Raw genomic sequence first — 56,205 nt, 5'->3', positions numbered from 1 at the left:
TCTGGACGCGCAATGCGGCATCCAGATTTGAAAGCGGTTCGTCGAACAGGAAGGCGGCGGGCGCGCGCACGATGGCGCGGCCGATGGCAACGCGCTGGCGCTGGCCGCCCGACAGATCCTTGGGCTTGCGGTCGAGTAGCGGCTCGAGGCGCAGGATGGCGGCGGTGTCGTCCACCGCAGCCTTGATGTCGGCCTTGGACGCGCCGGCGACCGACAGCGGAAACGCCATGTTCTCGCGCACCGTCAGGTGCGGATAGAGGGCATAGGACTGGAACACCATGGAAAGGCCGCGCTCGGGCGCCGACAGCGCCGTCACATCCTTGCCGTCAATCAGGATCTTGCCTGCGGTGGTCTCTTCCAGTCCCGCAATCAGGCGCAGCATGGTGGACTTGCCGCAGCCGGACGGGCCGACGAACACCACAAACTCCTTGTCCTCGATGGCAAGGTCGACGCCCTTGATGACCTCGACGGCGCCGAAGGATTTGCGGATGTCCTGAAGATCAATGCGTGCCATCGCCGGCCCCTTTTGCAAAATCGAGCCAGGCGGCGGCCGTCCACGTGAAACTGCCGCCACCCAGCGGGGCCCCGTCGAGGGGGCTGTAATATTCGTAAAAACCGCCATTCTTGACGAGCGCCGCGCTGTCTGCGCGCACCCGCTCGGCACGGGCCGCGTCGCCCCGCTCGGCAAGGCCCATCGCGATCAGCCAGTTGACCACCAGCCACACCGGGCCGCGCCAGTAGCGTTTCTCGTCAAAGTCGGGCGCTGCCGGGTCCCAGCTGGGGCACATGTAGCGGCACGCCTCAGCCATCCGGTCGAAGTGGGCGTTGAGGGCGGCGGCGCGCTCCGGCGGCAGGCCGCCTGCGAGAAAGCCGAGGAACGAAGCGGCGGAGACCGCCGTGCCGCGCTTGCCGGTGCGCACGTCGCGCGTGGTGTAGGCGGCGACCTCGTCGCTCCACAGCCGGTCCATGCCGGCACGCAGCGCTTGCGCGCGTTCATTCGCTTTCGCCGCGAGGTCCAGCCTGCCGGCGGCTTCGGCCAGGGTGGCGAGCGCGGTTTCGGCGCGGGCGAGGATTGCGGTCATGCCGGGGTCGGCGACGAAGAAAGGCGATTTCTCCGGCATCGCCGCCTGGTTCCAGGCGACCGAGCGGCCGAACTCCACCAGCGCGATGTAGCGCTCATACTGCTCTTTTGTGGGGCGCATTGCGGCGTCGACATGGCCGAGGTCGCGGCGCTGGAAGGGGGCGACGTTGCTGGCGTCCACGGCCTCCAACGGGCCATCCCAGTCCGGCAGGTTGTCGCGGCCGGACTCCCACGGGTGGATGACGGCGATGGCGCCGGTGTCAGGATCGCGCCTTGCGATCTGGAACCAGCGGTGCCAGCGGTCGATGGCCTCCACCAGCCCCGCAAGATCGGCCCCGCCGAGTGCGCCGCGCGCCAGAAGCCGCTCCGCCGCAATGGCGAGCACGGGGGGCTGGGTGATGCCCGAGGTCGGCACCGCGTGCCCGCTGCCCCACACGTCGGGGCCCGGAAAATAGCCGTCGTCGTTGCTGTGGAAGATGATGTGCGGGATCATCCCGTCGGTCCACTGGGCGGCGGCCAGCGTCTTGAGTTCGCGCACGGCGCGGGCCGGATCGAGGTGGGCATAGCCGAGCGATGCAAACGCCGAATCCCAGTTCCACTGGAACGGGTAGAGCCCCTTGGTGGGGACGGAGAAGGTGCCGCGGTCGTTCTCGCGCAGGATGGCGATGGCTTCGTCGTCGCGGCTCATCCCTTCACGCCGCCGGCAGTGAGGCCCTTTACCATGAAGCGTTCGGCAAGGAGGAAGAGGAACAGGATCGGGATCGTCGTCACCACGGCACCAGCCATCAGATATTGCCGCGGCACCTCGCTGGAATTCAGCGAGACCACCGCGCGGGAAAGCGTGAAGATCTTGGGATCGTCGAGGAACATGAACGCGAACAGGAACTCGTTCCACGCGATCATGAAAACGTAGAGGCCGACCGAGGCGAGCGCCGGGAGCGACAGCGGCAGCGTGATCTTGCGGATGACGCCGACGCGCGACAGCCCGTCCATCAGCCCTGCCTCCTCAAGCTCCGCCGGCACGCCGCGGAAATAGCCGGAGAGCATGTAGATCGCCACCGGCAGCGTGGTGGCGGGATAGACGATGAGGAGGCCGACCACCGTGTTGCGCAAGCCCAGCTGCGAGAACACCGCGTAGAGCGGGATGACGAGGACGATGGCCGGGACGAGGTAGATGAGGAGGATCGAGCGCGACAGCGCCTGCCGGCCGGGGAAGTTGAGCCGCGCCACCGCATAGGCGCCCGGCACCGCGAAGGCGAGGCAGATCACCACCGTCAGCGTGGAGACCACGAACGAGATCAGCATGTAGCGGCCAAAGTCGTAGGTGGTGAAGAGCTGGATGTAGCTGTCGAACAGGCTGTCGAAGCCTTGGCTGAAGTCGATCGACAGGTCGAGCGGGTTGGCGATCAGGCTCTGCTGCGTCTTGAAGCTCGTCATCACCAGCACGTAGAACGGCAGGATCACGATTACCGCAAAGAACAGGTGGCCGAAAATGCCGAGGCTTGACGCCAGCGCATGCTCGGTCGCCCGCCGCGTCTGCCTTGCCAGCGTGACGGTGCGCAGGTTGGCCGAAAGGATGTTGACGAGCGCCACGGCTGTCAGCAGCAGACCGGCCATCTGCCAGAGTGATGCGTGGTCGAGCGGCTGGCCATAGGGCGCGCCGAATGCCGCCGCCACAATGAGCGCGGCCACCAGAGCCATGACAATCGCGCGGAAGCCGAATGTGCGCTCCTCCAGCGGGCGCCAGGCCAGCGCCAGGCCCGCAACGAGGCCCGCAACGGCAGCACCGCCCAGTTGCGGCGTCATTGCCGTGCCGGTGATGAGGGTGAGCGTGACACCGCCAAGGAGATGCAGCGTGGCGCCCCACAGGAGGCCGAGAACACCGGCGGTGAGCCAGCCCGGAAAGCGGGGTGCTTCCATCCGGGCACGGGCAGCCTGTGCGGGGGTCATAGCCCCTCCCCTTTCGGCAGCGCGCGGAAATAGAGCAGCGCGAAGATGAGAAGCATCACGAAGATCACCACCGCAACGGCAGCGCCCGCGCCGAGGTTGCCAATGGCAAATCCCTGATAATAAACGTCAACCGTCAGGGTGCGGGTGCCGGCGGCGCCGCCCGTGAGCAGGAAGATGTCGTCGAACTTGTTGAACGTCCAGATGAAGCGCAACAGGAACAGGACCGCCAGAATGCCGACGATCTGTGGCATCGAGAGGCGGAAGAATTTCTGGAACGGGGTTGCGCCGTCCATGTCGGCCGCTTCGTACATGTCGGTCGGGATCGATTGCATCCGCGCCAGGATGAACAGGAACGACAGCGGAAAATAGCGCCATGCCTCGAAGGCGATCACCATGGCGAGCGCCAGCGGGAAGCCGAATTCGAGGCCGAAGATGGAGACCGGCACCATCCGCGCGCCGAAGAAGTTGACCGGCTCGCCCGCCACGCCCATCGCCTGGATCATCGCGTTGATCGTGCCGGAAAATGGGTCGAACAGCACAAGCCACGTGAACGCCATGGCAATGACCGGCGCAACGTAGGGAAAGAGGTAGAGCCCGCGCAGGATCGACCGGCCCCGAAAGTCGCGGTTGAGGAGCTGGGCTGCGATGACGCCCAGCACAATGGCGCCCAGCGTGCCGAACAGCGTGTAGAAAATCGTCACCCACAGCACCTGCATGAACTCCTCGCCATCGAACACGGCACGGTAGTTTTCGAGCGAGAATGCAAGGTTGGTGAGGACGTTGGGCGCGCGCACGGTGGTCAGCGCATCGCTGTCCCGCGGATTGATGGGATTGGCGAGGTACGCCTCGGCGGCACGCACGCGGATTTCGAGTTCGCCGCGGGCGCCGGGATCGAACGCGCCCAGCGCGCAGGAAAGCGAGCCCCCTTCGAGGGTGCATCGGCTGTCGAGGTCGATGGGCTCGAGGCCCTCGGGCAACGTGTCGGTGAGGGTGGTGTCCGACAGGGCGGCATCGCGCGACGAATTGCGCAGCCGGTACTGGATGGTGGCCTCGTCGCCCGCGGCTTCGAGGTCGCCGCGCAGGCGCTCGTTGGCAAGCAGTGCCGGCGGGCGGAGGTCCGCAATGCCGACGGGCTTGAAGCTGATCCATATATTGGCCGCCAGCGGCAAAAGCACGATGGCCATGACGATGGCCACCGTGGGCAGGATCATGGTGTAGGCGAGCCGCGACTCGCGCCGGGCGATGGGCCCGACACCCTTGTCGACGAGTGGTCCTGCGCTTTTGCTCATGGGCAAGATCCGGCCGCCGGTATGCCCGGCAACCGGCCCCTTTCGTCAGATCTTGGAGAGGGTGTCGTTCATGGCGTCGACGGTGGCTGCTGCGTCACGTTCGCCGTCCAGATACTGGCGCACCAGACGATTGATCTCCTGGCTGTTGATGATCTTGGACGCCAGCGCCAGCTGCCCCTCGTTGACGCCCCAGCGGGATGCCGTGTCGAGACCCGACACAATCTCCTTGACGGTTTCCGCATCATAAAGCTCGGTCAGCGGTGCCTTGCGGTCGACGCCGACGGGAAGCTTCTCCCACGCGGCCACGAACTTTTCGGGGTCGTCCTCGGTGCCGCGGCGGACCGGGAACTTGCCTTCCGGCGCGATGGAGAGCAGCGACTCGTAGCCCTCGTCCATGGAATAAAGGACGAATTCCATCGCAACGTCGGTGTTGGCGTCTGCCGTCACGCCGAGATAGCGGATGTCGCCCCACGCCGCGCCGTCCGGGTTGGACGGGCCGGAGAAGTTGGTGACAATGCCGGTCTTGTCGGCCAGCTCGCGGCTTGCCGGGTCATCGTTGATGGTGACGGGGGCGGCATCGCGCAGGCCGGCCAGCTCGTCGAGGATGAAGGGCGACCAGATGATCATCGCCGCCTTGCCCGCAAAATAGAGTTCGCGCGACTGCTGCCAGTAAAGGTCGCCGGGGGGCGATGCGTCGGCGAGCGCCTTGTAGAATTCCAGCACCTCGGTGGTGGCGGCCGCATCCAGCGGCGCGAAGCCGTTCTCGTCCACCACCGACACGCCGTTGGCCAGGAAGACGTGCTCCAGCACCTGGCTCATGAAGTTCTCGTCCACCTTGGTGGCGGCGACGAAACCGTACATTTCCGGCGGGTTGTGCAGCGCCTCGATGGCGGCTTCCACGTTGGCGTAGGTGTCAGGCGCGGCAAGGCCCGCTTCCTCGAAGAGATCCTTGCGATAGACGATCATCTGCGTCCAGCCGTCCACCGGAACGGCGGCGGTGAGGCCGTCGAAGTCGGCCATGGCGAGGGCGGCGGGGGCGAAGGTATCGCGGCCCAGCGCGTCGACGATCTCGTCGTTGGTTTCCGCGTCGAGGATGCCGTCCTCGGCCCACGGGAGCACGTATTGCAGGGTGTGATAGATCACGTCCGGCAGGTCGCCAGCGGCGTAGGCGGCGGTGGCGCGGGTGCCAAGATCACTCTCGGTCACCGGAATCACCTCGACGGTGTGGCCGGTCTCTTCCTTGAAGGCGGCGGCCGTCTCTTCCTGCTTGGCGAGGCGCTCGGGCTGCTCCTCGGTGGTCCAGAAGCGGATGGTGTCGGCATTGGCAGCCATTGTTCCGGCTGAAAGGGCCAGCGCCGCAATCAGCGCGGTGGACGCGGTGCCGCACAGGCGGCGCGCAAGACGAGTGGTCATTTCCGGTTCTCCTTCTGACGCGAAGGAGAACCGTCTGAAGCCTCGATCATGAGGCTTCACCAGCATCCCCTGCGCGTTTCCCAATCGAGCGCTGACGCGCCCTGTTTTATGATGCCGCGTGCAAAACTGCGGCCATTGGTCCCGATGGTTGGTCAATTCGCCTGATGTGTCAACGCGTGGTTGCGGGCGCCGGCGATGCCCCCACCAGGGTGGACAGATGCGTTTCGACATTGCGCGGCGCAGGCTCCGGCATGGTCTGCTGCACAACCTCGCCCCAGCCCTCTTCGGCCAGGATCTTGCCGTCGCGCATCACCGGCTTGCCGCGCACGATGGTGGCGACCGGCCAGGCGGTCACTTCCATCCCCTCGTAGGGCGAGACCTTGCCCTTGGACGACAGGCGCGCGGCGGACAGGGTTTCGCGGCGGTCCATATCCACCAGCGTGATGTCGGCATCGGCGCCCGGCTGGAGCACGCCCTTGGTGCCGTAGAGGCCGAACGCGCGGGCCGGGTTGGCCGAAGAGATCTGCACGTAGCGCGTCAGCGGCATCAACCCCTCGTTGACGAGGGTGAGGAGGATCGGCAGCTGGCTTTCAAGGCCCGGAAAGCCGCAGGCAATGTCCCAGATCCGGTTGCCGATCTTCTCCTCGGGCAGGTGGGGGGCATGGTCGGTGGAGATCATGTCGATCGACCCGTCCGCCAGCGCTTTGCGCAAGGGGCCGTTCTGCCACTTCTGGCGGATCGGCGGGTTCATCCGCAGCACTTCACCGCCCGGCCTGTCCATGTCTTCGACGCCGAGCGTGAGGTACTGCGGCAGGGTTTCGACGGTGACGTCGACGCCGCGCTCCTTGAAGAACTTGAGGTAGGGCAGGCTCATCGCCGAGGATTCGTGGACGATGTGGATGCGCGCGCCGGTGGCCTCGGCAAAGATGCACGAGCGCGCCATGGCCTCGACCGCCACAACGTCGTGGCGGGCCATCAGGTGGTCGATGGGATTGTTGCGGCCGGCGGCCTGGAGGCGATCCTCGCGCCAGAACAGGATCGGCGAGTTTTCCGCATGGATCGAGATGCGCTTGCCAAGGCCCGCGATGATCTCGAAGGCTTCCAGCACCGCCCCGTCCGATGGGCACGGCAGGTTGCCCGTGGTGTTGCCGAGGAACAGCTTGAACCCGATCACGCCGGCGTCGGCCATCGGCTTGAGGTCGGCAAGGTTGTCTTCCGACAGGACGCCGTAGAGGCCGAAGTCCACAATGGCCTTAGACTCGGCAACGGCCTTCTTGGCCAGATAGCGCTCGGCGGTGGAGACCGGCGGGGCCGTGTTGGGCATCTCGAACACGGTCGTCACGCCGCCCATGGCAGCGGCCCGTGTGCCGGTCGCCCAGTCTTCCTTGTGGTCCATGCCGGGTTCGCGGAAATGGACGTGCACGTCGATCACGCCGGGAAGGACAGTGAGGCCGCTGGCGTCGATCTCCTCGGTGGCGGGGGGCATGTCCCCATCCGCGCCGACCGCCACAATCTTTCCGCCGCGCACGGCGATGGACGCGGGGAAGACCGATGTCTCCGTCGCAACCATGCCGTTCCTGATGACAAGGTCCGCCGTCTCACCCATCACGCTCTCCTTCGCCAGTCTGGATCCTCAAAGGTCGATGCATGGCCCGGCCACGAAAACAAGGCACAACGTGCTCGCGGTTGCCGGAAAATTCGCGTTTGTCACAACTGCCGACCTTCCGTTGCGGCGCGCCCGTCCGGAATTTTATCGCAAGAGAACGCGCGGGCGTGGCGCGGGGTGCGCGGAAACGTCTTGGCGTCTGGTCCCTTGCTTGCATAAAACTTTGCGAAACAAACTTCAGAAGGATGCCTTCATGTCCCTTAGCCGCCTTTCACGGCTTGCCCTTGGCTGCGCTGCGCTCGCGCTCACCCCGGTGGCCGCCCACGCCCAGGAGAAGACCGACGTCAAGTTCGTGCTCGACTGGGCCTGGCAGGCCATGCACGGCCCGTTCCTGATTGCCCTCGACAAAGGCTACTACGCCGACGAAGGCCTCGACGTGACCATCGACCGTGGCTTCGGTTCCGGCGACACCATCTCGAAAGTGGCGTCCGGCGCTTACGACATCGGCTTTGCCGAAGGCACCGGCCTTCTCAAGTTCAACAGCGAAAACCCGGACGATTCCGTCGTCACAGTGATGGTGATCAACGACCAGTCGCCCACCGGCGTCATCTCGCTGAAGGACAACGGCGTCTCCGGCCCTGCGGATCTGCCGGGCAAGAAGATCTCGGCCACGCAGAACGCCGCCACGGTGCTGGCATGGCCCGTCTTCGCCGGCCTCAACGACCTCGATCCTGAATCGATCGAGTACGTCTTCGTCGAGCCCAACCTGCGCGATGCCATGGTGATCCAGGGCCGTGCGGACGCCACGTTCGGGTTCACCACCACAACCGTGCTCAACATGGTCCAGGCCGGGATCGACCGGGACGACGTGACCTACTTCACCCTCGCCCAGTACGGCCTTCAGCCCTACTCCTCGGGTCTTCTGGTGAAAAAGTCGTTCGCCGAAGAGAACCCCGACGTGGTGAAGGGCTTCGTCGCCGCCACCGTGAAGGGCCTGCAGGAAATGCTGGAAGACCCCGCCGAGGGCCTGGCGCTCCTGAAAGAGCGCGAGCCGCTGGTGGACATCGACCTTGAAGGCGACCGCTGGGAGCTTGCCAAGGAACTCTCGATCCTGACGCCGAACGTCGCCGAGCGCGGCATTTCCAACGTCGACCAGGACCGGTTCGAGACGTCGGCCGGCCAGATTGCCAAGGCGTTCGGCATGGAAATCGAACCTGCCATGGCCGACTATTATGACGGCTCGTTCCTGCCGCCGCTGGAAGACCGCCAGATCTCCGACGCCGTGAAAGCGACGATGAAATAAGGCGGAGACCCCCGCAGAAAAAGAAAGCCGCCGGCAGTGATGCCGGCGGCTTTTTTGTTGGCGGCCCGGGGTGGTTTGGCTCAGCCGCCGCCTGCATCGAACCGCAGCGCCTGGCCGCGGGTGGCCCAGCCCGTCACCCGCGCCTCGAAAGCGGCGAATGCGGCATAGATGGCAACGCCCATGGCCGCCACAACCACAAGCCCGGCGAACACCAGCGGCACGTCGAACCGGGAGGAGGCGTTGAGCATCAGGTAGCCGATGCCGGAATTGGACGCGATGGTTTCGGAAATCACCGAGCCCACCAGTGCCAGCGTGATGGCGATCTTCAGCGATGCGAAGAAATAGGGCATCGAACGCGGCAGGCCGACCTTGAAGAACATGTCCCGCCTCGACGCGCCGAGAGAGCGCAGAACGTCCTCAAGCTCCGGCTCCACCGTTGCAAGGCCGGCTGCCACGTTCACCACAATTGGGAAGAAGGACAGCATGAACGCGGTGATGACGGCCGGCACGGTGCCGATGCCGAACCAGATGACCAGCACCGGCACGATCGCCACCTTGGGCACCGAGTTGAAGCCGATGAGGATCGGATAAAGCGCCTTGTACAAAAGGCGCGAGTAGCCGACGGCAACGCCGAGAACCAGCCCGCCGACCACCGCCAGCGCAAAGCCGAGGACCGTTGTGTAAAGGGTCTGCAAGGCATGGGTGAAGATCACCGCGTGCCATTCCCACAGGCTGGCCGCAATGTCGGTCGGCGCCGGCAGGATGAACTTCTTGATGTCGAAGATGAGGCACGAGGCCTCCCAGACGATGAGCGTTCCGATGCCGATGATCCACGGCGCGGCAACATCGCCAAGGCGCCAGGCCTTGCGGTTGAGCTTGGTCTCTTCGGTGGCGATGGTCTCCACGGCCTCGCTCATACCTGGCGCTCGCGGCTGATGTGGTCCCTCAGGTCGTGCACGATGTCGACGAACTCCGGCTTGAACGTGTCTTCCAGGGTGCGCGGGAACGCCAGCGGCACCTTCTGCTTGGCGACCACGCGGCCCGGCCGCGCACTCATGATGTGGATGGTGTCGGCAAGGTAGACCGCTTCGCGCAGGTCATGGGTCACCAGGATCACCGTGAAGCGCCGCTCCATCCAGAGCTTCTGCAGGACGGCCCAGAGCTCTTCGCGGGTAAAGGCGTCCAGCGCGCCGAACGGCTCGTCCAGCATCAGAAGCTCGGGCTCGTGGATCAGCGCCCGGCAGAGCGAGGCACGCTGCTGCATTCCGCCCGACAGCTCCCACGGCGAGCGGGCGCCGAAACCGCCAAGGCCAACCGCCTCCAGCAGCCCTTCGGCGCGGGCCACGTATTCGTCCTTGTTGGCGCGCAGGCGCTTGCGGTGCGGCTGCACCACCTCCAGCGGCAGCATGACGTTCTGGAGCGTCGTGCGCCAGGGCAGCATGGTGGGGTTCTGGAACGCCATGCCGGCGATGCTGACCGGCCCCGTCACTTCCGCGCCATCCACGGTCACGCTGCCGCGCGTGGGGCGGATGAGGCCGGTGGTCAGCTTCATGAGGGAGGACTTGCCGCAGCCGGACGGGCCGACCACGGCCGCAAATCCGCCTTTCTCGACGTCGATGGAGGCGGCCGACAATGCCTTGATGTCGGAGTCGCCCTGTCCGTAAACGAGGTCCACATCGTCAATGCGGACAAATGGCTGTGCCGACGCGGTGTCTGCCGCGCCGCCGGCATCCTGAAGGGCCATGGAAACTCCTGTGATTGCCTCACCGGCAAGCAAATTTCACGCCAGCTTTTACATAACGCGAACGGGATGCGGCACCAAAAACCGCTATGTGAGCTGCGCGATCCGGCAGGGGCCGCAGTCTGCCGAAACGATCCGCTTTGCCATGGCCGAAAGACCGGGACGGAAAGCCTCCACCCGCGCAACGGCGTCCCGGTTGTCACGCGCCAGCCGGGCCGCCACCTCGTGCGCTTCGCCAAGGGTATCGGCGGCGTCGAACTGCGTCGGCTTTCCGTTTTCGAGAACCTGCACACCGTTCACGTAGACATCGCGCACACTGGCACCGGTCTCGTTGAACAGGAGCTGCGTGGGCAGATCGCCGCGGGGGCTGAGCGCCACGGTGCGCCCGTCCAGCACCGCAAAATCGGCCAGCATACCGGCCTCCAGCGTGCCCGCCTCGCCCTTGCGGCCGAGGGTCGCCGCACCGTTGACGGTGGCCATGCGCAGCGCGGTGCCGGCACGCAGCCACTTGTCCGGATCTGCCTCCACCACCCGCGGCAGCAGCGCGGCAAGGCGCGTCTTCTCGAACATGGACATGTGCCCGACATTGACGCCGTCGGACCCGAACGCGACGTTCACGCCCCGATCCACCAGACGCAGGAGCGGCTGGATGCCGGACCCCAGAAGGAGGTTGCTGGCCGGATTGTGAACCGCGTTGACGCCCGCCTCCGCCGCCGCCTCGAGGTCCGCATCGGTGAACCAGACGAAGTGCGCGAACGAGGATTTCGGCCCCGCCAGCCCCTTGTCGGCCAGAAAGCGGACAAAGCCGCGACTGTCGCGCCCGTCAGCCATTGCCCACTGCGTCTTGGCTTCGAGGAGGTGCGTGTGGTTGCCGATGTCATGGTCGGCGCAGAACCGGCCGCCTCTGTCCAGCAGGGCATCGGTGCAGCGTTGCGGGCTGTCCACCCCCAGCATGACCGAGACCAGCGGATGGCCCTTCCAGCGGTCAAGCCCGGCCTCCATCATCTCGAAGAAGGGGTCCGGGTCGGCCTTCGTGCCCGGAATTGAGGCGGCCAGCTCGGCCGGCATGTCTTCGGCAGTGAGCGGGAGCGTCTCGCGCAGCGGAACGTCGGAGAACATCGGCGCAACGGCGGCGCGCACCCCGGCATCGGCGTAGGCCTGGCACACCGCATCCAGCGCGTCGGCGGTGTGGCGCGGGCGGTGGGAGAAATGGTCGAGGCAGGCTGTGGTGCCGGTGAGCATCATCTCCAGCGCACTGATCTTGGCGGAGAGGTAGACGGCGCGCTCGTCCCGCGCACCGGCGCCCAGAATGGCGTTGACCATGAACAGATCGAGCGGCATGGCGTCGACGCTGCCTTTCAGCAACGCGGCATAGGAGTGGGTGTGGCAGTTGGCAAAGCCCGGCATGATGACGTGATCGCGCACGTCGATCCGCTCGACCGCGACCCCCTCCGGCGCCGCAAAGCTGCCCGGAGCGCCTGCGTGAACGATGCGGGTGCCGTCCACCCACAGCTCCCCGCCGTCGATGACGCTTCCGGCGGCGTCGAGAGTGACAAGGGTTGCCCCGGTGAACACCTTGAGGCTGGCCATCGCGCGGTTCTCCAAACATATGTACAAACGCCGTTACAAACGTCGTTGCCGTTTCGCGCAAGTGTGCGATACGCTAAAGTCTCACAAATGAGTACCCGCGCACGACGCGTGGCAAAACAAAGGCTCAGCACCGACAGAGTGCGATCAGCGAGCCATATCTGGGAGGAAGTTTCTATGCGCGCACTGCCGCTTGTTGCAGCTCTTGCGTTGTCGACCGCGTTGTCGTCGGCCCCCGCCTTCGCCGGACCGGACGTTGTGGAAGGCCCCGGCTACATGCCCGAGTGCTTCGCCCCGTGGTCGGCCGACACCAAGTATTTCAAATGGGACGCCAAGGAAGCGCCTTACCGCGTTGCCGTCGTCAACGGGTTCGTCGGCAACATCTGGCGCATTCAGATGATCAAGACGGCAAAGGCATTCGCCGAGCAGGAAGAGATCGCCCCGCTCATTGACGAACTCAAGGTCATCTCCACCGGCACGGATGCCGCTGCACAGCTGGGCGCCATCGAAGACTTCATCAACCAGGGCTACGACGCGATCATCACCATCGCCGTCTCTCCCACCGGGTTCGACCGGGTGGTCCGCATGGCCGACCGGTCCGACGTTGTGCTGGTGCCGTTCGACAACATCCTCGACACCGACAAGGTGATGATGGTCAACGAAGACCAGGCCGGCATCGGCAAGCTCGCCGCCGACTGGCTGATCGAAAAGGTCGGCACCTCCGGCAAGATCCTCGAAGTGCGCGGCCTGCCCGGCAACTCGGTCGACCGTGACCGGCACGAAGCCTTCCAGGAAGCCATGAAGGCCGCCGGTGATTACGAAATCATCGAAGTGGTCGGAAACTGGGCACCGGGCGACAGCCAGAAGGTGACGGCAGACGCCATCGCCGTTCATGGCCAGTTCGACGGCGTGTTCTCCCAGGGCGGCACCAACGGCACCGTGCAGGCGATGATCGACGCGGGCCATCCGTTCGTGCCGATGGCGGGCGAAGCCGAAAACGGCTTCCGCAAGCAGATCGCCGAGCACCGCGACAACGGGCTCGAGGCTCTGTCCTACGGCCAGTCCCCCGGTCTTGTCGCCATCGCCATGAAGGCGGCGCTGGAAGCCCTCCAGGGCAACGCGCTGCCGCAGCTGATCTCCGTGCCAATCCCGCGGGTCACCTTCGATGAGGTCGAGGACGGCGTGAACTTCTGGGCCGACCTGCCGGACGACTTCTTCACGCCGAACGAGTTCCCGCCGTGCAACGTGACCATCACGGCACGCGAAATCATGGCCGAGTCCGAAGAAAACTCGCAGTAAGAGCCGACCTGGCGGGGCCGCGCGCCCCGCCACCCACTTTCCTTCTCCCAAGGCCGGGCAGCCCCCGGCCAGCTCGTCAAGGCGTTCGTTCATGCCCGAGGGTGCGACGGCGGCAAATGCCGCCTATCTGGAAATGCGCGGCATCTCCAAGAATTATGGCGGCGTGCAGGCGCTGAGCGATGTGGACTTTTCCGCAAAGCGCGGCTCGATCCATGCCGTGCTCGGCGAAAACGGCGCCGGCAAGTCGACGCTGATCAAGATCGTCTCCGGTGTCGTTGCCCCTACCACGGGCACCATGGCGCTGGACGGCAAGCCGGTCGAATTCAAGACGCCGCTGGAAGCCAACGCCTCGGGCGTGGTCTGCATCTTCCAGGAACTGTCGCTGATGCCGGACCTTTCGGTGGCCGACAACATCTCCATCACCGACCCGCCCCGCACTAAGCTCGGCCTGATCGACGGGCGCGCCCAGTTCCGCCGCGCCGAGGCGCTGCTTGCCCGTGTCGGCTGCGAGGACATCGACCCGCGCGAGCGGGTGAAGAACCTGCCTTTGTCGCGCCGCCAGATGGTGGAGATCGCCAAGGCGCTCGGCCGCAATCCGCAGCTCCTCATTCTGGATGAGGCGACCTCCGCCCTCACCGGCAGCGACGTCGAGAAGGTCTACGGCATCCTTCACGCCCTGCGCGATGAAGGCCTCAGCCTCCTCTACATCTCCCACCGGATGCACGAGATCGAGGAGCTGGCCGACACCTGCTCGGTCTTCCGCAACGGCCAGCACATCGAGACGTTCGCCTCGGGCGCCCACAGCCACGAAGACATCGTGCAGCTGATGATCGGCCGCGACTGGTCCAACGTCTTCCCGAAAAAGCCCGTCTGGACCGCACCGCCGGAACCCGCGCTGGAGGTGGAAAACCTCACCTGGGCGCCGATGCTCAACGATTTGTCCCTCTCGGTTGGCAAGGGCGAGATCGTCGGCGTCGGCGGGCTGGACGGCCAGGGCCAGCGCGAGCTTCTGCTCGCCCTCTTCGGCGTCCTGCGCGGCGTTGGCGGCACGATGAAGATCAACGGCAAGGCCGTGAAGCTCGACAGCCCGGCCGCCGCCAAGCAGCCCGAGCACGCCATGGCGCTGATCCCGGAAGACCGCAAGACCGAAGGGCTGATGCTGCCCATGAGCGTTGCGGAAAACATCACCATCGCGGCAATGCCCTGGCTCACCAAGGGCCTCGTCATCGACAGGTCGGCCGAGGCGGAGAAGATCAAGGAGATGGTCGCCCGGATGCAGATCAAGGCCGGCGACCTCGACCAGGAAGTCGCCAACCTGTCCGGCGGCAACCAGCAGAAGGTGGTGATCGCCAAGTGGCTCCTCACCGGCGCCCGCATCATCCTCCTCAACGATCCGACACGCGGCATCGACGTCGGCACCAAGCAGGAAATCTACGCCCTCCTGCGCGGCCTTGCCGAGGACGGCGCGTCGATCCTCTTCTACACCACCGACTATGACGAGCTGATCGGCTGCTGCGACCGCGTGCTCATCCTTTATGACGGGACCATCGTGCGCGAACTCTCCGGCGAGAGCCTCACCGAGACCAACATTATTTCCAGTTCGCTGAACCTCACGGATGAGCGTGCCAAGGCGGGGGCCGCACTGTGAAATCGCTCCGTATCTTCCTCAGCCAGAACCTTGGCGTCCTTCTCGCCATCGCCATGTTTGCCGTGCTCTACGCGTTCTACGTCTCGCAATACCCCAACTGGGGCATGAACGTCGTCCTGCAGAACGGCAACGAGACGCTGGCGCTGATCCTTGTCGGCATGGCGCAGACCATGGCGGTCATCGTCGGCGGCCTCGACCTCTCCGTCGGCCCGCTGATGACGCTGACCAACTGCTTCGGCTCCATCGTGATGGCCGGCACCGGCGGCTCCATCGTGGCCGGCATCGTCGCCTGCATGGCGCTTGGCACCTTCTGCGGCTTCATGAACGGCTGCATCATCGTCTATGGCCGGATCCAGCCGATAATCGCGACGCTGGCCACCGGCGCCATCTTCCTCGGCCTGGCGCTCCTCCTGCGCCCCTCCCCCGGCGGCTCCATCGACGGCGACTTCGCCTGGGCGTTCACCAACGACATCAACGAGCTCGGCCTCACCTACGGCTGGTGGGAGGACCTCGGCTTCTTCGGCCAGATCCCGCTGCAGCCGATCTACCTGATCCTGATCGTGGTCTGCGTGTGGATCCCCTACAAGCGTTCCGTCACCGGGCGCGGCGCCTATGCCATCGGCTCCAACCCCCACGCCGCCTACATGTCCGGCGTCCGGATGGACCGCTCCAAGATTGCCGCCTTCACGCTCGCCGGCTTCTTTGCCGGGTGCGCGGGCATCTACCTCACCATGCAGATGGGCTCGGGCAACGCCGACGCGCCGCAGGCCGCCGAATACACGCTGCGCTCCATCGCCACCGTCGTCATCGGCGGCACGTCGCTCTATGGCGGCACGGGCGGGGTGATCGGCACGATCTTCGGCGCTCTGGTGCTGCGGTCGATCTCGTTCATCTTCCGCGTGGTGCCGGAAAGCGCGCCCCTCGGCTTCGTCGCAAGCCCGCTCCTGCAACCGTTCTTTGAGGGGCTGATCCTCCTCGTCGCCGTCAGCCTTGGCGCCGCCCGCGTGTTCCGGGTGAAGAACCGCCTGTCCCTCTTCTCATGAGCGCCCCCGCGATGAGCCTTCGTATCGACAAACCCATCCTGATCGGCCTCGTTTTCATCGTCATCATCCTGGCGGCGGGAACGGCCTACACCATCGCGACACAGGGCACGGCGACCTTCATCTCGCCGAACTACCTGATGCAGCAGCTCCACTTCGGCGCCTTCCTCGGGATGACCGCGGCCGGCATGATGATGGTCATCCTCCTTGGCCACATCGACCTTTCGGTCCCGTGGACGCTGACCACCAGCGCCATGGTCGCCTCCGCCATCGGCGGGATGGAGGGCAACCTCGTCGGCCTTGGCGTCGGCCTCACCGTCGGCCTCGTCAACGGCATCGGTGTTGCGGTGCTGCGTGTCCCGTCGATGATCTTTACGCTCGGCGTCAACACGGTCCTGCTGGGCTGCATGGTGATGCTGACCGGCGGCCACGCCCCCCAATCCGCCGCGACCGACCTGATGCTGTTCCTCGGCCGCGACCGCACGTTCGAGATCCCGCATTCGGTGGTGGTGTGGGCGCTGATGTCGGCCGCGCTGGTCTACATGCTCAACCGCACGCCGCTGGGCCGCTACATGTACGCCATCGGCAACCAGGAGGCTGCGGCCTACCTGTCGGGCGTGCGCACGCGGCTCGTCATCATCGCATCGTTCATGATGTGCTCGCTTTGCGCGGCCATAGCCGGGCTGTCGCTCGCCGGCTACTCGGCCCGCGCCTTCCAGGCGATGGGCGACCAGTATCTCCTGCCGTCCATTGCGGCCGTGGTGCTCGGCGGCACCAACATCCTTGGCGGCAGCGGGCGCTTTTCCGGCACTGTCGTGGGTGTTATCCTGATCGTGCTTCTGCAGTCGATGCTGTCGATCATGCAGATGGAAGAAGCCTACCGGCAGATCATCTACGGCGCGGTCATCATCCTGATGCTGCTGATCTACAGCCGCGGCCGCAAGGCTGCCACGTAAGCCACGGCTTGGGCACCGCGGTCAGGCCACCGCGGTGTAACGGCCCCGGAAATAAAGGAGCGGCTCCCCTTCGCCGCCTTCCGCTGCCGTCACGCGGCCGATCATGATGGTGTGATCGCCCGCGTCGTGCTCGGCAACGCGCTGGCACACAAAGCGCGCCAGGCAGTTTTCCATCAGCGGCAAACCATCGGGCGCCGCCGTCCACGCCACATCGTGAAACGCCTCGGCCGAACGCATGAAGCCATCGGCCACCGCCTGCTGCCCTGCATGCAGAACATGCACCGCAAAGCGGGGCGCGGCCGAGTAGTGGGCGTGGCGGTGCGAGGATTTGGCCGGCGACCACATCACCAGCGGCGGGTCCAGCGACAGCGAGGTGAAGGAGTTCACCGTCATACCGATCGGCCCGCCGGGCGCAGCACAGGTGACCACCGTCACCCCGGTCGCGAACCGGCCCAGCACATCGCGGTAGGCGCGGCTGTCGCCGGCAGATGGCGGCGCAGCCGGCTCCCGGCGGTCACGCGTCTCGTCGATCACGGCAGAGCCCGTCATTCTTGCAGCGCGACAAAGGTCCATCAGGCGACCTCTTGCCCGCGGGAGAGCTGGTAGATCTCGAACCAGACTTCCCGGTCGATGGTCACGTCGAGGGCTTTGCCGATCATTGCGATCCGCTCCAGATTGTTGGTGCCCACCACTGGCAGAATCCGTGCCGGATGGGCAAGAAGCCAGGCAAGGGCAGCGGCCGAAATGTCTCCGCCGGTCGCCCTGCCGAGGGCGGCGAGCCGGGTCGCCAGCGCTGCGTTTGCGGGCGCAAACAGCTTGCCGCCGGCAAGCGGCGACCATGCCATCGCCGCAAGGTCATGCTCTTGCAAGAATGCCAGATCGCCGTCGGTGAATGGTGCCGTGTGAAGCACCGAAAGCTCGATCTGGTTGGCCACGATGGGTGCCTGCATTGCCGATTGCAGGAGCGTGATGTCGTGCGGCTTGAAGTTTGAAACGCCAACCGCGCGCACCTTTCCGGCCGCCACCAGCGCGTCGAGGGCAGCGCCGGTCGCCTCGTGGTCCATCAGCGGGTCGGGCCGGTGCACCATCAAAAGGTCGAGCCGTTCGATCCCCATCTTGGCGAGCGACTGTTCCGCCGATGCCGTGATGTGGGCCGCGCTGGTATCGTAGTGTTTCACCTGCCGTTCGGGCGCCTTGTCGGTCACAAGCTTGATGCCGCACTTGGTGGCGATCTCTATGCGGTCCCGCAGCGAGGGGTCGGCCTTCAGCACCGCGCCGAACACGGCCTCGCTCTCATAGTTGCCGTAGACGTCGGCCTGGTCGAACGTGGTGATGCCTTGCGCCAGACAGGCGTCGATCTTGGCGCGCACGGTTCGCTCGGAACGGTCCGCCTTGTCTGCCAGCCGCCACATGCCATAGACCAGCCGCGAAAATTCGAGGTCCTTTGCAAGGGTGACGCGTTCCATCAGTGGCGCTCCCCGGTACCCAGCGGCGTAGACGGGGTCGAGGCCGGCACACGGCCATACACCTCGGGCAGCGCACAAGTCTTCAGATGCGGCATCACCAGCCTTCCAAAATGTTTCGCTTCGTCGACGTGGGGGTAGCCTGAGAAGATGAACGCGCGAATGCCCATCTTCCGGTAGGCTTCCAGCTCGGACAGGACCTGGTCGGCCGACCCCACAATGGCCGCGCCGCAGCCGGAGCGCGCCCGGCCGATCCCGGTCCACAGATGCGGTTCCACAAAGCCCTCAAGGTCCGCGATCTCGCGCGTCCTTGCCTGGTGGGAGACGCCGAGCGAGCCTGAATCCAGCGCACGCTCGCGGATGGAACGGCCGATCTCGTCGTCGAGCTTCGACACCAGATCCTGCGCATACTCTTTCGCCTCGGCCTCGGTGTCGCGCACGATGACGTGGACGCGCAGCCCATAGTCCAGCGTCCGGCCGAGCTTGTCGGCCCGTGCGTGAACCGCCTTCATCCGCCCCGCCAGCTCCTCTTTCGGCTCCGGCCACATGAGGTAGACGTCGCAATGCTCGGCACACAGCGCCAGCGCGGGGGGCGAATAACCGCCGAAATAAAGGAGCGGCCCGCCATTGGTCTGGTACGGCCGTGCCGGCAGCGTGGAGACACCCTCGAACCGGTAGATCGAGCCGAAATGATTGATCTCCTCCTCGGTCCACGCCTGCTTGAGGATTTCCACAACCTCGCGCGACCGCTGGTATCGGTAGCCACTCTCTGCGCTCTCGCCCGGAAAATCGGACGAGATGATGTTGAGCGTCAGCCGGCCCTTGAGCATGTGATCGAGCGTCGCGACGGTGCGCGCCAGCATGATCGGCTGCATCTCGCCGCAGCGGATGGCCGCCAGAAAATTGATGTCCTGCGTGATCGGTGCGCAGCCTGCCACGAAGGACAAGGTGTCCTGCCCCACCTGGTAGGACGACGGGCACAGGATGTTGCGGAAGCCCTGGCGCTCGGCGGTCTGCACAATGTCGGCGCAGTGGTCGAACGAGGAGCGCAGCGCGCCGTCCGGCACGCCCAGATGGCGGTAATCGTCCGAACACAGCGCGGAGAACCAGCTGATTTCCGCCGCATCGAGGTCGGGAGACGTGATCGGCACGACGGTCATGATTTGCCCTGGAAAGCCTCGGATTCCGGGGTTTACGTAGCACCCGGCCTGTTGTAGATCAATAGTGTATCAATTCTGGCGCATCCGATGGTCCCCCATGAGCCAACCGCCCTCCCGCTTTATCGTCAGATCGGCGAATTGCTGGTGCGCGAGATCGATGCCGGCCGCCTGCTGGAGGGCGAACGGCTCGACCCGGAGCGGGACATGGCCGCGCAGCTCGGCACCTCGGTCGGCACGTTGCGCAAGGCGCTGGCGTTCCTGGAGCGCGAGGGGCTGCTGGAGCGCCGCCAGGGCTCGGGCAACTATGTCCGCCACCGCAGCGGCCGGGACGGCGTCTATGCGTTCTTCCGCATCGAGCGTCTTTCCGGCGGCGGCGCACCCGGCGCGGAAATCCTGTCGGTCGAGCGGTGCGCCAAGCCTGCCGGCGCACCGCAATTTGGCAGCGCCGCCCACGCCCACCGCATCCGCCGTCTGCGCCGGCTGGACGGGATCCCCGCTGTGGCCGAGGAAATCTGGCTGGACGGAAGCTACGCCGAAACGCTCACGCCGGACGATCTGGGCGAAAGCCTCTACCTTGCCTACAAGGAGCGCCTCGACCTCTGGATCATGCGGGCGGAGGACCGTGTGTCCGTTGCGCCCGCCCCGGCCTGGGTGCCGCCCGCATTCGGCGTCCGCCCCGATGCAATGTGCGGCCATGTGGAGCGGATCAGCTGGTCGCAGACCGGCGCGCGCGCCGAGTGGTCCCAATCCTGGTTCGACCCTGCGGTCGCCCGCTATGTGCAAAGAATAAAGTGAAAACCATCCGATACGGTCTCGCCGGAACCGGCATGATGGGCCACGAGCACATCCGCAACATCGCCCTGCTCGACGATGCCGTCGTCTCAGCCGTCTTCGATCCGGACGACACCATGCGCGAGGCCGCTCTTTCGATGGTGCCGGATGCGAAGGCCCACCCCACCTTCGCAGCGCTTGCGGCCGACCCGGACATCGACTGTCTTCTGGTGGCGTCCCCCAATTATTTGCATCTGGAGCAGCTGGAGGTGGCGCTGGAGCACCGCTGCCTGCCGGTGCTGGTCGAAAAGCCGCTGTTCACCCGGCCCGCGGATGCCGAGCGCGTGGCGCGCCTTGCCGCCCGCAGCCCCGCCATCTGGGTGGCCATGGAATATCGCTACATGCCGCCGATTGCCGCGTTCATCCAGAATGCGCACCTTGCAACCGGCGGCGTGCAGATGCTGACCATCCGGGAACACCGCTACCCGTTTCTTCCCAAGGTAAACGACTGGAACCGCTTCAACCGCTACACCGGCGGGACGCTCGTCGAAAAATGCTGCCACTTCTTCGACCTGATGCGCCTCATCGTGGGCGATGATCCCGTGCGCGTCATGGCAAGCGCCGGTCAGGCGGTGAACCACCGCGATGAGCGCTACGCCGGCAAGGCGCCGGACATCTGGGATCACGGCTACGTGATTGTCGACTTTGCGGGCGGCACGCGGGCCATGCTGGAACTGTGCATGTTCGCCGACGGATCGCGCTTTCAGGAAGAGATTTCCGCCGTCGGCGCTGATGGCAAGATCGAGGTGCATGTGCCGGGACCGACCCGCTTCTGGCCGGAGCATCTGGGCGCGCCGCCCGTGGCGGAGGTAATTGTCAGCCCGCGCGAGCCGAAGGGGCCGCGCGAGGTGCTGGTGCCGGTCGATCAGACGCTGCTGGAGGCGGGCGACCACAACGGCGCCACCTTCTACCAGCATCGCCGCTTTGCCGATGCCGTGCGCACCGGAAGCCGCCCCGAAGTCACCCTGCGCGATGGCGCGATGGCGGTGGCCATCGGCCTTGCCGCCCAGCATTCGGCCGAGAACGGCGAGGCGGTGCCTCTCGACCCCAACGCGTTCCGCCCGAAAATGTCCGCGTCATGAGCCGCCTCGAAACCAATCTTCACCAGCTCGTCACCGGGATGACAGCGCTGCGCCACGAAGGCCAGTTCGACGAGCCGAACCTTGATGGCACCAAGGGCGACTATATCAGCTTCGATTCGTGGGAATGGCCGCAGGGCGTCGGCCTCTACGCCCTCGCCTCGCTCTGGCGCGCAGGCCATCTGCCCCGGCTGAAGAACGAGCTGGAAGGCTGGTACCAACGGCGCATCGAAGCCGGGCTTCCGGCGCAAAATGTCAACACCACCGCGCCGATGCTGGCCCTCTCCCTGTTGTGGCGGGAAAGCGGCGATCCGGCCCACGGCGCGCTTCTGGCAAAGTGGGCAGAAGACGTTCTGGAACATGCCCCGCGCACCGAAGAGGGCGGCATCCAGCACGACGTATCGGACAAGAAAAACCGAGGCGAACTGTGGGACGACACGCTTTTCATGGTGGCCCTCTTTCTCGCCAGCTATGGCGAGGGTGCCGGCCGGCGCGATCTGGTGGACGAGGCGGAACGCCAGTTCCTCGTCCACACCCGCTATCTCGCGGACCCGGCAACCGGCCTGTGGTTCCACGGCTGGACGTTTGACGGGCGGCACAATTTCGCGCGGGCGCGCTGGGCGCGCGGCAATGCGTGGATCAGCGCAGGCGTGCTCGATCTTCTGGACCTTGCCACCATTGCCCCCTCCGTCGCAGCATTCCTCACCGGCGTTCTGAAGGCGCAAGTGGATGCCCTCTTGCCACTTCAGTGCCAGAGTGGCGCCTGGCGCACCCTCCTCGACGATCCGTCAAGCTACGAGGAGTTGTCCGCCACCGCAGGCTTTGGTTACGCGCTGCTGAAGGGCGCCCGGCTGGGTCTCGGCACACCGGCGTGGAAGGCGGCTGGCATAAAGGCCGTTCACGCGGTGATGGCATCCATCGACGACACCGGCACGTTACAGAACGTCAGCTACGGTACGCGGATGGGCCACGATCTCGACTTTTACCGCACCATCCCGATCCAGCCCACGGCCTATGGCCAGGCCATGGCGCTCCTGTGCCTCGGCGAAGCGATGAACCATGATGACCTGCGCTGACGCCGCGCTCCAGGCTGGCCAGCCGCTGGTCTACTGGCGGATCGGCCGCACGGTGGAAACGCCGTACGATGTGCCCGACCAGCCCATGGCCGGCGAGATGGACCCGTTCTTCTTCGTCACCAGAACGAAGAATTTCATCCCGCACGAATATCCCTGCCGGACCGCCTTTGCCGCCGAGCGCCGCGGCATCCGGCCCGAGCCCAACCACGATTTCGAGCCCGCCGAAAACGTGCTCCCCTTCGCGTCCGAGCGGCTCGACCGTTCCGGCTTCTGGTTCCGCCCCACCCACATTGCCACCTGGGCGCGCACCCGCATCGCCAGCGAAGGCGGCATTGCCCGTTTCCGCCTCACCACCCCCGGCGGCGCGGTCCTGTTTGCGAACGGCGCGGCGGCAGGCTGGCTCGCCCCCTACACCCGCAATTTTGACGACAGCACCGAGATCGACGTAGACCTTGCCGCCGGTACCACCGACATCGACATCTATTTCGACGATCTTGCCGAGCGGGACACACGCCACTTCATCAGCCTCGAATGGCTGTCCGGCACCCCCGTCACCGCGCTGATGCCGTATGATGCGGCGCCAGACACAGTGGCCGCCGTAGAGGCGACACTGGCGGCAATGCACTTCGACAGGCCAGCCTACACCGAAGGCCCGGTCCAGGTTCTCTTCCCCGCTCCGCTGCCCGCCGCCACGGCAACGGTCCGGGTGGAGGGCGATTTCATGTCCCACGAACGGCTCGACCTTGTGCGCGAGCTTCCCCCCGGCGCCGCCACGCTGGACCTTGGCGACGCGGCAACCCTTCCCGCCGACTTTCGCCACTTCCGCGTTACGCTGGAGATGGACGGCTTCGCCGCCGCCCGCACGCTCGGCGTGGAAATCGCGCACGGCAGCAGCGGCGCTGCCCCGGCAATACTGGCCGAGCGCATTGCCGAAACGCTGGACACCGTCGCCACCCGCGCCGAGCCCGATACGGTGGCGGCCCTTGCCCGCCTCGCCACGGGCCGCACCGGCCCCGAAACCGAGGCGATGATTGCGCGGGCGCTCGGCCCCGTTGTCGCGTGCTGGGATTGCGCGGATTTTGCGCTGGTGCCGCTGCTATGGTCCCGCATTGCCTTCGCGGACGGGCTTGGCGAAGCCATCAAGACCGAGATCGACGCCGCCATCCTCGGCTATCGCTACTGGATGGATGAGCCCGGCAACGACGTGCAGTGGTATTTTTCCGAAAACCACGCGCTCCTCTTCCACACCGCCGCCTACCTCGCCGGCCACCATTTTCCGGACGCCACTTTCGTGCGCTCCGGCCGCAAGGGCGCCGAACAATGCGCCGTCGGCGCGGCGCGCGTGCGCGCGTGGCTCGACCACTTCGAGGCGTGGGAAATGGCCGAGTTCAACTCCGCGCCCTATTTCCCCATCGACCTCAAGGGACTCACCGCCCTTCAGGCGCTTGCGCCGGATGCTGACATTGCCGCCCGCGCCGGTGCCGGCATTGCCCGCCTCATCGAGATTGTCGCCAACTCGGCGCACCGCGGCGTTCTCACCGGCGCGCAGGGCCGCTCCTACGAGCACACCTTGCGCGCCAGCCGATCGCTGGAATTGTCCGCCATCGCCCGGCTCCTATGGGGCGCCGGCAGTTACGGCACCCGATTCCATGCCCTCCCCCAGCTGGCGCTCTGCCTGCGCGACCATGGCCTCGAACTGCCTGACCTCAAGGCTCGCGCCGTGCTGGAAGACGGCGAACAGGTCTGGTCCTTCCGCCAGGGCGAAGGCGGCTTTGCAGCCCTCACCCACGCGAAGACGCGCGACTGGGCGCTCGGCACCGCCGCCGCCTACCGATGGTTCGACTGGGGCTACCAGGAGACCGTCCTCCACGCCCGGATCGGCGACGAGGCGCAGGCGCAGGCCGTCATCAACCAGCCGGGCGAAGTGATCCATTCAGGCTACGGCCGCCCGTCCTTCTGGGGCGGCTCGGCGTCGATCCCGCGGGTCCATCAGTATCGCGGCCTCGCGGTCTGCGTTTTCGACGGGGTGGCCCCGCAGCCGGACTTCACGCACGCGCTGTTCCCGATTGCGGCGTTCGATGCCGTGCACATCGAGGGCAACGTGGCGGTTGGCGCGTCCGGCAACGGACGGCTCGTCATTGTCGCATCGGGGCCGCTTCAAGTGATCGAGACCGGCCCGTCCGCCGGTTCGGAATTGCGTCTTCCGGGTCGTGCGGCCCGCTGGATCGTGCGCACGCTTTCCAGCACCGAGCCCCCCGCCGCCATCGCAGCACAGTTCGCGGGCCTTGCCGCAACCGGTGACACGCGCGGCGTCCTCACAATGGCCGACCCGATCTACGGCACGGTCGTATGCCAACCCGACGGGCGCATCGAGGCGGAGGGGATCACCATCGACCCGGCCACATGGACGGTGGCCGGCGAAAGAAGGGTGCGCTGACCACCCGATTTCTTGCTAACGTCGAACTATAAAGTCTGAAAACAGACAATAACGGAGGAAACGAAACCATGAAGAGAACAGTTCTCGCAGCCCTTGCCACGGCATTCCTGTCCACCACGGCTTTTGCCGGCGATGTGCGGGTGATGTGGTATTCCGATGGCGTCGAAGGCGAAGTGATCCAGGACCTTCTGAACCGGTTCATGGAAGAAAACCCGGACATCAACGTCACGCTCGACAACGTGGCCTACAAGGTGATCCAGGAGCAGCTGCCGATCCAGCTTCAGGCCGGCGAAGGGCCCGATATCGCCCGCGTCACCAACATCAAGGAACAGGCGGGCCACTGGCTCGACCTCACCCCCTACCTCGAAAACCCGGACGACTGGCGCGAGAATTTCGGCGCCCAGCTCGACTGGATGCGCCCCGATGGCTCCGACATCATTCCGGGCTTCATGACCCAGCTCACGCTGGTCGGCGGCTTCGCCAACAAGACGCTGTTCGAGCAGGCAGGCGTGGAAATGCCCGGCCAGGGCGCCACGTGGGATGACTGGGTGGACGCCTCCGCCAAGGTCGCCGCCGACCAGGAGCTTGAAGCCGCGTTCGCCATCGACCGTTCCGGCCACCGCATTTCGGGCCCGAACGTCTCCTACGGCGCCAACTACATCGGCGCGGACGGGATGCCCGCCCCGGTTGACGACGGCGTGAAGACGTTCGCCACCAAGCTCGTCGACTGGACCAACGACGGCAAGATGCTGAAGGACGTGTGGGTGTCGGCCGCAGGCTCCACCTACCGCGCCGCGGCGGACGACTTCATCAACGCCGCAATCCCGATGTATTATTCGGGCTCGTGGCAGATCGCCAACCTCTCCACCAAGATCGGCGACATGTTCGACTGGGTGGCCATCGGCTCGCCCTGCGGCACCGACGCCTGCTCCGGCCTTGCCGGCGGCGCCGCGCTGGTCGCGATCAAGTACACCAAGAACCCCGAGGACGTTGCCAAGGTGATGGAATTCCTCGCCCGGCCGGAAGTCGTGAAGGAATTCTCCGAGCGTACCCTGTTCCTGCCCGCCCACGCCGGCGTGGTGTCGGACGGCGGGCTCGAGTGGCAGACCGAGGACAAGAACGTCGCCGCAGCGCTCGGCAAGTTCGTTGAGGCCTCCGCCGAGGTGGCCCCCAACGCAGCCGCGCTCCCGGCATGGAAGTGGGCCAACGTCTACTACGGTGCGCTCGTCACCCGCATCAGCCAGGTGATGGCCGGCGAGCTGACCCTGGACGACGCCTTCGCGCGGATGGACCAGGACATCGCCGATCAGGTCGCGCAGGCCCAGCAGTAGGCCGTTGGCGACCACCCTACAAAAAGCCGGCGCAATCCTGATTGCGCCGGTGACGGCGGGCCTGTCGCTGATCGACCGGCCGCTGCGCGCGTGGCAGAAGAAGACCGGCCACGGCGGGATGGCGGCCGTCTTCCTCTTGCCCAACATGGCGATCTTCGGGATCTTCGTGCTGTTCCCGCTCGCCGTGAACTTCATCTACTCGATGACCGGCGGAACGGCGCTCTTCCTGGCCGACCGCAGCTTCGTCGGCGCCCAGCACTACGAGCGCCTCGCCGACTGCACCAACTACCTCGACACCGCCACCTGCAAGGACGACATGTTCTGGAACGCGGTCTGGAACACGGCGACCTTCGTCGTCGTCCAGGTCGCGCTCCTCACCGTGGTCGCGATGACGACCGCCCTCATCCTCAACCGCGACCTGCGCGCACGCTCCTTCTGGCGAGCGGTGTTTTTCTTTCCTGTCCTTCTGTCGCCCGTGGTGGTGGGCCTCATCTGGCGCTGGATCCTGCAGCGCGAGGGGCTTCTCAACCTCGTGGTCGTCGGCATGGGCGGCGACCAGACCAACTGGCTGACCGACCGCAATTTCGCCTTCGCCGCCGCCGTGGGCGTCTCGATCTGGGCCCACGTCGGCTTCTACGCCCTCATTCTTCTGGCGGGCCTCCAGGCGATCCCCAAGGACCTGTACGAGGCGGCCGAGATAGATGGCACGCGCCCGGCTCGCGTCTTCTGGCGCATCACGCTGCCGCTTCTGGCGCCCAACCTTCTGGTCGTCATCGTGCTGGCGCTGATCCGCGCCGTGCAGGTGTTTGACGAGGTGTATGTGCTGACAGGCGGCGGACCCGGCACCTCCACCATGTACCTCACCCAGTACATCTACGAGATCGGCTTCGCCTCGATCCTGCGCAACCCCGGCCTTGCCGCCGCGGCCTCCATCATGATGGGCGGCGTTCTGGTGGTGCTGACGGTGATGCAGCTCGGCCTCTCCCGCCGCAACAACAGGCCCGGCCGATGAGTGCGGCGCTGCGCTTCCTCACCCGCCGCCGCGGCCATGGCGGCCGCTGGCACTGGACGGACGTGTTCACCACCGTGTGGCTGTTCGGCGGGCTCATCATCATGTTCGGGCCGGCGCTGTGGCTGGTGGGCTCCTCGTTAAAGAGCCCGGCACAGCTTGCCGAGTTCCCGCCGACGCTCCTGCCCTACGTCAGCCAGGCCGTCACCGTGCCCGGCTACGACAAGCCGCTCGACCTTTACGATGTGACCATGGAGGACGGCACCACCCGCCGCCTCGCGCAGATCCGCCGTGTCGGCACCATGGCGCAGATGGTCGACCCCGCCGCGCCGGACGAGAAGATCCGCGTCAACATCAAGCAGCGCACCCCCGCGCGCGAGGTCGGGTTCGCCACGGAGAACTACACCGAACCGTTCCAGCGGCTCGACTTCGTGCGCTACCTCTGGAACTCCGTCTTCGTCACCGTGATGGCGACGCTGATCACCCTCCTCACCAATTCCATGGCCGCCTTCGCCCTGTCGAAGTACGAGTTCCGCGGCCGCGGCGCTGTGATGGGGATCATCCTTGCCACCCTGATGGTGCCGCTGTCGGTGATCCTCGTCCCGCTCTATTCGGTGATTTCGGGCCTTGGCCTCACCAACACTCTGTGGGGCGTCATCCTCCCCACCGTCGCCACGCCCACCGGCGTCTTCCTGCTGCGCCAGTACATGCTCACCATTCCGGACGAGCTTCTCGACGCAGCGCGCATGGACAAGGCGAGCGAGTGGCAGATCTACTGGCGGATCGTTTTGCCGCTGACGGCGCCTGCGCTGGCCGTGCTCGCGATCTTTTCGGTCGTCTGGCGCTGGAACGACTTTCTGTGGCCGCTCATCGTCCTCTCACGGCAGGAACTCTACACCCTGCAGGTGGGGCTGTTCTCGTTCTCGGGCGAGCTGAACGTCCAGTGGCATTACATCCTGGCGATGACGGTGGTGACGATGATCCCCGTGGTGCTGGTCTTCGTATTCCTCCAGCGCTTCATCACCACCGGCATTGCCGGTGCCGGCCTCAAGTAGGAGTTTTCGCATGGGCCGCATCCAGCTCAACGGCATCACCAAGGAGTTTGGCAGCGTTAAGGTGCTGCACGGGATCGACCTCGAAGTGGAGGAAGGCGAGCTCATCGTGTTCGTCGGCCCGTCCGGCTGCGGCAAGTCCACGCTGCTCAGGCTGATTTCCGGGCTCGACAGGCCGACCGCCGGCGAAATCCTGATCGACGGCAAGGACGTCACCACCGTCAACGCCGCCGACCGGGGGCTCGCCATGGTGTTCCAGTCCTACGCGCTCTACCCGCACATGAGCGTGTGGCAGAACATGGCGTTCGGCCTCCAGAACGAGCACCTGCCCAAGGCCGAGATCCGCGAGCGCATTGCCGAAGCGGCGCGGCTCCTGGAGATCGAGCCGCTCCTGGAGCGCCGCCCCGGCCAGCTTTCGGGCGGGCAGCGCCAGCGCGTCGCCATTGGCCGCGCGATCGTGCGCGAGCCCACCGCCTTCCTGCTCGACGAACCGCTCTCCAATCTCGACGCGGAACTGCGCGTTTCCATGCGCGCCGAACTTGCAGCCCTCCACGCCCGCCTCGGCAAGACGATGATCTACGTCACGCATGACCAGATCGAGGCGATGACGCTGGCCTCGCGCATCGTCGTTCTGCGCGCGGGCCGGATCGAGCAGGTCGCCACACCGCTGGATCTTTTCAATGCCCCGGTGAACCGCTTTGTCGCGGGCTTCATCGGCGCGCCGACCATGAACCTCCTCCCCGGCCGCATCGAAGGCAATGGCGAAGCCGGCGCGCGCCTCTCCTTCGTCGGCGATGCCCATGTCGACGTGCCGCTGCGCCGGGCGCTGCGTGAAGGTGAGGCGGTGACGGTGGGGATCCGCCCCCAGCACATGCGGCTCGTGGATGCGGCCGACGCGCGCGCCGTCCACGCGACGGTGACACTGGTGGAGGCACTGGGCACCGAAACCGTGGTTCACGCCCGAACGCCGTCCGGCGCACTGCTTCTGGCGGTTCTGCCCGGGCAGGCGAAGGTGGCGCGCGGCGATGCCATTGCGCTTGGATACGATGCCGCAGACGTTCACGTCTTTGATGGCGAGGACCTTTCCGTCACCGCAAGGACCGCCTGAACGGTCCGGCAGCCCGCCGGATCTGCGGCACAACATCTCACATGGCGGTTGAGACCGCTGTCCTATGGCGCCCGCGCCGGAGGTCAAGGCTGGCAGGCGCTGGGGATCGCATCACATGGGACATCAAAGCGCCGACCCCCGGCGCAAAACCCAGAACGGGAGCGACACCCATGCGATCACGCCTTGCCGCACTCAGCCTTGCCACGGCCCTTGTCCCCGCCTTTGCCATGGCGCAGACCACGCAGCCGGTGGAACAGTCGGCCGCCAACGCGCCTGACCAGTCCCCGGCCTTCGAACGCCAGACGCGCGCCCCCCAGTCCGACATCCAGCCCGCCATCAGCAGCGAAACCGTTGCCGAAGGCCTGCCCAAGCTGTGGGGCATGGAGTTCCTGCCGGACGGGCGGATGCTGATTACCGCCAAACAGGGCACCATGCACATCGTCGGCACCGACGGGTCGGCTGGTCCCGAGATCGAAGGCGTGCCGCGCGTCATGTCCGACGGTCAGGGCGGCTTGCTGGACGTGGCGCTCAGCCCCGACTTTGCCAGCGACAACATGGTCTACATCTCGTTTGCCGAACCGCGCGGTGCGGAAGGCAACGCCACGAGCGTCGCGCGCGGCACGCTGGAGATGGGCGATGGCAACGAGGCGACGCTGAACGGCGTGGAAGTCATCTTCCGCCAGACGCCGGCGTACAGCGGCACCAAGCACTTCGGCTCGCGGCTTGCGTTTGCGCCGGACGGCAAGCTCTTCATCACCGTTGGCGAGCGGTCCGATACGCCGATCCGCGATCAGGCGCAGGACCTGACGTCCGGCCTCGGCAAGGTCTTCCGCGTCAATCCGGACGGGTCGGTGCCGCAGGACAACCCGTTCGCCGAGCACGCGTCCATCCAGCCGGAAATCTGGTCCTACGGGCACCGCAACCTTCAGTCCGCCATCGTCAATTCAGCCGGCGAACTGTGGACGGTCGAGCACGGCCCGCGCGGCGGCGACGAGCTGAACAAGCCGCAGCCCGGCATCAATTATGGCTGGCCTGTGATCACCTACGGCATCCAGTATAACGGCGCGCCGGTGGGCAAGGGCATCACCGCCATGGAGGGCATGGAACAGCCCGTCTATTATTGGGACCCGGTGATCGGCCCCGCCGGCATGGCCGAATATACCGCCGATGCGATCCCCGAATGGCAGGGGGCCTACCTTGTGGGCGGTCTCGTCACCAAGGGTCTCGTGATCCTCAAGGTCGGCGATGACGGGCGCGTCGTCACCGAGGACCGTGTCCCCCTCAACCAGCGGATCCGCGACGTGAAGGTGGGGCCGGATGGTGCGGTCTATGCCGTCACCGAGGAGCGTGGGGCGAACAAGAGCACCATCGTCCGTCTGACGAAGGACGGCAGCTGACCTCTTGCCAAGCGGTGCCGATGGGGCGTCTAGTTTCGCAAACGAGTGACGGAACAGCCCCATCGACGCCATCCTGCCTTTCGTCGGCCTTCTGATCCTGGCCGTGACCTTTGCCGCCTTCGCCCTGGAAGTGATGCCGCCAAGCGGCGTTGCCGTGGCGGGGGCGGCTTCTTTTGTGGCGCTGGGGGTGCTTTCCATCGATGACGTGGCCGGGGTGCTGGCCTCCCCGGCCCTTCTTACCATTGCGGCCATGTTCGTCATTTCCGGCGCTCTGGTGCGCACCGGCACGCTGGAGTGGGTGGCCGGCTTTGTCACCAAGCGCGCTGAATCCCGGCCGGGCGTCGCCATCGCGCTCATTTTGGGCGGAACGCTGGTGGCGTCCGCGTTCGTCAACAACATGCCTGTGGTGCTGGTGCTGATCCCGGTGATGCTGCGGCTGGCCGCCACCGCCAAAATCGCACCGACGCGGTTGCTGATTCCCCTCTCCTACGCTGCGGTGCTGGGCGGCACCTGCACGCTCATCGGCACCTCCACCAACCTCGTGGTGGCAGGCGTTGCGGTTGAACAGGGGCTGGCGCCGTTTTCCATTTTCGAGATCACGCCCATCGGCATTGCCGCCAGCATGGCCGGGCTTGCCACCATGGCGCTTCTGGCGCGCTTCGTGCTGCCGGCACGGGGCAACGCCTCGGGCGATCTGGATGCCGACGACCGCAGCGCCTTCCTCAGCGAAATCACCCTCACCGCGGACTATGCCGGCCTTGGCGACACGGTTGCAGCGCAAGGCCTCTTCAAGCCGGAGGGAATCGCGCTGCAGGCGCTGGTGCGCGGCGGCGAGCAGATCCGCCACGATTTTGAGGAGTATACGCTGGAGGCCGGCGACCGGTTCGTGATTGCCGCCACCCGCGAAGAGATCCTGAGCCTTTCCGCCGTGGAAGGTATCCACGTGGGCAAGGACCGGGGCGGCTTTTCCGAAGATGCCGTGGTGGTGGAGGCCTTTCTGGCACCAGGCCGCCGGGGTCTGCGCGAACGGCTTGCCAGCCTGCCGCTGCTTCATGGGCGCGACATCGCCATCCTTGGCGTCAACCGCGACCGGCACCTCCCCGGCCGCAGCCTGAACGACGTGATGCTGCGCCCGGCCGACCGGTTGATGGTGCGCGCCGAACCCGATGCCGTCGCACGGCTCAGCCGCAGCCACACCTTCGTCAGCCTCACCCGCACCGAAACGCGGCCCTTCCGCCGCGGCCGCGCGCCGGTCGCCATCGGCGCCGCTGCCGCGGTTGTGGTGCTGGCGGCGCTGGGGGTGGCCCCCATCGGCGCGCTGGCCCTCATTGCGGTGGCCGCGCTTCTGCTTCTGCGCTGCATTGACGCCGAGGAGGCATGGAGCGCCATCGACGGCAGCCTGCTGGTGCTGATTTTCGGGATGCTGGTGATCGGGCTCGGACTTCAGCAATCGGGCGCGATCGACATCATCCTGTCAGCCGTCGGTCCGTGGTTTGCCAGTGCGCCCCCGTTCCTGTTCATCATCGCACTCTACGCGCTCACGTCGGTGATGACGGAGCTTGTCACCAACAACGCCGTGGCGGTGATCGTGACACCCATTGCGGTGGCACTGGCGCTGGAGGCCGGCATCGACCCCCGCGCCGCCGTGGTTGCGGTGATGGCCGCGGCCTCGGCCAGCTTCGCGACCCCGGTGGGCTACCAGACCAACACGCTGGTATACGGCGCCGGCGACTACCGCTTCGCCGATTTCCTGAAGATCGGCATTCCCATGAACATCACCGTGGGCCTTGCCAGCAGCACCGTCATCTACTGGCTCTGGCTCTAGGCTCCGGACCCAATCAGGGCTGGGCCTGGGGTTCGGCCGCCTCAATCAATCAGCGAGCGGCCGGTCATCGCGTCCGGTTGCGCAACGCCCATCAGCGCCAGCAGCGTCGGCGAGAGGTCGGCCAGAGTGCCATCGTGGATGGATGTGACGCCATCTGCCATCACCACCACCGGCACGGGGTTGAGCGTGTGCGCGGTGTGGGGCCCGCCGGTTTCCGGGTCGATCATCGTTTCGCAGTTGCCATGGTCGGCGGTGACGATCAGCGCGCCGCCCTGCCCTTCGATGGCGGCCATCACCTTGCCCAGCGCACCGTCCACCGTCTCCACCGCCTTTATGGCCGCGGGAAGGCTGCCGGTGTGGCCCACCATGTCCGGGTTGGCAAAGTTGACGACCACCAGATCGTAGGTGCCGCCCTCGATGGCGGCGAGCAGCTTTTCGGTCAGCTCCGGCGCCGACATTTCGGGTTGAAGGTCGTAGGTGGCGACCTTCGGCGAAGGCACCATCACGCGGTCTTCGCCGTCGAACGGCGCCTCGATGCCGCCATTGAGGAAGTAGGTGACGTGCGGGTATTTTTCCGTTTCCGCCATGTGGATCTGCGTCTTGCCAGCGGCTGACACGGTCTCCGACAGACCGTCGGCAAGGTTCTGCGGGTCGAACAGGGTCTGCATCACAGGGTCGAGCGCCTTGCCGTAGGAGACCATGCCGATCGCCTTGGCAAAGTCCGTCACCTTGTCCCGCGCCCAGCCATCGAAACCGGGCAGGAGCAGCGCGTCGAGGATCTCGCGGGCACGGTCGCCGCGGAAATTGAGGAAGAGCAGCGCGTCGCCGTCGCTGGTGCCGGCATAGTCTCCGATGGCGGTGGGGGCGATGAACTCGTCCGTGGTGTCGGCGGCGTAGGCGGCGCGAATGGCCTCGTCCGCCGTCGCTGCCCGCTCACCTTTCGCGCTGACAATCACGTCGTAGGCGCGCGAGACACGCTCCCACCGCTTGTCCCGGTCCATGGCGAAATAGCGGCCGCTGACAGTGCCGATGGCAACGCCTGCCGGCAGCGCCTTCTCCACGGCGGCCATAAAATCCCCGGCACCACGGGGCGCGGTGTCCCGCCCGTCGGTGAAGGCATGGAGCACCACCTTCACCCCCTGTTCGGCGAGGATCTTCGCAACCGCGACGGCGTGGTCCTGATGGGCGTGGACGCCGCCGGGCGAGACGAGGCCCATCAGGTGGACCCTGCCGCCGGTCTCCTTCACGCGGGCGGCAAGGCCGGTCGCCTCGATGCGGGCGGCCAGATCGCCGGATTTGATGGCGTCGTCGATCCGCGGCAGTTCCTGCTTCACCACGCGGCCTGCGCCGATGTTGAGGTGGCCGACCTCCGAATTGCCCATCTGGCCTTCCGGCAGACCCACAGCGGGGCCGCAGGTGATGAGGAAGGCGTGCGGGTTTTCCGCGTACAGCCGGTCGAAGTTGGGCGTGTCGGCCTGGAGGACGGCGTTGCCCTCCCGTTCCTCGTGCCAGCCCCAGCCGTCGAGGATCATCAGCATCGTGGGCGTCGGCATGGGCTTGTCTCCGTTGTTCTCCCCCGGATCTAATGTGTCCGCGGCCAAAGCGGAACACCGATCATCCCATCAGGCTCGGCAGCCACAGCGCGATGCCGGGGACCGCGAGGATGAGACCGACCCGAACGATGTCGGCCACCACAAACGGCACCACGCCGCGGAAGATGGCCCCCAGCGGCACATCCGGCATGACGGATTTCAGCACGAACACGTTGAGGCCGACGGGGGGTGTGATGAGGCTGATTTCGGTCATCACCACCACAAGAATGCCGAACCAGACGAGATCGAACCCGAGCGCCTGCACGATGGGCGCGAAGATCGGCACCGTAAGGAGGATCATGGACAGCGATTCCAGCACCATCCCGAGAAGGAGGTAGATGACGAGGATCAGCGCCAGCACCGCATAGGGCGGCAGCGCGGCGCTCTCCAGAAAGCCGCTGAGCGCTGCCGGCAACCCTGCAATATTGACGAAGTTGGCGAAGATCAGCGCCCCGGCGAGGATGGTGAACATCATGGTGGTGGTGGATGCCGTCTCCGCCAGCGCTTCGCCGAAGGCCGCCAGCGTGAGTTTCCCGCTGAACAGCGCAATCAGGAAGGCGCCGAACGCGCCGACGCCGGCGGCCTCGGTGGCGGTGAAGATACCGGCATAGATGCCGCCGATCACCAGAACGAACAGCGCAAGGATGCCGAGGACGCCGCGAGTGGCGACGAGTTTTTGCGCCATGGTGGTGCTGGGGCCGCGCGGGCCTGCGGCGGGGTTGATGGCGCAGGTGGCCCGCACTGCCGCCATGTAGAAGAGGATGCCGAGCGCGCCGGGCAGGATGCCCGCGATGAACAGCGCGCCGATGTCGGTGTTGGTGGTGACGCCGTAGATGACGAGAATGACAGAAGGCGGAATGAGGATGCCGAGCGTGCCGCCCGCCGCAATCACCCCGGCGGCCAGGCTGTCCGACGTGCCGTACTGGCGCATGGAGGGCAGCGCCACCTTGCCGATGGTGGCCGCTGTGGCGAGTGACGAGCCGCACACCGCCGAAAAGCCGCCGCAGGCAACGGCTGTCGCCATCGCAAGACCGCCTCGCCGCGCGCCAAGCCACGAATAACAGGCGGCATAGAGCTTGTCGGACAGCCCGGCGCGGGTGACGAAATTGCCCATGAGGATGAACAGCGGTACCACCGACAGCGTGTAGGAAAGGCCGGTGTCGAACAGCGTTTGCCCCGCAATCGACAGTGCGCCGCGCGGGCCGAGGATCAGCACCAGTCCGGCCGTTCCGACAAGCCCCATGGCAAAGGCGATGGGAACGCCCACGAAAATGAGTGCCAGAAGCGCGAGGAGGCCCGGCACCCACGGCTCGATCCCGCTCACGGGCGAACCGCCATCCGCCCGAGTTTCCACAGGCCAACCAATGCAGCGACTGCGGCAAGCCCCGCCAGCGCAAACGCCACCGGCGCCAGCGGGATGTGGAGGAGCACCGTGCTGTCGCCGAAGCGGGCAAGGCTTGCGCCCCGCTGGTAGAGAAGCCAGGCCGCGCCCGCCAGCAGCACCGCGACCAGAAGGTCGCTGAACACATCGAGCGCCAGTTGCAGACGGCGGGGCAACCGGTCGACCAACAGGCGGACGGAGACGTGCTCGCCGCGCGCTGTGACAATGGGCAGACCGGCAAAGATCGCCAGCGCCAGCATCACTTCGGTCGCCTCGAAGGCACCGGCCACCGGGGCGGCGAAAATGTAGCGGCCGATCACGTCGACCACCGTCAGCATCATCATCGCAACAAGGAGAATGCCGGCGGCTGCCATGAGGAGCCACCGGCCGATGGGTTGGAAAGACATTTGTGCGCTGTTCAGGAGCCGGCTTTTTCCTTCAGCGCCGCAAGCGCTGCTGCACCGTCAATGCCCTTGGCCTCGGCGGCATCGAGAAACACCTTGTCGATGCCTTCCATCTTGCCTTCGATCTCACCCATGAAATCGTCCGAGGCGGTGGAGATGTCCATTCCTGCGGCCTTCATGGCCTCCTGGCCGGCCGCATCGGCGGCATCCCAGGCCTGTCCCGCCCGGCGGGCCAGCGCCTCGCCGGACACACCGTCGATCGCCGCCTTGTCCGCATCGGACAGGTCGTCCCAGGTGCCCTCGTTCATGATCATGAAGAAGGAGGTGTTGTAGAGGCCGCCGGGCACGTCGACGCCATGCTTCAACACGCTGTCGATCTTGAAGAAGGGCACGGACTCCGGCGGAAAGAGAATGCCGTCGGCGACGCCGTTGGAGAGGATCTCGTAGACTTGCGGGCTGGGCGCGGAAACCGGCACGATGCCGAGCCGCTGGGCAACCATGTTGGCAAGGCCGCCGCCCACGCGCATCTTCTTGCCCTCAAGATCGGCCACCGAGCCGACCGTCGCGCTGGTCGTGTAGATGTTGCCGGGGCCGTGGACCCACACGGCGAGCAGGTGGACGCCCTTGTGCTCGTCGGCGGGCGCCAGAAATTCGTCCTGCACATTCTGGTAGGCGACGGACAGCGCCTCGGAGCTGTCCGTCAGGAACGGAAGCTCGGCAATGGTGGTGAGGCCGAAGCGGTTGGGCGTGTAGCCGTGAACGCCGAAGCCGATATCGGCCGCACCGTCGGCCACGAGGTCGTACTGCGCGGGCGGCTTGCCGATGGGGGCGGCCATCACCTCCACGGCCACCCGCCCTTCGGTCGCCTCGGACACCGCCTCGCCCCAGGGGATGATGATATCGCGCACGATGGGGTGGCTCGGCGGCAGCCAGTTCGAGACGGTGAGCGTGGTGTCGGCAGCGAGTGAAGCCGCAGGGAGTGCCGCAGCGATGACAGCGGCGGCGCCGATTGTGCGCAGGATTGACATGGCGCAAGACCTCGTTCGTTTGCGGTTCCGCGCGACATAAGGATGCAGCCGCGACAAACCTTCCGGGTTGAGGTTATTCACGATCCGCGCCATCTGTCGACGGTTCCCCGCACGAGGGGGCCGCCGCGCTTTCGTGAAACGCGCCCTGATCGTCGCAGGGCTTTGTCGCGACTCGAAAGTTGCGCAGTTGCTGCTATTTTGGATCCCATGGACGCACAAGCCTACGCCCCCCCTGCCGCTGACACCGCGGATGCCGCGCAAAAGCCACGCCCGGCGCCCCATTCGGGCCTGCCCGGCGCCGTGCCCAAGGGCCACCCGCGGGTAGATTTCGGGCGGATCGGCGTCCTGCTCGTCAACCTCGGCACGCCCGAGGCGACGGATTACTGGTCGATGCGGCGCTATCTGCGCGAATTTCTGTCCGACCGGCGCGTGATCGAAGTGCCGCGCGCGGTGTGGTGGCCGCTCCTCAACCTCGTGATCCTGACCACGCGCCCCAAGCGCTCGGGCCGCGCCTACGATGAGGTGTGGAACAAGGAGCTGGACGAATCCCCGCTGAAGACGATCTCCCGCAGCCAGTCCGACAAGCTTTCCGAGCTGATGGGCGACGAGCCGAAGATCGACGTGGAATGGGCCATGCGCTACGGCCTGCCCCCCATCGAGGAAAAGCTGAAGGCCCTGCAGGAGCGCGGTTGCGAGCGCATCCTGATCATGCCGCTCTACCCGCAATATTCGGCAGCCACCACGGCAACGGTGAACGACAAGTCGTTCGAGGCGCTGATGAAGCTCCGCTGGCAGCCTGCGCTGCGCACCGTGCCCCAATATTGTGACGACCCGGTCTATATCGACGCGCTGGCCCGTTCGCTGGAGGACCACCTCGCCAGTCTCGACTTCGAGCCGGAGCTGGTGGTCACGTCCTATCACGGCCTGCCGAAGGATTATCACCTCAAGGGCGACCCCTACCACTGCCACTGCTACAAGACATCCCGCCTCCTGCGCGAACGGCTGGGCTGGCCCGAAGAAAAACTGATGGTGACGTTCCAGTCCCGCTTCGGCTCGGCCGAATGGCTGCAGCCTTACACCGACGAGACCATCAAGGGCCTTGCCCGCAAGGGTGTGAAGCGGCTTGCCGTGATGACCCCCGGCTTCGTCGCCGATTGTCTGGAGACGCTGGAAGAGATCGGCGGCGAGAATGCCGAGTATTTTTACGAGGAAGGCGGCGAAAAATTTTCCGCCGTGCCCTGCCTCAACGATTCGGACCACGGAATGCGTGTGATCGAACACGTCGTCCGCCGCGAACTGATGGGCTGGATCTGACCGCACCAATTGGAGGCGGCGGGCAGGATCGCGCCGGGCTGCTCATGAATGTCCGGCAGAAGCCTCTCATTCACGCGGCAGCGTGACTGTGACCGGAGGCCCGGCGCCGTGCACGCTGTCCACCGCCCACACCGATACCGTGGCGGTCCCGGTGGGAACCGCAACGCCGCCAAGGCTGCGGGTAAAGGGATGTACGTTCACATGCGGATGGTGGAGCGTGCGCGTGCCGAACAAGGTTGCAGCGTCGGCGCCAACCACGAAGGCATTGGCGTAGTGGTCCCAGCCGGTGTCGGCATGGCGGACCGTCACGTCGAACCGAAAGGTGCCGGCGCCGTCCGGCCGTACGACGACGCCTTCCACCACCGCCTCACCCGCGCGTGCCGGTCCCGATACGACCAGAAAAGCGATGACGCACGCGAGCACGAAAAATCCGTTCATGGGGCCTCCTTTGCGGCGTTGCCGGTGAGCGGCGTGACCCGGCGCAAGGTGAGATTGTAGCGACCGCCGCCCGCAAGCAGCGTCGAAGAACCGCTCAGCACACGGTCGATCCCATGGTAGATCAACCGAGCCGGACCGCCGAACACGATCACGTCTCCGCTCTTGAGGCGCAGCGAGGTGGTCTTGCCGCCGCGCACCGTGCCGCCGAGACGGAAGACGGCACTGTCCCCCAGCGAAACGGACACCACGGGGGCGGCAAACTCGGCCTCGTCGCGGTCCTGGTGAAGGCCCATTCTGGCGCCGGCGGGATAGTGGTTGATGAGGCAGGCTTCCGCGGGCGCGCCCACTGCCGCAACGTCGTCCCACAGCGCAAGGAGCGCATCCGGCATCGGCGGCCACGGCGCGCCGGTCTCCGGGTGGCATGGCTGGTAGCGGTAGGATGTTTTGTCGGACACCCAGCCGAGCGGACCGCAATTGGTCATCCGCACCGAAAAGGGTTTGCCCGTCCGCGGCATCCGCGGCGTGAAGAAGGGCGCGGCATCCACCACGGCAGATACGGCGCCAACCAGCGCACGCTGGGCGGAAGCGTCAAAGTAGGCGGGCCAGTAGCAGACGCCCTCTATCCCCGTCTCGACCATCACATCTTGCCCCGCGATAACGCCGCGCTCCGTCCCAGGGCGCGAAACATGCCAGATGAGATCACAATTCGTTCAACGCGAAAATCCGTTGCAATCGAGCGCCAACCCCTTAAATGCGGCGCAGACCCGCCATAGTTGCTATGGCGCCTAATTTGAAATGGAAATGTTCTATGCGCACATTCATCGCCGCAGCCGCCATCGCGTTTGCCCTCCCGGCCGCCGCCGAGTCCCTCGACGTCCCGTCGGGCACCTACGTTCTGGACAAGACGCACGCCTCGGTGGTGTGGAAGATCAATCACCTCGGTTTTTCCACCTACACCGCCATGTTCGAGCGCGCCGGCATTGATGCGACGATCACGCTCGACGCCGATGATGTCGCCAAATCATCGCTCACCGCCAGCGTCGATGTGAACGAAGTTCTGACAGGGCACACCATCGAATTCGATCCGCGCAGCATCGATTTCGACCAGGAAATCGCCTCCGACATGTTCCTGAACGCCCCGGCAACGCCGGTCGCGACGTTCGAGTCCACCGGCATCGAAGTGACCGGCGAGAACACTGCGAACATCACCGGCAACCTCACCTTGAACAACCAGACCCACCCGCTGGTGCTGGAAACCACGCTGAATGGTGCCGGGGACAACCCCATGTCCGGCGCGCCCCACATCGGCGTGACCGCAACTGGCGTGATCGACCGCACCATGTACGGCATCAACACCCTCGCCGGCCCCGTTGGCACGGACGTGACCATCGAGATCCAGGGCGAATTCGCCTACAAGGAATAGTGCGAACAGCGGAAGGTTGACGCGACCATGACCACCACAGCCGAGTTACCCTTCCGCGCCTCGCGTTACACGATGGGCGCGATCATCCTGCACTGGACGATCGCGCTCTTCATCGTCGCGCAGATTGTCGGCGGCTACGCCATGAACGACATTCTGGAACGCGGCAGCGCACAGCAATACGACCTGTTTCAGATGCACAAATCGCTCGGCATCACCATTTTGGTGCTGACGGTCGGCCGCATCATGTGGCGCCTCTTCAACCCGCCGCCCGCGGAGCCGGAATCAGTCGGCCGACGGGAGGGGATTGTCGCCCACTGGGTGCACATCCTGTTTTACGCGCTTCTCCTCATCATCCCGCTTTCCGGCTGGCTGATCATTTCTGTCTCGTCGATCCGCGTCGAAACCGTGCTTTTCTTTCAGAACTGGCTGCCCTGGCCGGACCTGCCGCTCGTGGGCGCCCTCTCCGAAGGCAGCCGCGACGTGCTTAACGAGGCCAGCGAAGAGGTCCACGGCTTCCTTGCCTACTCCACGGGCGCACTGCTGGTTCTCCACGCGGCCGGCGCCATCAAGCACCATATTGCAGACGGGAATTTTCTGACGCGCATGTCCCCCTTTGCGGGGGGCGACGGGCCGCGCAACTCCTATGGCCATGCCGTGACCTGGCTGACGATGGTCATCTTCTTCGGCGCCATTGTGGGCGCGGCAGCCTGGTCCCGCTATGGCGACGACTGGGTCGCCGGCAACGAGCCCGCCGCGACGGCGGCCACAACCTCCGTATCGCCCGATCAGGCGGCCGTGCTGGGCTCCGGCGCTATGACCGCAGCGGAAACGCCGGTGGCAATTGCCGCCGCCGCACCGGATGCCGCCCCGGCGGCCGACAGCACCCCGGCAGCCGGCACCGCCCCGGCGGCAGAGACTGCGCCGGCCGGCACTGCCCCGCTATGGACGATAGACACGTCAGCCAGCACCCTCGGCTACGCATTCATCTACCAGGACAACCGCATCACCGGCACGCTGCCCGACTTCACCGCCGAGGTGCGGTTCGACGAGAACAACCTCGCCGCCTCGTCCATCAGTGCCACCGTCGATCTTGAAAGCGTCGCCCCCGGCGAAGGCAGCCTGACGCTGACGCAGATCAAGGGCGCCGACGGGCTCGATACCGCCAAGGCGGCCACTGCCGAGTTCCGGGCCGCGACCATCGAAAAAAATGCTGACGGGGGGTTCCTCGCCCGCGGCACGCTGTCACTACGCGGCGTGGACGCTCCGGTAGACCTGCCATTCACGCTCACCCCGTCGGGCGACAACACGATTGCGGAAGGCACAGCCCGCCTCACCCGCGAGGCATTCGGCTTTGGCGAAGCATCGAGCCTGGGCGCTGCACTCGGACCCGATGTGGAGGTGCAGTTGCGCCTCGTTGCAAAGCGCGCTGACGCGGCATCGGACGCAATCGGCCGTTAACCGACACGTCTTGCGACTTGTACGCCCGTGTTCTGCGATTATATGTGCCGGTTGTAGGGGTCGCTTGCCGGCCCCCTTTCACAACACAAGCGAACCGGGGACCGGTTTGCCACCAAGGGGCGCCGTAACGGGCCCCGCCGGTCCGCCACAGAAGGAGCTTCCATGAGCAAAGTCATCGGCATTGACTTGGGCACGACCAACTCGTGCGTCGCCGTGATGGACGGCAAGAACGCCAAGGTGATCGAGAACGCCGAAGGGATGCGCACCACCCCCTCGATGGTCGCATTCACCGAAGACGGCGAACGCCTTGTCGGCCAGCCCGCCAAGCGCCAGGCCGTCACCAATCCCGAGAACACCCTCTTTGCCGTCAAGCGCCTGATCGGCCGTCGTTACGACGACCCGACCGCGCAGAAGGACAAGGACCTCGTCCCCTACAAGATCGTCAAGGCCGACAACGGCGATGCGTGGGTGGAAGCACAGGGCAAGGGCTACAGCGCCTCGCAGATTTCGGCGTTCATCCTTCAGAAGATGAAGGAAACCGCTGAGGCCTATCTCGGCGAGACGGTGGAGAAGGCGGTCATCACGGTGCCGGCCTACTTCAACGACAGCCAGCGCCAGGCCACCAAGGACGCCGGCAAGATCGCCGGCCTCGAGGTGATGCGGATCATCAACGAGCCGACCGCGGCTGCGCTCGCCTACGGTCTCGACAAGCGCGACGGCAAGACCATCGCGGTCTACGACCTTGGCGGCGGCACGTTCGACGTGTCGGTGCTGGAAATCGGCGACGGCGTCTTCGAGGTGAAGTCCACCAACGGCGACACCTTCCTCGGCGGCGAAGACTTCGACATCCGGATTCTCGACTACATCGCGGACGAGTTCAAGAAAGAGCAGGGCATCGACCTGCGCAAGGACAAGCTCGCCCTGCAGCGGATGAAGGAAGCGGCTGAAAAGGCCAAGATCGAGCTGTCGTCCGCGACGCAGACCGAGATCAACCTGCCGTTCATCACCGCCGATGCGTCGGGTCCCAAGCACCTGACCATGAAGCTGTCGCGCGCCAAGCTCGAAAGCCTTGTGGCGGACCTGGTGGAGCGCACGATCGCGCCTTGCCGCGCGGCGCTGAAGGATGCCGAGCTCAACGCTGGCCAGATCGACGAGGTGGTTCTCGTCGGCGGCATGACGCGTATGCCGAAGATCCAGGAAGCCGTGAAGCAGTTCTTCGGCAAGGAGCCCCACAAGGGCGTCAACCCGGACGAAGTGGTTGCCATCGGCGCTGCGATCCAGGGCGGCGTGCTGGCTGGCGACGTGAAGGACGTTCTTCTGCTCGACGTGACCCCGCTTTCGCTGGGCATCGAGACGCTGGGCGGCGTGTTCACCCGCCTGATCGACCGCAACACAACCATCCCGACCAAGAAGAGCCAGGTGTTCTCCACGGCCGAGGACGGGCAGAACGCGGTGACCATCCGCGTTGCGCAGGGTGAGCGCGAGATGGCGTCCGACAACAAGATGCTGGGCCAGTTCGACTTGCTCGGCATTCCGCCCGCACCGCGCGGCGTGCCGCAGATCGAGGTCACGTTCGACATCGACGCCAACGGCATCGTCAACGTGTCGGCCAAGGACAAGGGCACCGGCAAGGAACAGCAGATCAAGATCCAGGCCTCCGGCGGTTTGTCGGACTCCGACATCGACCAGATGGTGAAAGACGCCGAAAGCCACGCCGAGGACGACAAGAAGCGTCGCGCCACGGTGGAAGCCAAGAACCAGGCCGAGGCACTGATCCACTCCACGGAGAAGATGCTGTCCGAAAACGGCGACAAGATTGCCGAGGGCGACAAGTCCACGGTGGAAGCCGCCGTTGCCGAACTGAAGACCGCGCTGGAAAGCGAGGACGTTGCTGCCATCGAAGCCAAGACGCAGGCGCTTGCGCAGGCATCCATGAAGCTTGGTGAAGCCATGTACAACGCCGGCCAGGCTGGCGGCGACGATGGCGACAACGGTGGCGACAGCCCCGCGCAGGACGACGTGGTCGATGCTGACTTCGAGGAAGTCCGCGACGACGACCAGAAGCGCTCCGCGTAACCCTCGCGGCAGCGCCGTGCGGGCCAACCACGACAAGACCGAGGGGCGGGTACCGGAGACGGCGCCCGCCTCTCGTCCGTTTCTGACCCGCAACGAACCCTGCGGTTCGCCTGACGGCGAGAATGCACCGACGGTGGTGGTGCTGGGCGCGCCGCGCAGCGGCACGTCCGTCACCGTTGGCATCCTCCAGATCCTCGGCGTGGACTTTGGCGAGAACGTCAACACCCGCGGCGAGGACAGGGATATCAACCGCATCATCAAGCGGCTGGGCGCAGGCTTCAGATTCTGGCGCCTGCCGTCCGCACGCGGAAGCCTCCGCCGCTACGTTGAAGAAGAACGCACGCGCTGGGGGCTGTTCGGCTTCAAGGCGCCGTTCATCGGCCCGACCATGTGGGCGCTGGAAAGCGCGCTGCCGAACCCGGCCTATGTGATGGTGATGCGCAATCCGCTGTCGGCCAGCATCAGCGCCGAACGCTGGACCGGCAAGCCGTGGCCGGCGAGCCTATGGCGGACCACCGCCCTGCAGACCTGTTACGCCTGGTTTGCAGCACGAACGAAACACCCGCTTCTCGCCTTCTCCTTCGAGGACCACGGTGGCGACGGCGAAGCCATGCTCAACCAGTTTGCGGCCTTCCTCAACATGCCCGTCACCGACGAAATGAAGGCCCTCGCCCGGCAATTCGTGCTGCCGAATGGCGGCTACCGGCAAACGAGCCGGCTGCTCGGCTGGACCGACACGGTTGAGCCGGACGGTGTTCGCGGCTGGGTCGCCGACCTGATGGACCCGCACGCGGCACTCTCCGTCGAGATCCACCTCGGCGACCGCTGCCTCGGGCGCCAGAGTGCCAATATCAAGCGGGGCGACCTTGTGGACGCGGGCCGGCATGAAACCGGCATCTGCGGTTTCGACATCAGGTTCGACACGCCCGTGCCGCCCGAAAAGCTTCCCCAATTGCGCATCCTGGTGCCGGAACTGGACCGTCACCTCAGGTTGCATGTTGAGAAAAACATGCCGCAATCCTCCAAACCCGCACGTCACAGTGCCCTCGGGCGCTTGACAAAGCTGCGCCGGAGCTAGCCAAGAACACGTTATGGCCACATCACAGAAACGCGACTATTATGAAGTTCTCGGCGTCATCCGCACCGCGGACGATAAGACGCTGAAATCCGCCTACCGCAAGCTCGCCATGCAGTACCATCCGGACCGCAATCAGGGCGACGCGACGGCGGAAGTGAAATTCAAGGAAGTGTCGGAGGCCTACGAGGTCCTGCGCGAGCCGCAAAAGCGCTCCGCTTACGACCGGTTCGGCCACGCCGCCTTTGAAGGCGGACGCGGTGCGGGCCCCGGCGGCGCAGGCTTTGGCAACGATTTCGCATCCACCATGTCGGACATCTTCGAAGAAGTGTTCGGCGGACGGCAGTCGCGTGGTGGCGGAGGCGGCGGCCGCGCGCGCGGGGCGGACCTGCGCTACAATCTCGAAATCTCGCTGGAAGATGCGTTCGCCGGGAAGACGGTGGAGATCACCGTGCCCTCCTCGTCCACCTGCGAGGTGTGCGAAGGCTCCGGCGCCAAGCCGGGCACCGAGCCCGTCACCTGCTCGACGTGTTCCGGTTCCGGCCGCATCCGCGTTGCGCAGGGTTTCTTCACGCTGGAGCGCACCTGCGTCACCTGCCAGGGCCGCGGCCAGGTGGTGCGCGACCCCTGCACCAACTGCGGCGGCAACGGCCGCGTCCAGCGCGAGCGTGACCTGTCGGTCAACATTCCCGCCGGCATTGAGGATGGCACCCGCATCCGGCTTGCCGCCGAAGGCGAAGCCGGGCTGATGGGCGGCCCTGCGGGCGACCTCTACATCTTCCTGTCTCTCGCTGCGCACGACTTCTTCCAGCGTGACGGGGCGGACCTTTATTGCCGCGTGCCGATCTCCATGGCGCGCGCCGCGCTGGGCGGCAGCATCGAGGTGCCGTCCATCGACGGTGAGAAGGCCAAGGTAAAGATCCCGGAGGCGACGCAGACCGGCCGGCAGTTCCGGCTGCGCGGCAAGGGCATGCCTGTCATGCGGTCGTCACAGTTCGGCGACATGTACATCCAGGTTGCGGTGGAGACCCCGCAAAATCTTTCGCGGCGTCAGCGCGAGCTGCTCACCGAGTTCGAGTCATTGTCCTCCAATGAGAACCATCCGGAGAGTCACGGTTTCTTTTCTCGCGCGAAAGAATTTTTCGACAACCTGAGCCAATGATAAGCAGCGCTGAAAAAGCGCACCGGAGCGCATGAATGATTAATTTGGCCCGCCAACGCGCCCGCGAGCTTCAGACGAAGCTGAGTGACGAGATTCGCAGCCGCAAGGCCATGAGAGCCATCGGCATTGACGGATCAGAGCGCCGCCACGACGTTCGCCTTCTGGAAGAGCTGCGTGCGGTCGCGCGCCGCGCCGAAGATGCCATGGGCCCCACCGGGTCTGCCCGTGCACGCATCAGGCGCGTCAGAGGCCGCCTGTCGGACGAAGGACGCTTCTTGCGCAACTGGGCGTCCAGCCCCTTGCGCGTCGGCGCCGTCGCCCCTTCCAGCCAGGAGCTTTGCCGGCTGATGGCGGAGTTCGTTGAGGTCGACCGGCCGGGCGTGGTCGTGGAACTGGGTCCGGGCACCGGCACCGTGACGCAGGCGATGATCGACCGCGGCATCGACCCCTCCCGTCTGGTGCTGATCGAATTTTCGCCCGACTTCTGTACCCTGCTTGCGCAGCGCTTTCCCGGTGTGAAGATCGTCAACGGCAATGCCTACGACCTTCCGTCGGTGATGGAAGAACTTGGCGACCCGCCCGTCGCGTCGGTGATTTCGGGCCTGCCGCTGGTGTCGCGCCCCCTGCCGGAGCGCCAGGCGCTCCTGTCTGAGGCCATTGCGCGGATGCCGTGCGGCGCGCCGTTCATCCAGTTCAGCTACATGCTGTCCGCGCCCGTGAAAGGCGTGGTGGGCACCACCATCTCGTCCACCCGCTGGGTGCTGGCCAACTTGCCGCCCGCGCGGGTCTGGCTCTACCGCGCCGCCGCCCCGCTGGCTGCTGCCGCCTGATCCACCGGCCCGGCCGGCCGCGCCTCAGTGGGCTTGGCCGGCGTGCTTGCCTTGCGCGTGCGCGTGGTCGTGCCCGCCGTGGGCGCCATCGCCGAACACCGGCGTCTCCACGCAGGCGTGATTGGCGCATTCGATCTCCAACGTCGAATGCCCGATCTCGAACTTCTCGTGCAGCATCGCCTTCACCGCGGCCTTGATGCCGTCTGCCTCCGCCCATGCGCCTTCCGCGATCACGATGTGCGCATCGAGCGCATTGTCGTGCTCGTTGATCTGCCAGAGGTGCGCGTGGTGGATGTCCGTCACGCCGTCCACCCCCTGCACGGCCGCGACCACAGCCTGCGGCTCGATGCCGGGGGGGCTCCCCAGCATCAAAATGCGCACCACGTCGCCCACCTCGGCAATCGCCATCCAGAAGATGTAGCCGGCAATCAGCAGCGTCATCAGCGGATCGACGATGGTCCAGTTGAACAGAATCACCAGCGTGCCGGCAATGATCACCGCCACGGACCCCAGCGCATCGGCAACATTGTGCAGGAAGGCGGCACGAATGTTCACGCTGCTCTTGGACATGGAGTAGGTCAGGAGCGCGGTCGCAAGGTCGATCACCAGCGCAATCCCCGCGACGATCACGATGATCCAGCCTGCCACCGGCTCCGGCTCGAACATCCGCATCACCGCCTCGTAGGCAAGGAAGATCGAGAGGATGATGAGCGTCGTGTAATTGATCAGCGCGGCGACCACCTCGGCGCGCTGGTAGCCGAAGGTCATCGTCTCGTTGGCGGGACGGCGGGCAATCTTGCGGGCGACGAAGGCGATGCCCAGAGCCGCAGCATCGGAAAGATTGTGAAGCGCATCGGCAATCAGCGAGAGGCTGCCTGAAAACAGTCCGCCGATGACCTGCGCCACGGTCAGGAGAACGTTGACCAGAACCGCGAAAATCACACGGCGGTCGCCGCTTTCGGGGTCAACGTGATGGTGGTGGTGGCCGTGTCCCATGCTTACTCCGATGGACCGCTCCGGCGGTCGGCGAACGCTGCGGGACGGAGTGCCGCGCCCGCAATCGCCGCGCTCCCGCGTTGCGCGGCCTCGCGATCAAACCATATGTGACGAGTAACACTTGGACTTTGAGAATGACACATGAGTAGCGAACAATCCTGGCACGGCACCACGATCCTGACCGTGCGCAAGGGCGGCAAGGTCGTGATCGCCGGTGACGGCCAGGTCACCATGGGGCAGACCGTCATCAAGGGCAGCGCCCGCAAGGTCCGCCCGCTTGGCAAGGGCGGCGTGATTGCCGGTTTTGCCGGCGCCACCGCCGATGCCTTCACCCTGCTGGAGCGCCTCGAAGCAAAGCTCGAGACCCACTCCGGCCAGCTGATGCGCGCCGCCGTGGAACTTGCCAAGGACTGGCGGACGGACCGTTATCTGCGCCATCTGGAAGCGATGATGATCGTCGCCGACAAGGACGAAACGCTGGTGATCACCGGCAACGGCGACGTGCTCCAGCCCGAGCACGGCTGCGCTGCCATCGGGTCGGGCGGCATGTTTGCCCTGTCGGCCGCCCGCGCCCTGATGGACATGGACCTCGGCGCCGAAGAGATCGCCCGCAAGGCGATGGGCATCGCCGCCGACATCTGCGTCTACACCAACACCAGCCTCATCGTCGAAACGCTCGATGAAGGCTGACTACACGCCCGGATGCGTGGAGGCGTCCACAGCGTGCCCCTTGGCGTTGGGCGCCTTGCCGATGACGCTGAGGGAACCGTTGGTCTCCACAACCACCGCGTGGATGTCGGCAAGGTCGGCGTTTCCGGCGTTGCGGATGGCCGACAGCACGGCAGCCTCGGAGATGCGCTGGTCCTTCATCGCGCCTTGCAGGAGTTCGCCCTCGTGGACGATCAGCGTCGGCTCGGCCTTCACCACGCCGCGCACGGTCTTTGAGCGGACCACGACGAACGCCACCAGATACTGGCACAGGATCAGAACCAGCATCGCCGCGATGCCGTTGGCAAGCGGCACGGAGGGCGAGACGATGGTGCTGCCGAGGATCGAACCCAGCGCGACGGTGACCACGAAGTCGAACGCGTTGAGGTCGGTGAGCGTGCGCTTGCCGCTGATGCGCAGGATCGCGACCAGAGCCGCGTATCCGACCACCGCCGCAATGGCGATCTGAAGCAGCGCTTCGGGATTGAATTCAAAGATGTCCATGGTCGCCAACGTTGCAGGCGGCGGCATCGTTCAACTGTTAACTGCCGTGCCCGGTCCGGGGCGGCGCCCGGCGTGGCCCTCGGCACGCCGGCGGAAAGGCTGAAAAATGACTGAATACTCACCGCGCGAGATCGTGTCCGAGCTGGACCGCTACATCATCGGCCAGAAGGACGCGAAGCGCGCCGTCGCCATTGCGCTCAGGAACCGCTGGCGCCGCCAGCAGCTGCCGGACGACCTGCGCGAAGAGGTGATGCCGAAGAATATCCTCATGATCGGCCCGACGGGCGTCGGCAAGACGGAGATTTCCCGTCGCCTCGCCAAGCTCGCCAACGCCCCGTTCATCAAGATCGAGGCCACCAAGTTCACCGAGGTCGGCTACGTGGGCCGCGACGTGGAGCAGATCATCCGCGATCTCGTCGAGATCGGCATTGCCGAGATCCGCGAGCGGCGCCGCAAGGACGTGCGCGCCACCGCCCACCTGGCAGCCGAGGAACGCGTTGTCGACGCACTGGTGGGCAAGAACGCCTCGCCCGGCACCCGCGAAAGCTACGCCAGGCGCCTGCGCTCGGGTGAACTCGACACGCGCGAAATCGAGATCGAGATCACCGCTGCGCCGCAGATGCCCAATTTTGAAATTCCGGGAATGCCGGGCGGCAACATGGGCATGATGAACATCGGCGAAATGTTCGGCAAGGCATTCGGCGGCCAGAAAAAGACCCACCGCACCACGGTGAAGGACAGCTACGAGCTGCTGATTGCCGAAGAGAGCGACAAGCTTCTGGACGACGAGAAGCTGACCCGCGAAGCGGTCAGGCAGGTGGAGGAAAACGGCATCGTCTTCCTCGACGAGATCGACAAGATCACCGTCCGCTCCGACCGTGCCGGCGGCGACGTCTCGCGCGAAGGCGTTCAGCGGGACCTGCTGCCCTTGGTGGAAGGCACCACGGTTGCCACCAAGCACGGACAGGTGAAGACCGACCACATCCTCTTCATCGCGTCGGGTGCGTTCCATGTGTCAAAGCCCTCTGACCTCCTGCCGGAGCTTCAGGGCCGGTTGCCGATCCGCGTGGAGCTGCAGCCGCTCACCAAGTCGGACTTCGTGCGCATCCTGACGGAGACGGAGGCCAGCCTGATCAAGCAGTCAAGCGCGCTGATGAACACCGAGGACGTGACGCTGGAGTTCACCGAGGACGGGATCGACGCGCTGGCGGAGATTGCGGTGGACATCAACTCAACCGTCGAGAACATCGGCGCCCGGCGGCTGCAGACCGTGATCGAGCGCGTGCTGGACGACATCTCGTTCACCGCCACCGACCGCGGCGGCGAGACGCTGGTGGTTGACGGCGACTATGTGCGCAAGAATGTCGCCGAGATTGCGAAGAACGCCGACCTGTCGCGCTACATCCTGTAATGCGGCGCGCCGCGGCCGCTTCGGTGGCCGCGGCAGACTCAAGGCCGGTAAAGGACCACCTCGGTGTCGCACATGGAGCCGCCGGGCCCTCCCACAATCATCGGCGCGGTGACGGGAGTGAACCCGACCTTGGCCAGGATCCGCGCCGAGGGCGCGTTGGCGCCGGCATAACGGGCCCGCACAGCCGGAACGCCGGGATGCGCGAAGGCGTGGTCGACAATCCGCCGGACCGCCTCCAGCCCGTAGCCGTTGCCCCAATAGGGCATCCCCAGCCAGTAGCCGATTTCGGCAGAGCCCGGCTCATCGGCAAGATCCAGCGGATGAAGCGCGATGGTGCCCATCAGCGCGTCGCTGCCAGCATCGGCAATCGCCCAGATTGTCGCGTCCGCCGCATCGGCAAGAAAATAGTCGGCATCGGCGGCGGTGTATGGGTGCGGTACCCGCGAGAGCCAGCGCGACACGTCCGGCGATCCGGCCAGGGCGATCAGCGGCTCGCGATCGCGAGCCGCCGGCGCACGCAGCACCAGCCGTTCGGTGGAAAGGGTCGGGCGCGTGAGCCAGCCCGTTTCGTGTGCCGTGGTTGTCGACTCTGTCATTTCTGAAACGGCCCCATGAACGCATCGTCCACCGGCACCTGAAGGCCGGTGACGAGACGGTTCGTCTCGTTCGCCATGCCGACGACGCTCACGAGCTCCATCAGCATCTCCGGTGTCATGCCCCTGGCCTTCGCGGCGGTGCTATGGGAGGCGATGCAATAGTCGCACCCGTTGGTGATCGACACTGCGACGTAGATCAGCTCCTTGGTGAGGGGGTCGAGCGTGCCCTCCCCCATCACGGCCTTGAGGTCGGTCCATGTGCGCGCCAGAAGCGCCGGATCGTTGGCGAGAACGCGCCAGAAATTGTTGATGAATTCCGTGCCCCGCGTCGCCCTGATGTCGGCGTAGACGGCTGCCACTTCGGCCGGGGCCGCCTCATCGGAGACAGGCGGCAGAAGCGGCATCCGGCTCATCGGGACACGGTGATCGGCGCGCCGTCCGTGGTCGACCCGTTGAAGGTCTGCGGCTGGGTCGCGCGGAGCGACGCCACCGGAAGCGCGGTGTCGCCGGTCTTCAGCGTCACCGTGTTGCCGTTCAGCTCCCACGCGCTGATGTTGGCAAGCTGCGGGCTCGAGCAGCCCTGGGTGGAGGCGCGGTTGCCGCCAGTCCAGCTCGTCAGCGAGAAGTTGATCTTGCAGGCCGATCCGCCAGCCGAAAGGCGCCAGGCGCCCGAAAGGTCGGCACGGCTGACCTCGAGCGCGGCCGGGGCTGCCGCCACTTCAACGGGCGGTGTCGTGGCAAGCGACGGATCGGGCAGCGGCTCGGGCGAGATGGGCGCAGGCGCCTCGGCAACGGGGGCCGGCTGGACGGGCGGCGGCAGCGATGCGGTGCGCACCGGTGCGGTGGGTGCCGGCGGCAGGGCCACCACGGTCGGTTCCCGCTTCAAGCAACCGGACAGCATCAAACCGGTCGCCAGCACAATCAGCGGCGTCCCGATTCGCCGTTGAGACAAGGTCATCATCGTTTCGCTCCCTGGCGAAGCCATACGCCGCCATTCAATTCTGAACATTGACTAGGCACTAAACCGCTACCGTTCGGTGAACACCGGCAAAGGAAGGCAAGACCAGATCCGGCGGCTGGTGCCCGTCAAGCATCGTGCGGATGTTTATGATCACCTTCTCGCCCATGTCGATACGCCCCTCGACGGTGGCTGATGCCATATGCGGCACGATCAGCGCCCGGCCTTCGTCCTGAAGCCGGATCAGCCGTTCGTCGATTGCCGGTTCATGGGCGAACACGTCGAGTGCGGCGCCTGCGATCCCGCCCGCCTCAAGGCGCTGGATCAAGGCCACTTCGTCCACGATGTCACCACGAGCGGTATTCACAAGAATGCACGCTGGACGCAAGAGTTGCAGACGCCGCGCAGAAAGCAGGTGATAGGTTGCCGGCGTCTGCGGGCAGTGGACGGTGACAATGTCCATGTGCGCCAGCATCTGGTCGAGGCTTGCCCAATAGGTGGCGCCGAGCGGTTCGGCAACGCTGGCAGCCGCCGGTGCCCTGTTGTGGTAGTTGATCGACATGCCGAAGGCACGCGCCCGGCGCGCCACGGCTGCGCCAATCCGCCCCATCCCCACAATGCCGAGCCGCTTGCCGGAGACCTTGTGCCCCATCATCCAGGTGGGCGACCAGCCGTCGAAGCGGTCTTCGGCGATGATCCGCGAGCCTTCCACCAGACGGCGCGGCAGGGCCAGCATCAGCGCCATCGTCATGTCGGCCATGTCGTCCGTCATGACGCCGGGGGTGTTGGTGACGGCAATCCTGCGGTCGGCCGCGGCCTGAAGGTGAATGTTGTCGACGCCGTTGCCATAGTTGGCGATCAGCTTCAGCGCGGGTCCGGCCTGTTCCAGAACGCCGGCGTCCATCCGGTCGGTGATGGTCGGCACGACGACGGCGGCTTCGCGCACGGCGGCCACCAGCTCGGCCTGGCTGAATGGCCGGTCCGCCTCGTTGAAGCGCACGTTGAAGAGCTGCCGCATCCGGTCTTCCACCGGCTCGGGCAGCTTGCGGGTGACGATGACGAGTTCACTCATGGACACGTCCGGTCCTTTTGCGCGGTTCGCTCGCAAATCGGTAACGATGAGGCAACCCGAAAGAGCGATAAGAGTCCATGCGAGAATCCAACCTCTGAGAGCGCCATGACCCCGTTCAAGACAATCGCCCTCGCCCTCATGATCGCGCTTTGTGCGCCGTCAGCCTTCGCCGCCGAAGCGCTGGAGCGTGGCGGCGAGAGCGGTTTCCCATTGCCCCGTTTCGTTAGCCTTTCCTCGTCGAAGGTCAACGTCCGCGTGGGACCTTCGGTAAAATACAAGATCAAGTGGACTTTTTTGAAAGCCGGCCTGCCGGTGGAGATCGTCCGCGAATTTGGCAACTGGCGGCGCGTGCGCGACGCGGAGGGCGAGGAAGGCTGGGTCCACCACTCGCTCCTGTCCGGCCGCCGTACGGCGCTGGTGGCGCCCTGGGGCGCCGCGGAGCCCATCGCACTGCGCGTGAAGGCGAGCGAGAGCGCGCAGACCGCAGCCCTGCTGGAGCCGCTGGTGCTGGCCGCCGTGGATGAGTGCGAGGAGGGCTGGTGCACGATTTCCGGCAGCGGATGGAGCGGTTTTGTGCCGCAGGCGACCCTCTGGGGCGTTTATCCGCGTGAGAAGATCGAGTAGCGCCCGGCATTCAGCCCGCAAACGGGCATGAAAAAACCCGGTGCGCTGGCTGGCGCACCGGGTTTTTTGTTGTCTGGCGACGCTGGCGATGCCAGCGGCGCGAACCGGTCAGCGGAGCGGGCGCACCCGGACCACAACGTCGACGCGGGAGATTTCCATGCCGGTCGGCGCTTCGGGAATGCGCGAAAGGTGCAGGCTGTCACCCGGAATGTCGGTTACCGTGCCGGACGTCTCGTCGAAGAAGTGGTGGTGATCGTCGGTGTTGGTGTCGAAATAGGTTTTCGTCCCGTCTACCGCAATTTCGCGCAGCAGGCCGGCTTCGGTGAACTGGTGCAGCGTGTTGTAGACGGTCGCCAGCGAAACCGGGACGCGGGCGCCAACGGCTTCTTCGTGCAGGCCTTCGGCGGAGATATGCCGGTCGCCGCGGGCAAACAGCAGATCGCCGAGCGCAACGCGCTGGCGGGTCGGCCGCAGGCCTGCGGTTTTGAGCATGTCGCGCACGTCAAACTGCGGCGGGCGCGCATCCTTTGCCCCGTCTGCCGTCTCGCGCGTGAAAAAGACTGCCATCGCCTGTCTTGCCCCAAATAGTCTAAATTACTCCGCCCAATCGGGCGCAACGTCCGGATAGATAGCCTTTCGAAGGCCCCACATCAACACCATCCGGCTTCGCGGCTTGTCATCACCCCGCAAAGGGCCATAAGGACACGGATAGTGTTCCAAACGCGGACGTATCGCGCGGGCCGGCACCCTCTCTCATTCCGAACCTACCATTTGATGGCCATGACCAATTTCGACCAACGTTCCCGCTACGAGTACGACGATCTCCTCGCCTGCGGGCGCGGCGAGCTGTTCGGCCCCGGCAATGCGCAGCTGCCATTGCCGCCGATGCTGATGTTCGACCGGATCAGCCACATCTCCGCCGACGGCGGGCCGCACGGCAAGGGCGAGATCCGTGCCGAGATGGAAGTGCGCGAGGACCTCTGGTTCTTCGCCTGCCATTTCCAGGGCGATCCGGTGATGCCCGGCTGTCTCGGCCTCGACGCGTTGTGGCAGATGACCGGCTTTTTCCTCGGCTGGCTGGGCGCAGAAGGCCGCGGCCGCGCGCTTTCAACCGGATCGGTCAAGTTCTCCGGCATGGTGACGCCGAAGGTGAAGCACATCGAATACGGCGTCGACCTCAAGCGCGTGATGCGCTCCAAACTGGTGCTCGGCGTCGCCGACGGGTGGTTGAAGGCCGATGGCGAGACCATCTACAAGGCTGAAGACCTCAAGGTCGGGCTGTTCAAGGACACGTCGGACGCTGCGTAATGCAGTGTCCGCGGGTTGGCTTTCAGCCTGCGCACACCAGAAATACGGCGCGGCCGGCATGGCGGCGCGAAGGAGCAATTCATGAAACGGGTCGTCGTCACCGGGATGGGCATTGTCTCCCCGCTCGGCGGGGACGTGCAGGAGGTGGCAAAGTCGCTGTTCGAGGGCCGTTCCGGCATCGTGCGCGCCCCCACCTATGCCGAGCACGGTTTCCGCAGCCAGGTCCATGGCGCCCCGCAGGTTGACCCCGCAGGGCTGGTCGACCGCCGCGCCATGCGCTTCCACGGCGGCGGCACCGCGTGGAACCACGTTGCGATGGACCAGGCCATTGCCGACGCTGGCCTCGGCCCCGACGACATCAGCAACGAGCGAACCGGCCTCATCATGGGTTCGGGCGGCGCCTCCACCCGCACCATCGTGGAAGCCGCCGACACCACGCGCGAGAAGGGCCCCAAGCGCGTCGGCCCGTTTGCAGTGCCCAAGGCGATGAGCTCGACGGCATCGGCGACGCTCTCCACCCACTTCAAGATCAAGGGGCCGAGCTACTCCATCTCGGCCGCCTGCTCGACCACCAACGTGTGCATCGGCCACGCTGCCGAACAGATCCAGCTCGGCAAGCAGGACATCATGTTCGCCGGCGGCTGCGAGGAGCTGGACTGGACGCTGTCGGTCCTGTTCGACGCCATGGGCGCCATGTCCTCGCACTATAACGACACCCCGGCCATCGCCTCCCGTCCGTTCGACAAGAACCGCGACGGCTTCGTGATCGCAGGCGGTGCCGGCGTTCTGGTTCTGGAAGAGCTGGAGCACGCCAAGGCGCGCGGGGCGAACATCATCGCCGAAATCGTCGGCTATGCCGCCACCTCCGATGGGGCCGACATGGTCGCCCCTTCCGGCGAGGGCGCCTTCCGTTGCATGACCGCGGTGCTGGAGCAGGCCGGTGGCCGCACCATCGACTACATCAACCCGCACGCCACCTCGACGCCGATCGGCGACAAGATCGAGATGGAGGCGGTGCGCAAGGTGTTTGGCGACAATGTGCCGCCGATCTCCGCCACCAAGGCACTGTCGGGCCACGCGCAGGGCGCTGCCGGTGTCCACGAGGCGATCTACTCGCTTCTGATGATGCGCGACGGCTTCATCGCCGCCTCGGCGCATATCGACGA

Annotated in this window: 52 protein-coding genes (2 of these 52 cut by a window edge); 27 read left to right on the top strand and 25 right to left on the bottom strand. The window is 65.8% G+C overall.

The window, feature by feature from the left end:
• The 6 genes from RDV64_RS11460 to RDV64_RS11435 form a co-directional block, all read right to left on the bottom strand.
• Positions 1–514, bottom strand: the 5' end (the start) of a protein-coding gene (locus RDV64_RS11460; RefSeq protein ID WP_309199388.1) for a sn-glycerol-3-phosphate ABC transporter ATP-binding protein UgpC. It extends 557 nt beyond the left edge of the window; the window shows 514 of its 1,071 coding nt (coding positions 1–514); its start codon is at positions 512–514; the stop codon falls past the left edge of the window.
• Positions 501–1,769 (bottom strand): trehalase family glycosidase, encoded by a 1,269-nt coding sequence (locus RDV64_RS11455; RefSeq protein WP_309199387.1) that lies wholly within the window; start codon positions 1,767–1,769, stop codon positions 501–503. Before RDV64_RS11455 ends, RDV64_RS11460 begins: the two co-directional genes overlap by 14 nt.
• Positions 1,766–3,031: a carbohydrate ABC transporter permease gene (locus RDV64_RS11450; protein ID WP_309199386.1), complete on the bottom strand. Its 1,266-nt coding sequence runs from the start codon at positions 3,029–3,031 to the stop codon at positions 1,766–1,768. Before RDV64_RS11450 ends, RDV64_RS11455 begins: the two co-directional genes overlap by 4 nt.
• Positions 3,028–4,320: a sugar ABC transporter permease gene (locus RDV64_RS11445; RefSeq protein WP_309199385.1), complete on the bottom strand. Its 1,293-nt coding sequence runs from the start codon at positions 4,318–4,320 to the stop codon at positions 3,028–3,030. The genes RDV64_RS11450 and RDV64_RS11445 overlap by 4 nt, the downstream gene beginning before the upstream one ends.
• Positions 4,321–4,365: 45 nt before the next feature.
• On the bottom strand, positions 4,366–5,733 hold the full coding sequence (locus tag RDV64_RS11440) for an extracellular solute-binding protein (RefSeq protein ID WP_309199384.1): 1,368 nt from the start codon (positions 5,731–5,733) through the stop codon (positions 4,366–4,368).
• 169 nt (positions 5,734–5,902) lie between these two features.
• Positions 5,903–7,339, bottom strand: coding sequence for a dihydroorotase family protein (locus tag RDV64_RS11435; protein WP_309199383.1), 1,437 nt, complete (start codon positions 7,337–7,339; stop codon positions 5,903–5,905).
• Positions 7,340–7,592: 253 nt separating this feature from the next.
• Here RDV64_RS11435 and RDV64_RS11430 point away from each other — a divergent pair, with 253 nt between their 5' ends.
• The gene (locus tag RDV64_RS11430; RefSeq protein ID WP_309199382.1) at positions 7,593–8,642 is read left to right on the top strand and encodes an ABC transporter substrate-binding protein; all 1,050 of its coding nucleotides are present in this window, start codon (positions 7,593–7,595) and stop codon (positions 8,640–8,642) included.
• Positions 8,643–8,722: 80 nt separating this feature from the next.
• On the opposite strand, the gene RDV64_RS11425 is transcribed toward RDV64_RS11430, so the two are convergent.
• The 3 genes from RDV64_RS11425 to RDV64_RS11415 form a co-directional block, all read right to left on the bottom strand.
• Complete coding sequence (locus RDV64_RS11425) at positions 8,723–9,559, bottom strand: ABC transporter permease (protein WP_309199381.1); 837 nt, start codon at positions 9,557–9,559, stop codon at positions 8,723–8,725.
• Positions 9,556–10,386 (bottom strand): ABC transporter ATP-binding protein, encoded by an 831-nt coding sequence (locus RDV64_RS11420; RefSeq protein ID WP_309199380.1) that lies wholly within the window; start codon positions 10,384–10,386, stop codon positions 9,556–9,558. The genes RDV64_RS11425 and RDV64_RS11420 overlap by 4 nt, the downstream gene beginning before the upstream one ends.
• An 84-nt stretch (positions 10,387–10,470) precedes the next feature.
• Complete coding sequence (locus RDV64_RS11415) at positions 10,471–11,973, bottom strand: amidohydrolase family protein (protein WP_309199379.1); 1,503 nt, start codon at positions 11,971–11,973, stop codon at positions 10,471–10,473.
• A gap of 174 nt (positions 11,974–12,147) precedes the next feature.
• On the opposite strand from RDV64_RS11415, the gene RDV64_RS11410 reads away from it, so the two are divergent.
• The 4 genes from RDV64_RS11410 to RDV64_RS11395 all read left to right on the top strand — a co-directional run bounded on the left by RDV64_RS11410 (position 12,148) and on the right by RDV64_RS11395 (position 16,913).
• Complete coding sequence (locus RDV64_RS11410) at positions 12,148–13,269, top strand: sugar ABC transporter substrate-binding protein (protein ID WP_309199378.1); 1,122 nt, start codon at positions 12,148–12,150, stop codon at positions 13,267–13,269.
• A gap of 91 nt (positions 13,270–13,360) precedes the next feature.
• Entirely contained in the window at positions 13,361–14,917 is a 1,557-nt protein-coding gene (locus tag RDV64_RS11405; protein ID WP_309199376.1) for a sugar ABC transporter ATP-binding protein, read from the top strand.
• Entirely contained in the window at positions 14,914–15,960 is a 1,047-nt protein-coding gene (locus tag RDV64_RS11400; protein ID WP_309199375.1) for an ABC transporter permease, read from the top strand. Before RDV64_RS11405 ends, RDV64_RS11400 begins: the two co-directional genes overlap by 4 nt.
• Before the next feature lie 11 nt (positions 15,961–15,971).
• Positions 15,972–16,913: an ABC transporter permease gene (locus RDV64_RS11395; protein ID WP_309199374.1), complete on the top strand. Its 942-nt coding sequence runs from the start codon at positions 15,972–15,974 to the stop codon at positions 16,911–16,913.
• Positions 16,914–16,934: 21 nt separating this feature from the next.
• Here RDV64_RS11395 and RDV64_RS11390 read toward each other — a convergent pair whose 3' ends face one another.
• Genes RDV64_RS11390 through RDV64_RS11380 form a run of 3 tightly spaced genes read right to left on the bottom strand, consistent with a single transcriptional unit; the run spans position 16,935 to position 19,536 of the window.
• The gene (locus RDV64_RS11390; protein ID WP_309199373.1) at positions 16,935–17,486 is read right to left on the bottom strand and encodes a flavin reductase family protein; all 552 of its coding nucleotides are present in this window, start codon (positions 17,484–17,486) and stop codon (positions 16,935–16,937) included.
• Complete coding sequence (locus RDV64_RS11385) at positions 17,486–18,379, bottom strand: aldo/keto reductase (protein WP_309199372.1); 894 nt, start codon at positions 18,377–18,379, stop codon at positions 17,486–17,488. Before RDV64_RS11385 ends, RDV64_RS11390 begins: the two co-directional genes overlap by 1 nt.
• Positions 18,379–19,536 (bottom strand): LLM class flavin-dependent oxidoreductase, encoded by a 1,158-nt coding sequence (locus RDV64_RS11380; RefSeq protein WP_309199371.1) that lies wholly within the window; start codon positions 19,534–19,536, stop codon positions 18,379–18,381. Before RDV64_RS11380 ends, RDV64_RS11385 begins: the two co-directional genes overlap by 1 nt.
• Before the next feature lie 87 nt (positions 19,537–19,623).
• Here RDV64_RS11380 and RDV64_RS11375 point away from each other — a divergent pair, with 87 nt between their 5' ends.
• The 10 genes from RDV64_RS11375 to RDV64_RS11330 all read left to right on the top strand — a co-directional run bounded on the left by RDV64_RS11375 (position 19,624) and on the right by RDV64_RS11330 (position 32,681).
• Positions 19,624–20,331 carry a GntR family transcriptional regulator gene (locus tag RDV64_RS11375; RefSeq protein ID WP_309199370.1) on the top strand — a complete coding sequence of 236 codons (708 nt, stop codon included), beginning with the start codon at positions 19,624–19,626 and terminating at the stop codon, positions 20,329–20,331.
• Entirely contained in the window at positions 20,328–21,449 is a 1,122-nt protein-coding gene (locus RDV64_RS11370) for a Gfo/Idh/MocA family oxidoreductase (RefSeq protein ID WP_309199369.1), read from the top strand. The genes RDV64_RS11375 and RDV64_RS11370 overlap by 4 nt, the downstream gene beginning before the upstream one ends.
• Positions 21,446–22,522: a glycoside hydrolase family 88 protein gene (locus RDV64_RS11365; protein WP_309199368.1), complete on the top strand. Its 1,077-nt coding sequence runs from the start codon at positions 21,446–21,448 to the stop codon at positions 22,520–22,522. Before RDV64_RS11370 ends, RDV64_RS11365 begins: the two co-directional genes overlap by 4 nt.
• Complete coding sequence (locus RDV64_RS11360) at positions 22,506–24,959, top strand: hypothetical protein (RefSeq protein ID WP_309199367.1); 2,454 nt, start codon at positions 22,506–22,508, stop codon at positions 24,957–24,959. Before RDV64_RS11365 ends, RDV64_RS11360 begins: the two co-directional genes overlap by 17 nt.
• A 68-nt stretch (positions 24,960–25,027) precedes the next feature.
• Complete coding sequence (locus RDV64_RS11355; protein WP_309199366.1) at positions 25,028–26,290, top strand: ABC transporter substrate-binding protein; 1,263 nt, start codon at positions 25,028–25,030, stop codon at positions 26,288–26,290.
• Positions 26,265–27,302, top strand: a complete 1,038-nt coding sequence (locus RDV64_RS11350; RefSeq protein WP_309199484.1) for a sugar ABC transporter permease — start codon at positions 26,265–26,267, stop codon at positions 27,300–27,302. Before RDV64_RS11355 ends, RDV64_RS11350 begins: the two co-directional genes overlap by 26 nt.
• A complete protein-coding gene (locus RDV64_RS11345) occupies positions 27,299–28,354 on the top strand; it encodes a carbohydrate ABC transporter permease (RefSeq protein ID WP_309199365.1) in 1,056 nt (351 codons plus the stop codon). Before RDV64_RS11350 ends, RDV64_RS11345 begins: the two co-directional genes overlap by 4 nt.
• Before the next feature lie 10 nt (positions 28,355–28,364).
• Positions 28,365–29,459, top strand: a complete 1,095-nt coding sequence (locus tag RDV64_RS11340; RefSeq protein ID WP_309199364.1) for a sn-glycerol-3-phosphate ABC transporter ATP-binding protein UgpC — start codon at positions 28,365–28,367, stop codon at positions 29,457–29,459.
• Positions 29,460–29,629: 170 nt separating this feature from the next.
• Positions 29,630–30,856, top strand: coding sequence for a PQQ-dependent sugar dehydrogenase (locus RDV64_RS11335; RefSeq protein WP_375143807.1), 1,227 nt, complete (start codon positions 29,630–29,632; stop codon positions 30,854–30,856).
• Positions 30,857–30,959: 103 nt separating this feature from the next.
• Positions 30,960–32,681, top strand: coding sequence for an SLC13 family permease (locus tag RDV64_RS11330; RefSeq protein WP_309199363.1), 1,722 nt, complete (start codon positions 30,960–30,962; stop codon positions 32,679–32,681).
• 41 nt (positions 32,682–32,722) lie between these two features.
• Here the strand turns inward: RDV64_RS11330 and gpmI are convergent, their stop codons facing one another.
• The 4 genes from gpmI to RDV64_RS11310 form a co-directional block, all read right to left on the bottom strand.
• Positions 32,723–34,234 carry a 2,3-bisphosphoglycerate-independent phosphoglycerate mutase gene (gpmI, locus tag RDV64_RS11325; RefSeq protein WP_309199362.1) on the bottom strand — a complete coding sequence of 504 codons (1,512 nt, stop codon included), beginning with the start codon at positions 34,232–34,234 and terminating at the stop codon, positions 32,723–32,725.
• Between the two features lie 61 nt (positions 34,235–34,295).
• A complete protein-coding gene (locus RDV64_RS11320) occupies positions 34,296–35,588 on the bottom strand; it encodes a TRAP transporter large permease (RefSeq protein WP_309199482.1) in 1,293 nt (430 codons plus the stop codon).
• A 5-nt stretch (positions 35,589–35,593) separates the two neighbouring features.
• Positions 35,594–36,061 carry a TRAP transporter small permease gene (locus RDV64_RS11315; protein WP_309199361.1) on the bottom strand — a complete coding sequence of 156 codons (468 nt, stop codon included), beginning with the start codon at positions 36,059–36,061 and terminating at the stop codon, positions 35,594–35,596.
• Between the two features lie 11 nt (positions 36,062–36,072).
• Positions 36,073–37,086 (bottom strand): TRAP transporter substrate-binding protein, encoded by a 1,014-nt coding sequence (locus tag RDV64_RS11310; protein ID WP_309199360.1) that lies wholly within the window; start codon positions 37,084–37,086, stop codon positions 36,073–36,075.
• A 207-nt stretch (positions 37,087–37,293) separates the two neighbouring features.
• Here RDV64_RS11310 and hemH point away from each other — a divergent pair, with 207 nt between their 5' ends.
• Positions 37,294–38,400 carry a ferrochelatase gene (hemH, locus tag RDV64_RS11305; protein ID WP_309199359.1) on the top strand — a complete coding sequence of 369 codons (1,107 nt, stop codon included), beginning with the start codon at positions 37,294–37,296 and terminating at the stop codon, positions 38,398–38,400.
• Between the two features lie 66 nt (positions 38,401–38,466).
• Here the strand turns inward: hemH and RDV64_RS11300 are convergent, their stop codons facing one another.
• Positions 38,467–38,838 carry a hypothetical protein gene (locus RDV64_RS11300; RefSeq protein WP_309199358.1) on the bottom strand — a complete coding sequence of 124 codons (372 nt, stop codon included), beginning with the start codon at positions 38,836–38,838 and terminating at the stop codon, positions 38,467–38,469.
• Entirely contained in the window at positions 38,835–39,476 is a 642-nt protein-coding gene (locus RDV64_RS11295; RefSeq protein ID WP_309199357.1) for an alpha-ketoglutarate-dependent dioxygenase AlkB, read from the bottom strand. The genes RDV64_RS11300 and RDV64_RS11295 overlap by 4 nt, the downstream gene beginning before the upstream one ends.
• A 170-nt stretch (positions 39,477–39,646) precedes the next feature.
• Between RDV64_RS11295 and RDV64_RS11290 the strand changes: the two genes are divergently transcribed.
• The 6 genes from RDV64_RS11290 (at position 39,647) to RDV64_RS11265 (ending at position 46,862) form a co-directional block, all read left to right on the top strand.
• The gene (locus tag RDV64_RS11290; RefSeq protein ID WP_309199356.1) at positions 39,647–40,261 is read left to right on the top strand and encodes a YceI family protein; all 615 of its coding nucleotides are present in this window, start codon (positions 39,647–39,649) and stop codon (positions 40,259–40,261) included.
• A 27-nt stretch (positions 40,262–40,288) separates the two neighbouring features.
• Positions 40,289–41,719 (top strand): cytochrome b/b6 domain-containing protein, encoded by a 1,431-nt coding sequence (locus RDV64_RS11285; protein WP_309199354.1) that lies wholly within the window; start codon positions 40,289–40,291, stop codon positions 41,717–41,719.
• A 162-nt stretch (positions 41,720–41,881) separates the two neighbouring features.
• Positions 41,882–43,795: a molecular chaperone DnaK gene (gene dnaK, locus RDV64_RS11280; RefSeq protein WP_309199353.1), complete on the top strand. Its 1,914-nt coding sequence runs from the start codon at positions 41,882–41,884 to the stop codon at positions 43,793–43,795.
• A gap of 16 nt (positions 43,796–43,811) precedes the next feature.
• Positions 43,812–44,873: a hypothetical protein gene (locus RDV64_RS11275; protein ID WP_309199352.1), complete on the top strand. Its 1,062-nt coding sequence runs from the start codon at positions 43,812–43,814 to the stop codon at positions 44,871–44,873.
• Positions 44,874–44,886: 13 nt separating this feature from the next.
• On the top strand, positions 44,887–46,032 hold the full coding sequence (dnaJ, locus tag RDV64_RS11270; RefSeq protein ID WP_309199351.1) for a molecular chaperone DnaJ: 1,146 nt from the start codon (positions 44,887–44,889) through the stop codon (positions 46,030–46,032).
• Positions 46,033–46,067: 35 nt separating this feature from the next.
• On the top strand, positions 46,068–46,862 hold the full coding sequence (locus RDV64_RS11265; protein WP_309199350.1) for a phospholipid methyltransferase: 795 nt from the start codon (positions 46,068–46,070) through the stop codon (positions 46,860–46,862).
• Between the two features lie 24 nt (positions 46,863–46,886).
• Here RDV64_RS11265 and RDV64_RS11260 read toward each other — a convergent pair whose 3' ends face one another.
• Positions 46,887–47,858, bottom strand: coding sequence for a cation diffusion facilitator family transporter (locus RDV64_RS11260; RefSeq protein ID WP_309199349.1), 972 nt, complete (start codon positions 47,856–47,858; stop codon positions 46,887–46,889).
• A 141-nt stretch (positions 47,859–47,999) separates the two neighbouring features.
• On the opposite strand from RDV64_RS11260, the gene hslV reads away from it, so the two are divergent.
• A complete protein-coding gene (gene hslV, locus RDV64_RS11255; protein ID WP_309199348.1) occupies positions 48,000–48,548 on the top strand; it encodes an ATP-dependent protease subunit HslV in 549 nt (182 codons plus the stop codon).
• On the opposite strand, the gene RDV64_RS11250 is transcribed toward hslV, so the two are convergent.
• Positions 48,549–49,070, bottom strand: coding sequence for a YetF domain-containing protein (locus RDV64_RS11250; protein WP_309199347.1), 522 nt, complete (start codon positions 49,068–49,070; stop codon positions 48,549–48,551).
• 106 nt (positions 49,071–49,176) lie between these two features.
• On the opposite strand from RDV64_RS11250, the gene hslU reads away from it, so the two are divergent.
• Positions 49,177–50,481, top strand: a complete 1,305-nt coding sequence (hslU, locus tag RDV64_RS11245) for an ATP-dependent protease ATPase subunit HslU (protein ID WP_309199346.1) — start codon at positions 49,177–49,179, stop codon at positions 50,479–50,481.
• Between the two features lie 38 nt (positions 50,482–50,519).
• Here hslU and RDV64_RS11240 read toward each other — a convergent pair whose 3' ends face one another.
• From RDV64_RS11240 to RDV64_RS11225, 4 genes are read right to left on the bottom strand one after another with little or no spacing between them, the layout of a single operon-like run.
• Positions 50,520–51,077, bottom strand: coding sequence for a GNAT family N-acetyltransferase (locus RDV64_RS11240; RefSeq protein WP_309199345.1), 558 nt, complete (start codon positions 51,075–51,077; stop codon positions 50,520–50,522).
• Positions 51,074–51,481 (bottom strand): carboxymuconolactone decarboxylase family protein, encoded by a 408-nt coding sequence (locus RDV64_RS11235; RefSeq protein WP_309199344.1) that lies wholly within the window; start codon positions 51,479–51,481, stop codon positions 51,074–51,076. Before RDV64_RS11235 ends, RDV64_RS11240 begins: the two co-directional genes overlap by 4 nt.
• Positions 51,482–51,486: 5 nt before the next feature.
• Entirely contained in the window at positions 51,487–52,038 is a 552-nt protein-coding gene (locus RDV64_RS11230) for an AprI/Inh family metalloprotease inhibitor (protein WP_309199343.1), read from the bottom strand.
• Positions 52,039–52,096: 58 nt separating this feature from the next.
• Complete coding sequence (locus RDV64_RS11225; protein WP_309199342.1) at positions 52,097–53,107, bottom strand: D-glycerate dehydrogenase; 1,011 nt, start codon at positions 53,105–53,107, stop codon at positions 52,097–52,099.
• Positions 53,108–53,212: 105 nt separating this feature from the next.
• Here RDV64_RS11225 and RDV64_RS11220 point away from each other — a divergent pair, with 105 nt between their 5' ends.
• Positions 53,213–53,731 (top strand): SH3 domain-containing protein, encoded by a 519-nt coding sequence (locus RDV64_RS11220; protein WP_309199341.1) that lies wholly within the window; start codon positions 53,213–53,215, stop codon positions 53,729–53,731.
• A gap of 108 nt (positions 53,732–53,839) precedes the next feature.
• Here RDV64_RS11220 and irrA read toward each other — a convergent pair whose 3' ends face one another.
• A complete protein-coding gene (gene irrA / locus RDV64_RS11215; RefSeq protein WP_375143806.1) occupies positions 53,840–54,298 on the bottom strand; it encodes an iron response transcriptional regulator IrrA in 459 nt (152 codons plus the stop codon).
• A gap of 207 nt (positions 54,299–54,505) precedes the next feature.
• Between irrA and fabA the strand changes: the two genes are divergently transcribed.
• Positions 54,506–55,039 (top strand): 3-hydroxyacyl-[acyl-carrier-protein] dehydratase FabA, encoded by a 534-nt coding sequence (gene fabA / locus RDV64_RS11210; protein WP_375143805.1) that lies wholly within the window; start codon positions 54,506–54,508, stop codon positions 55,037–55,039.
• 81 nt (positions 55,040–55,120) lie between these two features.
• Positions 55,121–56,205, top strand: the 5' portion of a protein-coding gene (fabB, locus tag RDV64_RS11205; RefSeq protein ID WP_309199340.1) for a beta-ketoacyl-ACP synthase I. 136 nt of this gene lie beyond the right edge of the window; 1,085 of the gene's 1,221 nt are visible here — the first part of the coding sequence; it begins with the start codon at positions 55,121–55,123; the stop codon falls past the right edge of the window.

Source organism: Acuticoccus sp. MNP-M23, from assembly GCF_031195445.1.
Classification (GTDB): domain Bacteria; phylum Pseudomonadota; class Alphaproteobacteria; order Rhizobiales; family Amorphaceae; genus Acuticoccus.
The sequence above is the reverse complement of the archived record's forward strand: the minus strand, read 5'-3'. Positions and strand labels throughout refer to the sequence as shown.

Excerpts from the sequence above, each read along its gene's own strand:
- RDV64_RS11310 (WP_309199360.1), bottom strand. The coding sequence starts at position 37,086 with ATGTCAATCCTGCGCACAATCGGCGCCGCCGCTGTCATCGCTGCGGCA.
- RDV64_RS11300 (WP_309199358.1), bottom strand. The coding sequence starts at position 38,838 with ATGAACGGATTTTTCGTGCTCGCGTGCGTCATCGCTTTTCTGGTCGTA.
- RDV64_RS11375 (WP_309199370.1), top strand. The coding sequence starts at position 19,624 with ATGGTCCCCCATGAGCCAACCGCCCTCCCGCTTTATCGTCAGATCGGC.
- RDV64_RS11360 (WP_309199367.1), top strand. The coding sequence starts at position 22,506 with ATGATGACCTGCGCTGACGCCGCGCTCCAGGCTGGCCAGCCGCTGGTC.
- RDV64_RS11450 (WP_309199386.1), bottom strand. The coding sequence starts at position 3,031 with ATGACCCCCGCACAGGCTGCCCGTGCCCGGATGGAAGCACCCCGCTTT.
- RDV64_RS11440 (WP_309199384.1), bottom strand. The coding sequence starts at position 5,733 with ATGACCACTCGTCTTGCGCGCCGCCTGTGCGGCACCGCGTCCACCGCG.
- RDV64_RS11345 (WP_309199365.1), top strand. The coding sequence starts at position 27,299 with ATGAGTGCGGCGCTGCGCTTCCTCACCCGCCGCCGCGGCCATGGCGGC.
- RDV64_RS11355 (WP_309199366.1), top strand. The coding sequence starts at position 25,028 with ATGAAGAGAACAGTTCTCGCAGCCCTTGCCACGGCATTCCTGTCCACC.
- RDV64_RS11380 (WP_309199371.1), bottom strand. The coding sequence starts at position 19,536 with ATGACCGTCGTGCCGATCACGTCTCCCGACCTCGATGCGGCGGAAATC.
- dnaK (WP_309199353.1), top strand. The coding sequence starts at position 41,882 with ATGAGCAAAGTCATCGGCATTGACTTGGGCACGACCAACTCGTGCGTC.
- RDV64_RS11260 (WP_309199349.1), bottom strand. The coding sequence starts at position 47,858 with ATGGGACACGGCCACCACCACCATCACGTTGACCCCGAAAGCGGCGAC.
- RDV64_RS11335 (WP_375143807.1), top strand. The coding sequence starts at position 29,630 with ATGCGATCACGCCTTGCCGCACTCAGCCTTGCCACGGCCCTTGTCCCC.
- RDV64_RS11415 (WP_309199379.1), bottom strand. The coding sequence starts at position 11,973 with ATGGCCAGCCTCAAGGTGTTCACCGGGGCAACCCTTGTCACTCTCGAC.
- RDV64_RS11420 (WP_309199380.1), bottom strand. The coding sequence starts at position 10,386 with ATGGCCCTTCAGGATGCCGGCGGCGCGGCAGACACCGCGTCGGCACAG.
- RDV64_RS11235 (WP_309199344.1), bottom strand. The coding sequence starts at position 51,481 with ATGCCGCTTCTGCCGCCTGTCTCCGATGAGGCGGCCCCGGCCGAAGTG.
- RDV64_RS11285 (WP_309199354.1), top strand. The coding sequence starts at position 40,289 with ATGACCACCACAGCCGAGTTACCCTTCCGCGCCTCGCGTTACACGATG.
- hslU (WP_309199346.1), top strand. The coding sequence starts at position 49,177 with ATGACTGAATACTCACCGCGCGAGATCGTGTCCGAGCTGGACCGCTAC.
- fabA (WP_375143805.1), top strand. The coding sequence starts at position 54,506 with ATGGCCATGACCAATTTCGACCAACGTTCCCGCTACGAGTACGACGAT.
- RDV64_RS11225 (WP_309199342.1), bottom strand. The coding sequence starts at position 53,107 with ATGAGTGAACTCGTCATCGTCACCCGCAAGCTGCCCGAGCCGGTGGAA.
- RDV64_RS11410 (WP_309199378.1), top strand. The coding sequence starts at position 12,148 with ATGCGCGCACTGCCGCTTGTTGCAGCTCTTGCGTTGTCGACCGCGTTG.
- RDV64_RS11250 (WP_309199347.1), bottom strand. The coding sequence starts at position 49,070 with ATGGACATCTTTGAATTCAATCCCGAAGCGCTGCTTCAGATCGCCATT.
- RDV64_RS11395 (WP_309199374.1), top strand. The coding sequence starts at position 15,972 with ATGAGCCTTCGTATCGACAAACCCATCCTGATCGGCCTCGTTTTCATC.
- RDV64_RS11390 (WP_309199373.1), bottom strand. The coding sequence starts at position 17,486 with ATGGACCTTTGTCGCGCTGCAAGAATGACGGGCTCTGCCGTGATCGAC.
- RDV64_RS11295 (WP_309199357.1), bottom strand. The coding sequence starts at position 39,476 with ATGGTCGAGACGGGGATAGAGGGCGTCTGCTACTGGCCCGCCTACTTT.
- RDV64_RS11265 (WP_309199350.1), top strand. The coding sequence starts at position 46,068 with ATGATTAATTTGGCCCGCCAACGCGCCCGCGAGCTTCAGACGAAGCTG.
- RDV64_RS11290 (WP_309199356.1), top strand. The coding sequence starts at position 39,647 with ATGCGCACATTCATCGCCGCAGCCGCCATCGCGTTTGCCCTCCCGGCC.
- irrA (WP_375143806.1), bottom strand. The coding sequence starts at position 54,298 with ATGGCAGTCTTTTTCACGCGCGAGACGGCAGACGGGGCAAAGGATGCG.
- RDV64_RS11445 (WP_309199385.1), bottom strand. The coding sequence starts at position 4,320 with ATGAGCAAAAGCGCAGGACCACTCGTCGACAAGGGTGTCGGGCCCATC.
- RDV64_RS11340 (WP_309199364.1), top strand. The coding sequence starts at position 28,365 with ATGGGCCGCATCCAGCTCAACGGCATCACCAAGGAGTTTGGCAGCGTT.
- RDV64_RS11435 (WP_309199383.1), bottom strand. The coding sequence starts at position 7,339 with ATGGGTGAGACGGCGGACCTTGTCATCAGGAACGGCATGGTTGCGACG.
- RDV64_RS11425 (WP_309199381.1), bottom strand. The coding sequence starts at position 9,559 with ATGAGCGAGGCCGTGGAGACCATCGCCACCGAAGAGACCAAGCTCAAC.
- RDV64_RS11365 (WP_309199368.1), top strand. The coding sequence starts at position 21,446 with ATGAGCCGCCTCGAAACCAATCTTCACCAGCTCGTCACCGGGATGACA.
- RDV64_RS11385 (WP_309199372.1), bottom strand. The coding sequence starts at position 18,379 with ATGGAACGCGTCACCCTTGCAAAGGACCTCGAATTTTCGCGGCTGGTC.
- RDV64_RS11230 (WP_309199343.1), bottom strand. The coding sequence starts at position 52,038 with ATGATGACCTTGTCTCAACGGCGAATCGGGACGCCGCTGATTGTGCTG.
- RDV64_RS11315 (WP_309199361.1), bottom strand. The coding sequence starts at position 36,061 with ATGTCTTTCCAACCCATCGGCCGGTGGCTCCTCATGGCAGCCGCCGGC.
- RDV64_RS11405 (WP_309199376.1), top strand. The coding sequence starts at position 13,361 with ATGCCCGAGGGTGCGACGGCGGCAAATGCCGCCTATCTGGAAATGCGC.
- RDV64_RS11240 (WP_309199345.1), bottom strand. The coding sequence starts at position 51,077 with ATGACAGAGTCGACAACCACGGCACACGAAACGGGCTGGCTCACGCGC.
- RDV64_RS11455 (WP_309199387.1), bottom strand. The coding sequence starts at position 1,769 with ATGAGCCGCGACGACGAAGCCATCGCCATCCTGCGCGAGAACGACCGC.
- RDV64_RS11430 (WP_309199382.1), top strand. The coding sequence starts at position 7,593 with ATGTCCCTTAGCCGCCTTTCACGGCTTGCCCTTGGCTGCGCTGCGCTC.
- RDV64_RS11220 (WP_309199341.1), top strand. The coding sequence starts at position 53,213 with ATGACCCCGTTCAAGACAATCGCCCTCGCCCTCATGATCGCGCTTTGT.
- dnaJ (WP_309199351.1), top strand. The coding sequence starts at position 44,887 with ATGGCCACATCACAGAAACGCGACTATTATGAAGTTCTCGGCGTCATC.
- hslV (WP_309199348.1), top strand. The coding sequence starts at position 48,000 with ATGAGTAGCGAACAATCCTGGCACGGCACCACGATCCTGACCGTGCGC.
- hemH (WP_309199359.1), top strand. The coding sequence starts at position 37,294 with ATGGACGCACAAGCCTACGCCCCCCCTGCCGCTGACACCGCGGATGCC.
- gpmI (WP_309199362.1), bottom strand. The coding sequence starts at position 34,234 with ATGCCGACGCCCACGATGCTGATGATCCTCGACGGCTGGGGCTGGCAC.